This is a genomic window from Microcoleus sp. PH2017_12_PCY_D_A (assembly GCF_020738565.1).
Taxonomy (GTDB): Bacteria; Cyanobacteriota; Cyanobacteriia; order Cyanobacteriales; family Microcoleaceae; genus Microcoleus.
The window spans coordinates 1-57,671 of sequence record NZ_JAEQCI010000051.1 but is presented as its reverse complement, the minus strand read 5'-3'; the positions used below and the strand labels follow the sequence as shown (position 1 = coordinate 57,671).

Annotated in this window: 53 protein-coding genes; 30 read left to right on the top strand and 23 right to left on the bottom strand. The window is 45.9% G+C overall.

The window, feature by feature from the left end; translation table 11 throughout:
* Positions 1-365: 365 nt before the first annotated feature.
* The 3 genes from JGK39_RS16485 to JGK39_RS16475 form a co-directional block, all read right to left on the bottom strand.
* Complete coding sequence (locus JGK39_RS16485) at positions 366-1,178, bottom strand: GAF domain-containing protein (protein ID WP_293246511.1); 813 nt, start codon at positions 1,176-1,178, stop codon at positions 366-368.
* A 608-nt stretch (positions 1,179-1,786) separates the two neighbouring features.
* Positions 1,787-3,703, bottom strand: a complete 1,917-nt coding sequence (locus tag JGK39_RS16480) for a GAF domain-containing sensor histidine kinase (protein ID WP_293246504.1) — start codon at positions 3,701-3,703, stop codon at positions 1,787-1,789.
* An 839-nt stretch (positions 3,704-4,542) separates the two neighbouring features.
* Positions 4,543-4,770, bottom strand: coding sequence for a type II toxin-antitoxin system CcdA family antitoxin (locus JGK39_RS16475; protein ID WP_293146178.1), 228 nt, complete (start codon positions 4,768-4,770; stop codon positions 4,543-4,545).
* A gap of 815 nt (positions 4,771-5,585) precedes the next feature.
* On the opposite strand from JGK39_RS16475, the gene lepA reads away from it, so the two are divergent.
* From lepA to JGK39_RS16460, 3 genes are all read left to right on the top strand, one after another.
* Entirely contained in the window at positions 5,586-7,400 is a 1,815-nt protein-coding gene (gene lepA / locus JGK39_RS16470; protein WP_293246497.1) for a translation elongation factor 4, read from the top strand.
* A gap of 241 nt (positions 7,401-7,641) precedes the next feature.
* Positions 7,642-8,211: a type II toxin-antitoxin system HicB family antitoxin gene (locus tag JGK39_RS16465; RefSeq protein WP_293246492.1), complete on the top strand. Its 570-nt coding sequence runs from the start codon at positions 7,642-7,644 to the stop codon at positions 8,209-8,211.
* Entirely contained in the window at positions 8,208-8,645 is a 438-nt protein-coding gene (locus JGK39_RS16460) for a type II toxin-antitoxin system VapC family toxin (RefSeq protein WP_293246485.1), read from the top strand. Before JGK39_RS16465 ends, JGK39_RS16460 begins: the two co-directional genes overlap by 4 nt.
* 35 nt (positions 8,646-8,680) lie before the next feature.
* Here the strand turns inward: JGK39_RS16460 and JGK39_RS16455 are convergent, their stop codons facing one another.
* On the bottom strand, positions 8,681-8,986 hold the full coding sequence (locus JGK39_RS16455) for a hypothetical protein (RefSeq protein WP_293246482.1): 306 nt from the start codon (positions 8,984-8,986) through the stop codon (positions 8,681-8,683).
* A 158-nt stretch (positions 8,987-9,144) separates the two neighbouring features.
* On the opposite strand from JGK39_RS16455, the gene JGK39_RS16450 reads away from it, so the two are divergent.
* Together JGK39_RS16450 and JGK39_RS16445 are read left to right on the top strand one after the other, a co-directional pair.
* On the top strand, positions 9,145-10,227 hold the full coding sequence (locus JGK39_RS16450; protein ID WP_293246479.1) for an ATP-binding protein: 1,083 nt from the start codon (positions 9,145-9,147) through the stop codon (positions 10,225-10,227).
* A 351-nt stretch (positions 10,228-10,578) separates the two neighbouring features.
* Positions 10,579-13,242, top strand: a complete 2,664-nt coding sequence (locus JGK39_RS16445; protein ID WP_293246476.1) for an ATP-binding protein — start codon at positions 10,579-10,581, stop codon at positions 13,240-13,242.
* Between the two features lie 161 nt (positions 13,243-13,403).
* On the opposite strand, the gene JGK39_RS16440 is transcribed toward JGK39_RS16445, so the two are convergent.
* Genes JGK39_RS16440 through JGK39_RS16420 form a run of 5 tightly spaced genes read right to left on the bottom strand, consistent with a single transcriptional unit; the run spans position 13,404 to position 14,631 of the window.
* Entirely contained in the window at positions 13,404-13,631 is a 228-nt protein-coding gene (locus JGK39_RS16440) for a YgiT-type zinc finger protein (protein ID WP_293246473.1), read from the bottom strand.
* A gap of 2 nt (positions 13,632-13,633) precedes the next feature.
* On the bottom strand, positions 13,634-13,942 hold the full coding sequence (locus JGK39_RS16435) for a DUF4258 domain-containing protein (RefSeq protein ID WP_293246470.1): 309 nt from the start codon (positions 13,940-13,942) through the stop codon (positions 13,634-13,636).
* A gap of 15 nt (positions 13,943-13,957) precedes the next feature.
* Positions 13,958-14,086, bottom strand: coding sequence for a hypothetical protein (locus JGK39_RS16430; protein WP_293296847.1), 129 nt, complete (start codon positions 14,084-14,086; stop codon positions 13,958-13,960).
* Complete coding sequence (locus tag JGK39_RS16425) at positions 14,064-14,414, bottom strand: DUF433 domain-containing protein (RefSeq protein WP_293177052.1); 351 nt, start codon at positions 14,412-14,414, stop codon at positions 14,064-14,066. Before JGK39_RS16425 ends, JGK39_RS16430 begins: the two co-directional genes overlap by 23 nt.
* A 37-nt stretch (positions 14,415-14,451) precedes the next feature.
* Positions 14,452-14,631, bottom strand: coding sequence for a hypothetical protein (locus JGK39_RS16420; RefSeq protein ID WP_293246467.1), 180 nt, complete (start codon positions 14,629-14,631; stop codon positions 14,452-14,454).
* A gap of 71 nt (positions 14,632-14,702) precedes the next feature.
* Between JGK39_RS16420 and JGK39_RS16415 the strand changes: the two genes are divergently transcribed.
* The 10 genes from JGK39_RS16415 to JGK39_RS16370 all read left to right on the top strand — a co-directional run bounded on the left by JGK39_RS16415 (position 14,703) and on the right by JGK39_RS16370 (position 25,413).
* Entirely contained in the window at positions 14,703-15,197 is a 495-nt protein-coding gene (locus tag JGK39_RS16415; protein ID WP_293246712.1) for a glycosyltransferase, read from the top strand.
* Between the two features lie 30 nt (positions 15,198-15,227).
* Positions 15,228-16,175: an NAD-dependent epimerase/dehydratase family protein gene (locus JGK39_RS16410; protein ID WP_293246461.1), complete on the top strand. Its 948-nt coding sequence runs from the start codon at positions 15,228-15,230 to the stop codon at positions 16,173-16,175.
* 813 nt (positions 16,176-16,988) lie between these two features.
* On the top strand, positions 16,989-17,666 hold the full coding sequence (locus JGK39_RS16405; RefSeq protein ID WP_293246450.1) for a sugar transferase: 678 nt from the start codon (positions 16,989-16,991) through the stop codon (positions 17,664-17,666).
* A gap of 294 nt (positions 17,667-17,960) precedes the next feature.
* Positions 17,961-18,419, top strand: coding sequence for a class I SAM-dependent methyltransferase (locus JGK39_RS16400; protein WP_293246447.1), 459 nt, complete (start codon positions 17,961-17,963; stop codon positions 18,417-18,419).
* A gap of 57 nt (positions 18,420-18,476) precedes the next feature.
* A complete protein-coding gene (locus JGK39_RS16395; protein ID WP_293308640.1) occupies positions 18,477-18,719 on the top strand; it encodes a hypothetical protein in 243 nt (80 codons plus the stop codon).
* 135 nt (positions 18,720-18,854) lie between these two features.
* Positions 18,855-20,015, top strand: coding sequence for an alanine racemase (locus tag JGK39_RS16390; RefSeq protein WP_293246441.1), 1,161 nt, complete (start codon positions 18,855-18,857; stop codon positions 20,013-20,015).
* A gap of 11 nt (positions 20,016-20,026) precedes the next feature.
* Positions 20,027-21,046: an ATP-grasp domain-containing protein gene (locus tag JGK39_RS16385; protein WP_293246438.1), complete on the top strand. Its 1,020-nt coding sequence runs from the start codon at positions 20,027-20,029 to the stop codon at positions 21,044-21,046.
* Positions 21,047-21,061: 15 nt separating this feature from the next.
* Positions 21,062-22,183: a DegT/DnrJ/EryC1/StrS family aminotransferase gene (locus JGK39_RS16380; protein ID WP_293246435.1), complete on the top strand. Its 1,122-nt coding sequence runs from the start codon at positions 21,062-21,064 to the stop codon at positions 22,181-22,183.
* Positions 22,184-22,663: 480 nt separating this feature from the next.
* Positions 22,664-23,602 carry a UDP-glucuronic acid decarboxylase family protein gene (locus JGK39_RS16375; protein ID WP_293246432.1) on the top strand — a complete coding sequence of 313 codons (939 nt, stop codon included), beginning with the start codon at positions 22,664-22,666 and terminating at the stop codon, positions 23,600-23,602.
* 422 nt (positions 23,603-24,024) lie between these two features.
* Complete coding sequence (locus tag JGK39_RS16370; protein ID WP_293246429.1) at positions 24,025-25,413, top strand: UDP-glucose/GDP-mannose dehydrogenase family protein; 1,389 nt, start codon at positions 24,025-24,027, stop codon at positions 25,411-25,413.
* Between the two features lie 233 nt (positions 25,414-25,646).
* Here JGK39_RS16370 and JGK39_RS16365 read toward each other — a convergent pair whose 3' ends face one another.
* Positions 25,647-26,120: a hypothetical protein gene (locus JGK39_RS16365; RefSeq protein ID WP_293246426.1), complete on the bottom strand. Its 474-nt coding sequence runs from the start codon at positions 26,118-26,120 to the stop codon at positions 25,647-25,649.
* Positions 26,121-26,418: 298 nt separating this feature from the next.
* Here JGK39_RS16365 and JGK39_RS16360 point away from each other — a divergent pair, with 298 nt between their 5' ends.
* The 3 genes from JGK39_RS16360 to ppk1 all read left to right on the top strand — a co-directional run bounded on the left by JGK39_RS16360 (position 26,419) and on the right by ppk1 (position 32,855).
* Entirely contained in the window at positions 26,419-26,637 is a 219-nt protein-coding gene (locus tag JGK39_RS16360; RefSeq protein ID WP_293246423.1) for a helix-turn-helix transcriptional regulator, read from the top strand.
* 288 nt (positions 26,638-26,925) lie between these two features.
* On the top strand, positions 26,926-30,321 hold the full coding sequence (locus JGK39_RS16355) for a HEAT repeat domain-containing protein (RefSeq protein WP_293246420.1): 3,396 nt from the start codon (positions 26,926-26,928) through the stop codon (positions 30,319-30,321).
* Between the two features lie 350 nt (positions 30,322-30,671).
* Positions 30,672-32,855: a polyphosphate kinase 1 gene (gene ppk1 / locus JGK39_RS16350; RefSeq protein ID WP_293246417.1), complete on the top strand. Its 2,184-nt coding sequence runs from the start codon at positions 30,672-30,674 to the stop codon at positions 32,853-32,855.
* Positions 32,856-33,214: 359 nt separating this feature from the next.
* Here ppk1 and JGK39_RS16345 read toward each other — a convergent pair whose 3' ends face one another.
* Together JGK39_RS16345 and JGK39_RS16340 are read right to left on the bottom strand one after the other, a co-directional pair.
* Positions 33,215-33,385, bottom strand: a complete 171-nt coding sequence (locus tag JGK39_RS16345; protein WP_293246403.1) for a hypothetical protein — start codon at positions 33,383-33,385, stop codon at positions 33,215-33,217.
* A 180-nt stretch (positions 33,386-33,565) separates the two neighbouring features.
* Complete coding sequence (locus tag JGK39_RS16340; RefSeq protein ID WP_293174481.1) at positions 33,566-33,826, bottom strand: hypothetical protein; 261 nt, start codon at positions 33,824-33,826, stop codon at positions 33,566-33,568.
* A 9-nt stretch (positions 33,827-33,835) separates the two neighbouring features.
* Between JGK39_RS16340 and JGK39_RS16335 the strand changes: the two genes are divergently transcribed.
* The 5 genes from JGK39_RS16335 to JGK39_RS16320 all read left to right on the top strand — a co-directional run bounded on the left by JGK39_RS16335 (position 33,836) and on the right by JGK39_RS16320 (position 36,570).
* Positions 33,836-34,108 carry a hypothetical protein gene (locus JGK39_RS16335; RefSeq protein ID WP_293246400.1) on the top strand — a complete coding sequence of 91 codons (273 nt, stop codon included), beginning with the start codon at positions 33,836-33,838 and terminating at the stop codon, positions 34,106-34,108.
* A 36-nt stretch (positions 34,109-34,144) separates the two neighbouring features.
* On the top strand, positions 34,145-34,696 hold the full coding sequence (locus JGK39_RS16330; protein ID WP_293246397.1) for a DUF2854 domain-containing protein: 552 nt from the start codon (positions 34,145-34,147) through the stop codon (positions 34,694-34,696).
* A 356-nt stretch (positions 34,697-35,052) separates the two neighbouring features.
* On the top strand, positions 35,053-35,502 hold the full coding sequence (locus JGK39_RS16325) for an NAD(P)-binding protein (RefSeq protein ID WP_293246394.1): 450 nt from the start codon (positions 35,053-35,055) through the stop codon (positions 35,500-35,502).
* 12 nt (positions 35,503-35,514) lie between these two features.
* The gene (locus tag JGK39_RS33605; RefSeq protein WP_366515998.1) at positions 35,515-36,210 is read left to right on the top strand and encodes an FAD-dependent monooxygenase; all 696 of its coding nucleotides are present in this window, start codon (positions 35,515-35,517) and stop codon (positions 36,208-36,210) included.
* Between the two features lie 9 nt (positions 36,211-36,219).
* The gene (locus JGK39_RS16320) at positions 36,220-36,570 is read left to right on the top strand and encodes a hypothetical protein (RefSeq protein ID WP_293246391.1); all 351 of its coding nucleotides are present in this window, start codon (positions 36,220-36,222) and stop codon (positions 36,568-36,570) included.
* Positions 36,571-36,821: 251 nt separating this feature from the next.
* Here JGK39_RS16320 and JGK39_RS16315 read toward each other — a convergent pair whose 3' ends face one another.
* Positions 36,822-37,169: a DUF779 domain-containing protein gene (locus tag JGK39_RS16315; RefSeq protein WP_293246388.1), complete on the bottom strand. Its 348-nt coding sequence runs from the start codon at positions 37,167-37,169 to the stop codon at positions 36,822-36,824.
* A 340-nt stretch (positions 37,170-37,509) separates the two neighbouring features.
* A complete protein-coding gene (locus JGK39_RS16310) occupies positions 37,510-39,030 on the bottom strand; it encodes an aldehyde dehydrogenase family protein (RefSeq protein ID WP_293246385.1) in 1,521 nt (506 codons plus the stop codon).
* Between the two features lie 308 nt (positions 39,031-39,338).
* Here JGK39_RS16310 and JGK39_RS16305 point away from each other — a divergent pair, with 308 nt between their 5' ends.
* Positions 39,339-40,076 carry an A/G-specific adenine glycosylase gene (locus JGK39_RS16305; RefSeq protein WP_293246382.1) on the top strand — a complete coding sequence of 246 codons (738 nt, stop codon included), beginning with the start codon at positions 39,339-39,341 and terminating at the stop codon, positions 40,074-40,076.
* 373 nt (positions 40,077-40,449) lie between these two features.
* Here JGK39_RS16305 and JGK39_RS16300 read toward each other — a convergent pair whose 3' ends face one another.
* On the bottom strand, positions 40,450-41,694 hold the full coding sequence (locus JGK39_RS16300; RefSeq protein ID WP_293246379.1) for a response regulator: 1,245 nt from the start codon (positions 41,692-41,694) through the stop codon (positions 40,450-40,452).
* Positions 41,695-42,248: 554 nt separating this feature from the next.
* On the opposite strand from JGK39_RS16300, the gene JGK39_RS16295 reads away from it, so the two are divergent.
* Both JGK39_RS16295 and JGK39_RS16290 read left to right on the top strand, forming a co-directional pair.
* Positions 42,249-44,876, top strand: coding sequence for an endonuclease MutS2 (locus JGK39_RS16295; RefSeq protein ID WP_366048902.1), 2,628 nt, complete (start codon positions 42,249-42,251; stop codon positions 44,874-44,876).
* A gap of 159 nt (positions 44,877-45,035) precedes the next feature.
* Positions 45,036-45,977 (top strand): site-specific DNA-methyltransferase, encoded by a 942-nt coding sequence (locus JGK39_RS16290; protein WP_293246358.1) that lies wholly within the window; start codon positions 45,036-45,038, stop codon positions 45,975-45,977.
* Here JGK39_RS16290 and JGK39_RS16285 read toward each other — a convergent pair.
* Together JGK39_RS16285 and JGK39_RS16280 are read right to left on the bottom strand one after the other, a co-directional pair.
* On the bottom strand, positions 45,940-46,491 hold the full coding sequence (locus JGK39_RS16285) for a hypothetical protein (RefSeq protein WP_293246355.1): 552 nt from the start codon (positions 46,489-46,491) through the stop codon (positions 45,940-45,942). The two genes, JGK39_RS16290 and JGK39_RS16285, sit on opposite strands and share 38 nt — an antisense overlap.
* Positions 46,481-46,693, bottom strand: coding sequence for a helix-turn-helix transcriptional regulator (locus JGK39_RS16280; protein WP_293246352.1), 213 nt, complete (start codon positions 46,691-46,693; stop codon positions 46,481-46,483). The genes JGK39_RS16285 and JGK39_RS16280 overlap by 11 nt, the downstream gene beginning before the upstream one ends.
* A gap of 385 nt (positions 46,694-47,078) precedes the next feature.
* On the opposite strand from JGK39_RS16280, the gene JGK39_RS16275 reads away from it, so the two are divergent.
* Together JGK39_RS16275 and JGK39_RS16270 are read left to right on the top strand one after the other, a co-directional pair.
* Positions 47,079-47,684, top strand: coding sequence for a DUF3038 domain-containing protein (locus JGK39_RS16275; RefSeq protein ID WP_293122723.1), 606 nt, complete (start codon positions 47,079-47,081; stop codon positions 47,682-47,684).
* 309 nt (positions 47,685-47,993) lie between these two features.
* The gene (locus JGK39_RS16270; RefSeq protein ID WP_293246349.1) at positions 47,994-49,607 is read left to right on the top strand and encodes a DUF4335 domain-containing protein; all 1,614 of its coding nucleotides are present in this window, start codon (positions 47,994-47,996) and stop codon (positions 49,605-49,607) included.
* A 194-nt stretch (positions 49,608-49,801) separates the two neighbouring features.
* Here the strand turns inward: JGK39_RS16270 and JGK39_RS16265 are convergent, their stop codons facing one another.
* From JGK39_RS16265 to JGK39_RS16255, 3 genes are all read right to left on the bottom strand, one after another.
* Positions 49,802-49,972, bottom strand: coding sequence for a hypothetical protein (locus tag JGK39_RS16265; protein ID WP_293296850.1), 171 nt, complete (start codon positions 49,970-49,972; stop codon positions 49,802-49,804).
* 29 nt (positions 49,973-50,001) lie between these two features.
* On the bottom strand, positions 50,002-50,397 hold the full coding sequence (locus JGK39_RS16260; RefSeq protein ID WP_293246343.1) for a VanZ family protein: 396 nt from the start codon (positions 50,395-50,397) through the stop codon (positions 50,002-50,004).
* A 217-nt stretch (positions 50,398-50,614) separates the two neighbouring features.
* Positions 50,615-51,538: a nucleoside hydrolase gene (locus JGK39_RS16255; protein WP_293246340.1), complete on the bottom strand. Its 924-nt coding sequence runs from the start codon at positions 51,536-51,538 to the stop codon at positions 50,615-50,617.
* 195 nt (positions 51,539-51,733) lie between these two features.
* On the opposite strand from JGK39_RS16255, the gene JGK39_RS16250 reads away from it, so the two are divergent.
* Positions 51,734-53,710, top strand: a complete 1,977-nt coding sequence (locus tag JGK39_RS16250) for a S9 family peptidase (RefSeq protein ID WP_293296852.1) — start codon at positions 51,734-51,736, stop codon at positions 53,708-53,710.
* A gap of 355 nt (positions 53,711-54,065) precedes the next feature.
* Complete coding sequence (locus JGK39_RS16245; protein WP_293246334.1) at positions 54,066-54,284, top strand: hypothetical protein; 219 nt, start codon at positions 54,066-54,068, stop codon at positions 54,282-54,284.
* Between the two features lie 129 nt (positions 54,285-54,413).
* Here the strand turns inward: JGK39_RS16245 and JGK39_RS16240 are convergent, their stop codons facing one another.
* The 3 genes from JGK39_RS16240 to JGK39_RS16230 form a co-directional block, all read right to left on the bottom strand.
* Complete coding sequence (locus JGK39_RS16240) at positions 54,414-55,205, bottom strand: universal stress protein (protein ID WP_293296854.1); 792 nt, start codon at positions 55,203-55,205, stop codon at positions 54,414-54,416.
* 46 nt (positions 55,206-55,251) lie between these two features.
* Positions 55,252-56,091, bottom strand: coding sequence for an ABC transporter ATP-binding protein (locus JGK39_RS16235; protein WP_293246324.1), 840 nt, complete (start codon positions 56,089-56,091; stop codon positions 55,252-55,254).
* Positions 56,092-56,240: 149 nt separating this feature from the next.
* Positions 56,241-57,671: ABC transporter substrate-binding protein (locus JGK39_RS16230; RefSeq protein ID WP_293246314.1), on the bottom strand; the 1,431-nt coding region annotated here is incomplete at its 5' end.

The following is a 57,671-nucleotide window of genomic DNA, read 5'->3' as shown; positions in this document are numbered from 1 at the left end:
CAAGCACAAGTAAAAAATATTAAAAGTGCGAAGCTGCCATCTTGTGCTGGCGATATCATCTCCGGTAAAACAGCCGTTGCAGATTTGTAGTAAGGAAGTCCGTATTCAGAGTTTTATGAGGACGGACTTCCTCACTACAAAGCTATTCGATCGGTCAATATATCGCACATAATATGATAAATACACCCTGATGTTGCCTTTATTAGTTGCTCTGCTCTGCTAGACACCCTAATGACATAAAAATAATTTAGTAACCAGCCATCGAAGTTATTGAGTAAATCTATAGATGCAAATGTCAGATTTTCCAGGCAGAAGACTTGTCTGCACGATCAATATTCGACTTTTTGAATGCGGGAATTGCATCTTTACTGGTTTAGAGATTTTTGCTGACTCCTCAAAGCGTCTAACTCTACGTGAGCCTGACAAGCTTTACTTGACTGAATGGAATCTAAGACATTACCAATTACCTTGGAAAGGTGGAGAGCCGAACGGTGAGCTTCTTGGATAAAAGCTCTCTCCTCTATTGGATCGTCGGCCATATCATCTACAGTTAGTTGTAGGTAGCCGATGATGTGATTTAGTGGAGTTCGCAGCTCGTGGGATGCGGTTGACAAAAACTCCTTTTTGAACTGGGAGAGTTCTTTTGTTCGCTGGCTGCGCTCTTGGTAGAGGGTAGCTAGGGCGATCGCACTTCCGACTTGATCGGCAATTTCTTCTGCGAATTCGATCTGGTCTTGAGTCCAAGGTCGATCGGCATTACCATCATTCCCTGACAATCCGCCCTCGCACCGGTGCAAGCTAATTACGCCATTAGGTTGCTCTTGATAAGCAGTAGCTACCACTAGCACCGAGTGCCGTTCAAAAGGATCGTCGGCTCCTAACGATTCTACTACCACTGGTTTTAGGGTCTCTAGAGCTTGAATGATATGAGGTGCTGATCTCAGCGAGATTTCCACTCCCAGCATAGGTAGAAATGGTTCTTGGCAGTATTCAGCAGCCACTTTGACTTGCTGGCTAGAACTTTGATAGGGACAAATGATGCAGCGGCTGACACCTAATGTTTGTCCCAAAGAGTTAACTGTTTGCTGCCAAATGGTATCGAGATCCAAAGTTCGACGAATCTTTCTGCCAATTTGGAGCAAAAGTTTTTGCGATTGAGCTGATATTTGCTGATTCATAGCAACCCTTTTTCTACTAAACTGGCAAAATTCTACCACTCCACCAACACAGCAGAAATTTACTTAATTTGCCAGGCGCAAACTGTCCCAATAGAGGCTTGCGTAATTACACTTAAATATTCCCACACCTTGTCAAAAAATAGTAGATATTATCAGTATCTTTACAATATCTTTATGATTATCACATAAAACTGAAAAGGTCAAGTTTTATTAACATTACTTTACAATAGGGCTGTGGAAGTTAAATCAGTCCTAGGGGTGTGGACTAAGTTCTGGTAAGGTTGGCGATTTTTGGGAGGGTTTATTCGCAGGTGTGAGTCCCGAGGAGACAGAGCGAGATGAGCTGTTATCCCACCCCCCCGAATGCCATTGATGCGAATTCTGCGTGGGTTCGGCAGCGGTGGGGCGATCGGTCTGAGTCGAAAACACCGAAGGAGGGAGATTGGTGGCGGACAAGGTAAAAATTGATACTGCGGCGGGCAATATAACTGTGTTATTGGGAAAGCCTCTAATTATCAATGATTTTTATTCACGAATTTGTAATCAGGGATACACCGATCCCGCAATTATCAAGTGAGTGATATACACCAATTACCAATTACCGATGATTAATTTTTAAATAGCGGTTCTTGATAAAGCGGCACAGTAAAAGTAACAGTCGATCCGAGTCCTTCTCCCATACTGTAAAAATTTACTGTACCACCCATGGCTTCTACCAGTTTTTGAGAAATAGCCAATCCCAAACCGGTGCCGCCGTATTGCCTGGTACGAGCGCCGTCCACCTGAAAAAATGACTCAAATAATTTATATTGCTTGTCTAGAGAAACCCCAATACCAGTATCCGCAACTCGGATTTTCACAATTCCGGGTAACTCCTGGTTGTTAACAGTTACTTTTTTCTTAATAACTTCGGCACTGATGCGAATTCCCCCTTCCTTGGTGAATTTAATCGCATTTCCGGTGAGGTTCAAAATTACCTGAAGCAGGCGTTGGTAGTTGGCATACAAAATAATCTCGTCCTGGGCGGCTGGTGTTTGGATTTGAAATTGCAATCGCTTTTCCTGCACTTGCACCCGTGTAAAATTCTCTACTTGCTGCAACAGTTCGCCGAGTTTGACTGGAGCGAGGTCTAACTCCATTTTGCCAGCTTCAATTTTAGCGATATCCAAAATATCGTTAATCACGTTGAACAAGTGTAATGCCGATTGATAAGCTTCTTCGATAAATTGGCGCGCTTCTTCGGGGTCATCTGCCATGCCATCCATCACCAGTTTCAGGAAGCCGAGGATGCCGTTGAGGGGGGTGCGGAGTTCGTGGGAAGTATTGGCAAGAAATTGACTTTTAAGTTGGGAAAGGGCGACGGCTTCGGCGCGGGCTTGTTCTAATTCTTGGTAAAGTGTAGCGTGGGCGATCGCGCTGCCGACTTGAGCGACTAACTCGCGGGCGAATTCGAGTTCGACTGGACTCCAGGGAGGGGAATTGCCGCAGCGGTGCAAACATATCAGCGCATTGGGTTGGTCTTCATAGAAGGTAGCTGCTACGAGCACGGAATGGCGATCGAAGCGATCGACAATGGGGGAGGCGTAATCGACTGCTACGGGTTTTAACGTGGCTAAAGTTTGAATCCAGCCCGGCTGTTCGGCTGCGCGCAGTTCTAATCCCAGCATCGAAGAGTAAGGTTCTTGGCGGTACTCAGCTACTACTTTAAAAGTTTTCGATTGGAGATTTTCGATTCGATCGGCAGACAGCGGGGGCGGGCGATCCCTAGCAATTGACTGTTGCAATTCTGCTGCTGGGTCTGGATAATCTTGCTGATTTTCTGAGCTAAGTAAGGCAGAGGCTTCGAGGTTTTCGCTGTCTTTTTTGGAGGAACAGATGATGCAGCGGCTCGCGTTCAAAACTTCCCCCAAACTGTTAACTGTTTGCTGCCAAATAATCTGTAAATCGAGGGTTCTGTGCAGGTTTTGAGCGATTTGGGAGATAATTTTGCGATCGATTTCCGAGTAGGGAGTGAGGGCTCTACCGATGACGCTGGCTGGATAGAGAATTTCTTGGCTGGCGTCGGAGGAAGATGGCAAAGCTGGGTATGGCTTGAATTCTGGGGAATCTGCCGACAATTGTACGGGTTTGTCAGACAGCAGCCTGCCCATAACTAAGACTTTTGTAGCTTTACCGTTGGAGTCGATCGCCGGAGTGACTGTCAAATCGAACATAAAATATTGTTCGGCGTGGCAAAATGGATAGCTAAACCTTTGGGGGACAAGGGTTTCGAGCACCTGCCGCAGGCGATCGAGATAAGGTGCAGGGGCGATGGGTTGCAGGGTTTCACTGAGGGGGCGATCCTCTTCGAGGGCTTCGCTAACGACAATTTCTGCTGCTGTGAGGTTGTACTCCTCGGCTTTTTGCCAGTAAAAAGACAGATATCGACCCTTTGCGTCTTGGGTAAATACTAATTCTGCCCCTAACTCTTGAAAAAATGCTGTAGAGGCGAGGCTCGATCGCCGGAAATCGGTGTTAGAGTCCATCAGAGTTGGGGATGAAAGTAGTTCGGATTGTTGAGTTTTGAAATTTTAACGCAAAAATCAATACTCAAAATTGTTTTGGGTTTTCACGGTTAAGTCGTGAGTTATGGAAGAACGAAGTTCAGTAACGAGCAAGGTACGGGATTTAACGGATGTAACGGATAGGAGAAATAATTAAGAAGCAATATAATAACTTATTTTTCAGCAATTAATAACGTCCTAACCCGGTTGGCGGTTGCTATATCAATCAACTAAAAAGTTCTTGGATATTGAATTAAAATTCACATATCAGAACTCACAAGTCACCTTTTTTTAGACTTCTAACATTTCGTCTTGAGTGATTGATGAACCCCGAAAAATGTTTTTTAATTCTGAACTCAACTCACAGCTCAAAAGTATTTTTTCTCAGCCATTTTGGCTAATTAAAAAATACCAATTAAGATTTAGCAATTAGTAGTCTGCACATTAAACTTGCATTGCATAAATCTTTGATCGATACTGAAACCGCAGATGCAAAGCAGATAAACACAGATTAACGCAGATAATTTCCTGATAGTTAGTGACTTTTGGAAGAGGTCTATTAACGATCGAGGTTGAAAATTCAGCCAAAATTTGAGGCTGCGGGTAACTCAAGTCGGGGACTGGGTGGCACATTTTTCCGTCACCTAGAAGAGTTCCCCTGTTGTCTGTTAGCCCGGGAAGATCTCGGAAAGACCTGTATTTCTCCGTAAAATCTGCCCTCCTATGAAGGCCGGAGCTCGCGCGATCGCAATTTCACAGTCACAATTTCACAGTCATGCTGATTTACGCGCGCCGTAGGAGGGCTTTGAGAGGAGAGAATCTCAGTCGTTCCACTCGCCGCGGGGCGGGACTGGGGGAGTGCGGCGCAAACTCATAGCCTGATCGTCTTCGCGACGCTCGCCTCTGAGCCACTGCTTGATTGCTGTTTCAATGACTTTACTGGGGTCATTTGTCAAGTGCTTAATTTGGTCTAGCAGTTCAGAATCGATGTGGATAGACAGTTCCACTTTTTCTGACGAACTGTGGGAGTGTATACTTGACTCGCTCATAGTTAAAAAATCCTAGTTTTAATTCTTAAGTTTCAATTCCTTCTAGGAATTTACGCTTTTTTGTTTTGAAGGAAGTGTTTTGAAGGAAGTGATGCCTTAATCCCTGGTAGAGATGCACAGCGGATCAAAACCTATATTTGTTTTACACCCTTACCGTTCCGCTTCCGTCATTTGACCAAATTATCTGCTTCTTGTCAAGCGCTAGCAACTTCTCACCAATATTTTTAAGTGGGCGATCGGCCTCTGTAGAGTAACTTGACCCCAAAAATGGATACAAGCGCCCGACAATCGTCGTGAGCGGCCCAAAATTTTAGACTCCTGCTCGATCGATCTCCTAGATTTATCTGTTGTGCAGTAATCATTGAAAATCGTTCTCCTCTCTTGAGACTCGAAGCTCGCCCTCGCTCAAGTCTCGCGCCGCAGTCTCCCATCTCAAATCTAAATCTGTTGTGCAGTAAATCTAAAATCGTTCTCCTGTCTTCCGAATCGAGGCTGGCCCTCGTTGAAGTCTCACCCGGAAGTCTAAAATCTCAAATCTCAAATGGACTGCGCTGTTCGTTTGATGCGGGATGCTGCTGTGAGCCTTTTTCTCAACTGTTCCAGAGTTTTCTGTAAAAGAACAGAGACAAAACTTTTTCTGAGGAGGGCGTCTCGGCTGGAGGAAGCGAGAGAACATAGCATAAATACAAGGGCTTTGTCAACCCACAACCGAGAAAAAATTAAATTCTATTTAAGTCTCTAAATGACTATAAATGACTGTAGATTGAATGAAGTTTTATAATACAACAAAAGTCAATCTTTTGCCGATAGGTTTTATGACAAACGTTCCTGTATCTCGCATTCGTAATTTTTCGATTATTGCTCACATCGACCACGGAAAATCGACTTTGGCCGATCGACTGTTGCAGGCGACTGGGACTGTGAAGGCACGGGAAATGAAGGAGCAGTTTTTAGACAATATGGAGCTCGAACGCGAACGCGGCATTACGATCAAGCTGCAAGCGGCTCGGATGAATTACACTGCCAAGGACGGTCAGGAGTACGTGCTCAATCTGATCGACACTCCCGGACACGTTGACTTTTCCTATGAGGTTTCGCGATCGCTCGCTGCTTGCGAAGGCGCGCTGCTGGTGGTAGACGCTTCTCAAGGCGTGGAAGCACAAACCTTGGCAAATGTCTACCTTGCCTTGGGAAATAATTTGGAAATTATTCCGGTTCTAAATAAAATTGACCTGCCGGGGGCGGAACCGGAACGGGTGAAAGGGGAAATTGAAGAAATTATCGGTCTGGACTGTAGCGGGGCGATTGAGGCTTCTGCTAAGGAAGGAATTGGTATTGATGATATTCTGGAGGCGATCGTGGAATTGGTGCCGCCGCCGCAGGATACTGTTGAGAAACCGCTGCGGGCGCTAATTTTTGACAGTTATTACGATGCTTATCGCGGGGTAATTGTGTATTTCCGAGTGATGGACGGAAGTGTTAAAAAGGGCGATCGGGTGTTGTTGATGGTTTCGGGGAAGGAATATGTCATCGATGAATTGGGCATCTTGTCACCGACGCAAGTACAAGTAGACGAACTGCACGCAGGAGAAGTGGGTTATCTGGGTGCGGCAATTAAGGCGGTAGCTGATGCTCGTGTCGGGGATACGATTACTTTGGTGAAAAAGGCTGCACCGGAGCCTTGGCCTGGTTATACGGAGGCTAAGCCGATGGTTTTTTGTGGCTTGTTCCCGATCGATGCCGACCAATTTCCCGACTTGCGGGAAGCTTTGGAAAAACTGGAACTCAACGATGCGGCGCTTTCCTACGAACCGGAAACTTCTAGTGCGATGGGATTTGGTTTTCGCTGCGGTTTCTTGGGTTTGCTGCACATGGAAATTGTGCAGGAAAGATTGGAAAGAGAATACAATTTGGATTTGATTGTTACAGCTCCTTCTGTGGTTTATCAAGTCACAACAAATAAGGGAGAAGTGTTAACAATTGACAATCCGAGCCACTTGCCAGAGCCTCAGTATCGAGAGAAAATTGAGGAACCTTACGTGCGGGTAGAAATGCTGTCGCCGGAAACTTATGTGGGGGCGCTGATGGAGTTGTCTCAAAGTCGGCGGGGCATTTTTATGGATATGAAGTATCTGAGTCAGGGGCGGACTACGCTGGTTTATGAGTTGCCTTTGGCGGAGGTGGTGACGGACTTTTTCGATCAGATGAAATCGCGATCGCGCGGTTATGCGAGTATGGAGTATCACCTGATCGGTTATCGCGAAAATCCGCTGGTGAAATTGGACATTTTAATTAATGGCGATCCGGTTGATGCTTTGGCGATGATCGTGCACCGGGATAAGGCTTACAATGTTGGCCGCGGGTTGACGGAAAAACTGAAGGAGTTGATTCCCCGCCACCAGTTTAAGGTGCCTATTCAAGCGACTATTGGCGCTAAGGTGATTGCTTCGGAACATATTCCGGCTTTGCGGAAGGATGTGTTGGCGAAGTGTTACGGCGGCGATATTTCGCGGAAGAAGAAGTTGCTGCAAAAGCAGGCGAAGGGTAAGAAGCGGATGAAGTCTGTGGGTACTGTTGATGTGCCGCAGGAGGCTTTTATGGCTGTGCTTAAGCTCGATCGCGATTCGTAGTTTGTGTGTTGGGGCGATCGCGCGTGCGATCGTCCCGATCGTCTGTTTCCGATTTAAATTGTATATTCGGGACGCTCTTGGACGCACGGGTTGTCAGAAACCGGGTTTTTTACGATAATTCAGAGGTTCCAGCCCGTAGAATTGGTAAAAACCCGGTTTCTTTGGTTTGGGAGTGCGATCGCCCTAAAGAGCTAGCAAGCCCGTTATAATTAAGGCATAATTGTTACTTGAATTTACTCTTATGAATACTCAAATATTACTAAAACCCTCGGCAAAATTAGGTAATTTTTCCTGGACAGTCCTCATCGAAGAAACAGAAGGAAAGTATCAGGCGATCGTGTTGGGTGTGCCAGACTGTAATGCCCAGGGGAATACTCGCGAAGAGGCTATTACAAATATTAGCAGCATTTTGGGCGATCGTTTAGCAAAAGCCGAACTTATTTCTCTGGAAATTCAACAACAAAAAGCGGATGTTCCCGGTTTGACAGTCCTCATGGAACAGGAAACAGAGGGAAATTATCAGGCACTGGTTCTAGGTTTGTCTGACTGTAAGGCTCAGGGGAATACTCGCGAAGAAGCTCTTGCAAATATTAGCAGCATTTTGGGCGATCGTTTAGCAAAAGCTGAACTCATTTCTCTGGAAATAAAACCACCAAAACCCGACAATCCTTGGATGAAGTTAGCAGGTAAGTACAAAGACGATCCGCAATTCGAGGCAATGCAGGCGGATATCGAAGCCTCTCGTCGCGAACAATATGCAGAAATGGAAGAGTATTACCGTAAACTTGATGCGGAGGAAGCAGTTAAGTGAGTTTGTGGGTACTCGACACCGATCATTTATCTCTTTTGCAAAGAGGTTATCCGCAAATAAGACAGCGGATTAATGCAGTCAATCCTGAAGAAATTGCAATTACAATGGTTACAGTTGTCGAACAATTGTCTGGACGACTTAATCAGATAAAAAGTGCTAACTCAGAAAATACATTGACTTTTGCTTACAGACAACTGCGGGAAACATTGGAGGATTTCAGAAATATCAACTTGCTTGATTTTGACCGAGATGCTTACAATTGTTACACTGATTTGGTGCGTCAAAAAATTCGCGTGGGTACGCAGGATTTGCGGATTGCGGCTATTGTGATTTCCAGAAATGCCGTTTTGGTGACGCGGAATCGGCGGGATTTTGAGCGTGTACCGCGTTTGAGGTTTGAAGATTGGACAGTGGATGTGTCGGATGAGGGATGAAAAGTGCGCGCTTTCAGCCAATAAATGATTAGCGATTACTCATAATCATCATCCTCATCATCCGCGCCGAATAAGTCGTCAGCCTTGCTACCCAAAAGTCCAAAAATTGCACCCACACCCATATTCCAAGTGGTATTGCAACTCTCAAAAATCCGAATTTGTTGGGAAGATAAACTATCTTTAGTACCCAGAGATACACACACGCCTCCAGAAAGTAAAGTCAAACAAATAACGCTGCGGAAAACTAGCTGGAAAGCTGGGGGAATTTGAGGAGGAGTGTTTTTAGGAGTCATTTTAGGAGATTTCGGTTTAGCGGGTGTGATATTTGATTTAGTTTTCATGATTGCTACCTTTTCTTGAATATGTCTTAAGTCTAAAGGCTAAAAGCGTGAAAGTCATCCTGTGTATGGGTTTCAGTTACTATGAGTTTGATGTGCGTTTGGGATATGTTTGGTTGGCGATCGCCCGTTATAATACTTAAAAGGTTTGTAATTTGGCTATGACAGAGCGATCGCTCACAGTATCCCAAGCAGGAATCGAAAAAGCAACAATTGCTCTCACAGACAAAGGCTGGAGTCGCCAAGACTTAGCCGATCGTGTTACGATCGGGGAAGGCAAAAAGTCAAAGACAGGCATCGATATTCAAGCAATTCATAAGTTTTTTACCCAGAAGGCTGTCAGTCGCCAGTATTTTGTGGGAATTTGCAAGGCTTTAGGATTGGATTGGCAAGACATTACAAATCCCAATACAACTACGCGGGGCCCAGAAACCGGGTTTTTTCACGACAATACTTCGTTGCAGTCGATAGATTCGGTGAAAAACCCGGTTTCTTCGATCGCAGTCGATAATCCCAACCACAATAATCCGTTTATTCCCCAACATGGCAAGATAGACAATTCGCGATATTTCTTTGGGAGAGAGCGAGAAATACGGCGGGTGTTTGAGACACTGAATAGTGGTAGTAGTGTAGCAATTATCGGCGAAAGGGCGATCGGCAAAAGTTCTCTCCTACAAGCCATTTACCGACAAGCGCCAACTCAACTCCGTCATCCGCGCCAACCCATTTACCTCAATCTGCAAAATGTTTATGATGAAAATGACTTTTACGGTGCTTTGTGCAGCTTAGTAGGTATCGAGATAGTCAAAGGATATCAACTACAACGGGCTTTAGAATCGCACCGATTCCTGTTGCTTTTAGATGAAGTCGAGAAAATGACCTGGGATGGATTTACTAACCAAGTACGCGGCCAATTGCGGGGTTTAGCCGAGGGAATCAACGCACCTTTGCGTTTAGTTGTCGCCGCCTGCACCTCTCTCGATACTCTGTTTCCTGACAGTCAAGACCAAAATATGACATCTCCTTTCAAAGGGATTTGCATTGAGGAAACTCTGAAGCAATGGGATGATAAAATTAGTCGCGAATTTATTGATAGTCGCCTCAAGGCTGACTGGTTAACACCTGTTATTCAACCCGTGAGTTTTACTGAGGATGAAATTGCGGGTTTAATTGCTGAAAGTGGTGGCTATCCTCAGAAATTGATGATGTTATGCTATCAAACTTATGCTCGTTATCTCAACTAGGATTTACATGAGTGCCCAGAAACCGGGTTTTTTACGAAAATATTTTGTTGTAACCAGCAGATTCGATAAAAACCCGGTTTCTTTGGTTGTGACGATAAGTTTTGTGAGTCGAGATTTACGCGCTGCAACCCAAGAAACCGGGTTTTTAGCAAATTTCGCGTTGTAACGAAGTATTTTCGTAAAAACCTGGTTTCTGAGCCCCCAGGAATTGTGCACTCCGCCAAAGAAACCGGGTTTTTACCGAATCTATGAGTGAGTCCGAAGTATTTTCGCAAAAAACCGGGTTTCTGAACCCCCGTGCTTAAGTCTTATTATATAACTAATAGTTGAATTTATTTATCCCACCTATTTATGAATCAAAACCATCCCCCCATTCCTCGCTTAGATTTAGCACCAAAACTGAAACGTCCTCTTTCTTTGTGGAATCCTTTAGACTACCTGCGATTGTTATATTGGGTGTTTTACTTTCCTCAAGCTTTGCGGTGGTATGAGTCTACTTTTGGGGGTGAATCTAGTTTACAAGATGCTAAAACTTGGCGAGAAAAGTGGGATTGGTTGCGTCAAAATCCCGTCCAGCGTCAGTTAATTTTGCAAGCGTCGATCTTAATATTTGCTATCCCTATAGGTTTTAATATATTTTTGTTACGCATAAGTATTCCTATTAATTGGTGGGTTGTAGTTTCAGGCGTAGCTTTCGCCGTGGCATCCGGCGTGGCATCCGTCGTGCAGTTAGGAGTAGCGTCCGGCGTGGGGTTAGGCGTGGCATTCGGCGTGGTGTTGGGCGCAACCTACGGCGTGGCCTCCGGTATGGTGTCCAGCGTGGCGTCTGGCCTGGGGTTGGGCCTGGCGCTGGGCGTGGGCTTAGGCGTGAGGTCAGGTGTGGGAGTGGGCGTGGCGTCCGGCGTAGGGGTGGGTGCGGGCTTGGGTGTGGGTTTGGGCGTATTGTCCGGCGTGGGTTCCGGCGTGGGGTTGGGTGTGGGGTTGGGCTTGGGGTTGGGGTTGGCGTCAGCCGTGGCGATCGCACGTCCTGAAAATTGGCTTTTCGCCGTACCGTTTACCCTACTCCAGCGTCAACATCAAAATAGACAATTTCCTCACATTACTCCACTTCCCCTTCCCTACCTGTCTGCTCAAATAGCTAATTGGCTGAGGCGGGATTGGGAAACAGGATTGCACAACATTGACGAATTACTAAACTTTACTCTTCAGTTTATCCCTGCTATTAAAGCTGTAAATCGCGTGCTAGCAGAGACACCAAAAGACCAACTCATCTATCGCGTCGCTCAATTATCAGAAGATCCTTATGATTGGAATTTAGTGCGTTTTGCCTCAGCTTCTCTCAGTCAAAAAATGAAGTTAGAAGTAGTAACAGGTTTTTTCATCTTCATACCTTGGCACCAACAAATTCAAGCTCGTTTTCAAACAGAACTTCGTTTAGATACTCCTGCTCGTGCATCTGCCGCTGGTTTCTGGTATCTCCACGAACAGGAACCAGACAAAGCGACAGCAGCTTTTTCTGTAGTCCGAGATTTGCTTTATGGAGAGGAGATGTTTGCCTTAGCGCAAATTCTCACAGGTTTTCACCAAACATCAGAACTAGCAGAAATTGCTTCCCTGAAACTGCCACCTTCCCCAACTTCACCTCTGCTACGCGAAACTACTTGGGAAGTAATTGCCTCTCTACGACAGGTAATTGCCGAGGTACAACTCGTCCAAAATGGCATATCTCGTTCTGCCCGTTCTCTTGCCCTAAACCGATCATTAGGTCAACTTGCAATTATCCGAAATCAAGCAGACATTATACCAAAAGCCGAACAAAATTTAATTCTTAAAAATGCCGAAAAATGGCTAGAAATATTACTGCCATTAACAGTAAAAATAGGAGATATTTCGATTGCAAAACCTGTCAATAACCCCTATGTAATTGGCGATCCAGTCCAAGGCAATCTGTTTGTGGGCCGCGAAGACATCATCAGAGAATTAGAGGAGTTGTGGGTAAAAGGATCTCGCCTGCAATCTGTTGCTCTCTACGGTCATCGGCGGATGGGAAAAACTTCGATTTTGTTGAATGCTAGCAACTGTCTCGGCTCGAAGGTACAGGTAGCCTATGTCAACTTGCTGCTGGTAGCAGATTGTTCTCAAGGAGTCGGCGAACTACTAATATTCGTCACCGATGCCATTGCCAAAACAGTCAAAATTGCTCCTCCACTAGATAAAGATTTACTCGATTTGCCCTACATCACTTTTCGACGCTATATCGAACAAGTGCTAGGAAATATAGAAGGTGGATTGATCGTGGCTTTAGACGAGTTTGAACACATCGAAAAATTGATAGACGCTGGGAAAATCGATCGCGATTTTATCGGTTTTTTGCGCGGCATGGTGCAAATGAGTTCTAAAATAGCCTTTGCGTTTGCGGGATTGCACACCTTAGATGAAATGACCGAGGATTATTTCAATCCTTTTTTTGCTAGCATCATCCCCATCCGAGTCGGTTTCCTGAGTTTGGGTGCAACTCGCCAAGTTTTAGCCAATCCCGATGATGATTTTCTCCTCGACTACAAACCGGAAGCACTCGATCGCATTTACGAACTAACTCACGGCCAACCCTACCTGACGCAACTGGTAGGATTCCTGTTAGTCCGCCACTACAACGACCGAGTATTTGAAATGGGACGCCCCCGCGATCCAATGTTTACCACAGAAGATGTAGAAACAGTCATCAATGACCCGGAATTTTTCACCAGAGGTCGCTACTATTTTACAGGAGTTTGGGGTCAAGCAGCGGAAGGTGCATCGGGACAACAGGAGATTTTAACAGCATTAGCACCTCACTTAGAAGGAATGAATTTCGACAGGCTGAGTACAGAAATAGGGATGGATGAAACAAGTTTACAGGAAGCATTAAAAACTCTGGAACGCCACGATGTTGTTAAAGAAATTAATGGTTGCTACTGTATTGCTGTGGAACTATTTCGCCGCTGGGTTCAGATGTCATTGGGAGGAAGCCACTAAAATCGAGAATGGCGATTCCCTACAGGATAGCTACGCACGCGCGTACCTTGCTGTTTTTCACACAAGGGCGATCGAACTTCTCTTGTGCTACTATTCATACCGAATCCTGGTCGATCGTATCCGATTGTAGGGACACGGCAGTGTCGTGTCCCTACGTTTGCTCAATAAGCAAAAACGTCCACTTCGATCGACTTGACAGGTTTGCTATCTCCGTTTAGCATTTTGCGGACTCTTTCACCCCTCTCCATACTAAAAGTTACTTCACCGCAGCGCGAACAAACTGTAGCTGGAATTTTCTCAACAACAAACAGTTTACCATTAACTCGAAACACTTCATCAACCAAATTTTCTTGTGCCTCTGTGGAACCGCAAACATGACACTGAAACATTTTTACCTCCGCTGCGAGTAGTTAATCCACTGATTTGCATCAGGCTCATAAAGGGTAATTATTTTGAGACTATCTGATTCTTTTCGAGAAACCTGTACGTGTAAAACTTTTCCTTCTGTGGTAAATCCTAAGACTAAACAGCTTGGCGAATATTTATCATCTGGATAGTCTTCTATAATTATAGCATTTTCTCCCACCTGTCTGATTTCTATTTCACTGATGTTACGTTCTACCATCCGTCTCAAAGCATGAACACTTACCTCTAACTCCCCGGATTGAAGTTGTTGGCGAATTTCCTCGATTGTTTTCACTCCTCCTCCTCTTTATTAAGCAAAAGTACCTTTGTGAGGAGTATCCGGTTCTCCCACAGCCCGAATTATCAAATCTGATTCCCGCCGGCGCAGTTGGTTAATATAAACTGGATTAACATTTTCATCCATGAGATATCTGAGCATTTTTCGCCTTTTTGCCTTCTCTTTCTGCCTTTAACTGCATCAGTTTCCGCACCGCAGGCGACGGGTTTCGCTGCTGTTCCTCTCGCATTCTGCGTCCCCATTCCAACCAGTCAGCGATGTAATTGCTCACAGATTCTTTGTTGTGAAGATAATACAGAATGGTCGCATAAACTTGTTCGAGACTCAGCGAAGTGTAAATATTGGCAATTTCCTCTGGGGTGCGAGCACGATAAATGTACTCGTACAGGATAGTTTCAATTCCAATCCGCGAATCTTTCAGGCGAATGTCATCAGGTGCTAGAAAGTTGAAGTATTCTTCTAGTTGCACAGTTTAATCCTTCCTTTTTAGCCGATCGTACTGCTAACTATAATTTTACTATAATTCCACTTTTAATTCTAGCGAGGTATGGCTGCGATCGCCCTTTCTGTCTTAGCTTAAACCAAGTGCGATCGGGCGATCGCACCCACTTTTTGCACAATACTGACCCAACTGGTACAGGTGGCAAAAACTCAGCAACTCTATTTCTAGCATTTCCTAGAGGCAATCCCCCGTCGTTGCCCCCGATGTTTCATCTCCAGCCCATGACTAGGGTCGGAAAACCCTTTATTCTTGTCGGTGGCTGAATTTATTCCCCGCAAGCGCCCTGGCAATATTCTCAAGGCATTTGCCCAACTAGCTCGACCTCAAGTACACTTAGCTTTGGTCGGAGATGGCATAATTTTGGAGGAAATGCGAGAACTAGCATCAGAATTAGGAATTCAAAAGCAAGTACATTTTTTGGGCTTGCGGCGAGATATCCCCATTTTGATGCGTGCCTCGGTAGCTACTCTGATTGCTTCCTCTCAAGAAGGGCTTCCTAATTGCGTCATGGAATCTTTCTGCATCGAAGTCCCCGTCATCGGTACAGAAATTCGAGGCACTCGTGATTTATTAGAAAATGGCAATGGTTTGCTGGTAAAGTTGGGAGATATCAACGAAATAGCATCAGCAATGACCTGGATTTTAGACCATCCAGAGGAAGCTCAACATATGGGCAAGGGCGGACGAGAAAATATGGTTAATTATGACCTGCCACATATCCTGAAAGCAATACGAGGCTTTATATGCTGAAGTCAACAATCAAGAATCAACAATCAACCCATGAGTAATATTGTTACAGGCGCGGCTGGTTTTATCGGCTCTAACTTAGTCGAAACTCTTTTAAACCAAGGTGAACAAGTAATCGGAGTTGATGAAGTCAACGATTACTACAATCCCGAATTGAAGAGAAAAAATCTCGCTCATTTTGAAAAAAATCCGAATTTTAAACTAATTGAGGGCAATATCCTATCTTTGGATTGGAAACCGCTATTAGCCAATGCAGAAGTCATTTACCACCAAGCAGCCCAAGCAGGAGTCCGTGCTAGTTGGGGATACGGTTTCCGCAGCTATACCGATCGCAATATCAATGCAACTCAGGTACTCTTAGAAGCAGCAAAAGATGCACCGCAACTGAAAAAGTTTGTATTGGCTTCGTCGTCGTCGGTGTACGGCAATGCTGAAACTTTTCCTACTTCCGAAACTGCCTGTCCTCAACCAGTTTCTCCCTACGGCATTACCAAATTAGCCGCTGAACGTTTGGCTTCGCTTTATTATCACAATTTCGGCGTTCCCGCAACCATGCTGCGCTATTTCACTGTTTACGGGCCTCGCCAGCGTCCCGATATGGCATTTCACATATTTTTCAAGTCAATTTTGCGCGGGGAAGCGATTTCAATTTACGGAGACGGACAGCAAACGCGAGATTTCACATTTATCAGCGATTGCGTTGCCGCTAATTTAGCTGCCGCTAAAGTGCCGGAAGCTGTCGGGGAAATATTTAATATTGGAGGGGGAAGTCGAGTTGCTTTGGCGGAAGTTATTCAGACTATGGAAAGCATTGTCGATCGCCCTATACGCATCAATTACCTAGAATCGAGCAAAGGAGATGCGCGAGATACTAGCGCTGACACATCAAAAGCTCAGAAAATCTTGGGATATCAGGCCCAGGTTTCTTTGAGGGAAGGGTTGAGGCAAGAATGGGAATGGGTACAGTCTTTGTACGGTTAGAGTACGCTGAACCTACTCATCTCGAATCCAATGAGGGATGAAGCTACCGGATATGATAACACCGAGAAACCCGGTTTCTCGGTGTTATGTTTTTTTGTGGAGTTACTTATAAGCCAATACCGTTAACTTAAGAGAGATCCCCCCTAACCCCCCTTAAAAAAGGGGGGACAAGAATGCTCTCTTTCGTCCCCCGATCCTAAGGGGGATGCGAGGGGATCTCCAGGGCATAAATAGTGTTAATTGAACCGTATTGACTTATAAGCTTTGGTATTTGACCTTTTGCGGAGACTTTACTGCACAAAGCGCGATCGCCTGAAAGAGGCCAAACCACACAAACGCAGCCCGTGGCACCATCCTCTCTGTGCCACGGGCTAGAAGATCGTACCGATTTGCCATCAAATACGTAGATCTACTTATATATGCTGTTAATTTTTCGATGCCAGCGTACATGAGCTCAATATAATTTTTACGAAAAACTTATAAAACTCCGATTTTTTTTAAATTTTCTGTAAAGTTAACCAATTTTATCACCCCGTGAACTCTGCTCGTGCAAATATATATAACAAAGTACCGTGCGTAAATCCACGATTACCCAAACGGACAAATAGAATAAAGTGACAAACAAATAGGGCTCAAAGAGCAGAATTAAATTGCTAGTAATTCAGACAGTGACACTGCAATATGTCTATTTATTAGTTTCGATCCTTGAATCTGAAAAAAATATGTGTCTGAAGCCTTAATTCGGCAGCAGTCAGGGCTTCTATTATTAAGTGTTGTTGTTTCGCATTTTTACTGGTCTAAATTTTATCAATCATGAGTATCTCTAAAGTACATTTCGTAAAACCCCACTCGCAGATTGCTGAATTTAATGAATTAGTTATCATTAAAACAATCAGCCGATTGGTTAAGTCTGTATGCGATCGCCTGTTTGCTGCGATCGCCCTCGTGCTGTTCTCTCCTTTTATCTTATTTGTGGCGATCGCCATCTCCCTGCCTATGGGTACACCAATTGTTTTCACCCAACCACGTCCCGGTAAAGATGGTCAGATTTTTACCTTTTATAAGTTTCGCACCATGACTAACGATCGCGATGCCGATGGGAACCTTTTAAGCGACGAAAAGCGCCTGACTGCGATCGGTCAATTTCTGCGGAAAACCAGTCTTGACGAACTCCCTCAACTTTTGAACGTTCTTAAGGGCGATATGAGTTTTGTTGGGCCGCGTCCTTTAATCGTAGAATATCTAGAGCGCTACAGTCCCGAACAAGCACGTCGCCATGACGTGATGCCCGGTATTACAGGGTGGGCGCAAATTAACGGGCGCAATACCATATCTTGGCAAGAAAAATTCAAATTGGATGTTTGGTATGTGAATAATTGGAGTTTGTGGCTTGACCTGAAAATACTTTTCCTGACAGTATGGAAAGTAGTTAAAAAAGAAGGGATTAGCCAAGCTAATCATGTCACAGTGGAAGATTTTATGGGAAATTAATCCTCCTCTTGAGTGCTACCGCGTACACACAACTTACCAAAACCTTGCTGTGTCAGATAAAACCCTGAGTAGGCAAGGTTTTTAGACGATCCAGATACTTGTCAATAGTTTTAGTTTATTGACAAGGGTTAAGGTAAATCAAGGATTTAAAATATAAATTTTCATTGTTTTCCGTCATGTGATTTCCAACTCGACTTGTGCGTACACCGTAGCTCTTGAGTGGGGGATTGGGCAAGAAATGCTGTGAATTATCTTTGTGGTAATTAAAACGCTCGAATTGTAGTGAGGAAAATTATGCTAGAGAATGTGAATGTTTTCAGCAACGTAGAGTTTACCAAATGGGCTTATTTAGAAGAGTTAAAAATTGAAGAAAAATATCTGATTCAAAAATATTTGGAGAAACAAGGAAAAACAATTGAGGCAGGAACGGGAGGGGGAAGAATTTTGATAGAGATGCAAAAATTAGGATTTACATCTCTTTCTGGATTTGATTGCGCTCCCGAAATGATCGAAGTAGCACAACAGAGAGCAGGAAACAATGGTCTTTCCTTTGAAGTACAGGATGCCACAAATCTACCTTACGAAGATAGTAGTTTCGAGCAAGCAATATATTTACAGCAAATTATCTGTTTCATCCAAGATGACTTGGGAAGATTGAATGCCTTTAAGGAAGCTCACCGTATTTTAAAGAAAGGAGGCTATATTTTATTCTCCTTCCTTTGTTTTGATTGCCGAGTTAAAAATATAGGATAGATACCATATCTATGGTATCTATCTTTGTTGAGGAAAGCGATCGGCTCGAATCGAACAATGCAATCTATGTCCTGGCTGAAGCATAACGATAAACCAAACTGGGCGGCTCTTGTTGATAAAGGCCCTTATACCTATTGGTATAAAATTGACGAGATTTGCGAGATTTGCGAAGAAGTTGGTTTTGAAGTAGTTTCTCTTGGTTCTGCGGAGCAAGTTAACCAAGGAGAAATGGCTGCTTCTGGTGAAGAACTATTGAAAAAGCAACTTAACGGAATGTTATACGTGGTTTGTAAGAAATAACTTTTCCCAGCCACAAAATTTTTATAGCTATAGAGTCACGTTATAAGGCTAGAAAAATGCAACTCTGTTGGCAAACACTTCACAGATTAGAAAAAGAATACGGCGATTCTTTTTTTATTTTGGATCTCAGACAATTTGAAACTAACTATAAAGATTTGCTCCAGGTTTCCCTCGTTTTATCCCAATACCAACCAGGGGTATTCTTACAAGACTAATTATATTCCCAAGCTATGCCAAACCGTGCATTCTATGGGAGGGTACGCAGAAGTTGTTTCCCAAATGGAGTATGACTTAGCCATAAGTATTGGCGTACCTCCCACCAGAATTATTTTTAATGGCCCGCTGAAGCATCCAGAAGACCTAGAGAAAGCTATTTTGGCAGGTTCTACAGTCAACTTGGAATCCTTAGAAGAAGTAGAAATAGTCGAAGCTTTGGCACAAAGATTGCCTGAACAAAACATAGCTGTTGGTTTGAGATGTAATTTTGAGATTGACACCAGTCGCATATCTAGATTTGGGTTTGATGTAGCTGGAGGCGAACTCGATCGCGCTTTCCAAAGACTGACAGAATTAAGTAATTGTGATGTTGATGGACTGCATTGTCATATTTCTACATCGGCAAGAAGCACGGACTCCTACGCACGTCGCACTCAGAAAATTATCGAACTAACCGATTATTATTTCAAGGATAAACAACCAAGATTTATTGATATCGGCGGTGGTTTTTACGGAAAAATGACCGATGATTTAAAAAGTCAATTTGATGGCTGTATTCCCAACTATCAGGAATACGCCGCCGCAGTTGCGCCGCAATTACAAAGCAAATATCCCGGTAATTCTGGTCCCGAATTAATTATTGAACCTGGAGTAGCCATTGTATCCGATGTGTTGAATTTTGTGGCTAAAGTTGTGGGATTAAAAAAAGTGCGATCGCGCCAAATTGCCCTAGTAGTCGGTAGCGTCCACAACGTTAAGCCAACCGGGACTGATAAAAATCTGTCGTTGCGAGTTTACAGAGACGAGGAAAATAGCGCTCAAAGAAAACTTGCAGGGCCGGTGGACATAGTGGGATATACTTGTATGGAGCATGATTGTTTATACAAGGACTATTCGGGAGAAATAGGTATAGGAGATTATACAGTTGTTGAGAATATGGGTGCTTATACTGTAGTCTTCAAGCCACCATTTATTCGCCCCAATCCGCCCATTATTAGCTATGACTCCATCCAGGACGAGTATAAACTAATCAGACGGCGAGAAACTTCTCAGAATGTGTTTTCTACTTATATTTTGTAACAGGTAAAAATATGAATGTATTCTTGACTTGTGCGGGACGCCGCAACTACCTGTTGAAATTCTTCCAAGAAGCACTAGGCAATCAAGGAAAAGTATTTGCTGGTGATGCTACCATAGAAGCGCCGACGTTACAAGAAGCTGATGAAAGTTTTTTGTTGCCGCGTATCGATCGCAGCGAATACTTCGAGAAGCTGCTGGATATCTGTCAGCAAAAACAAGTACGCTTGCTCATACCGCTGAACGATCTAGAATTGCCTTACCTGGCGAAACAACGCGATCGCTTTCTCACCATAGGAACGATTCCAGTTGTTTCCTCTCCCGAAGTTATTGATATTTGTTTTGACAAGTTTGCCACATTTCAATTTTTACGAAATATAGGTATTTCTGCCCCAGAAACTTATCTTTCACTCGCTGAAGCACGAGCAGCTATTGAGCGAGGAGAAATCACCTTTCGTTTAGTAGTAAAACCCCGCTGGGGAAGTGCATCCATTGGGATTGAATATCCTGAGGATGATGAAGAATTGGAATTAGCTTATCGCTTTGTTAAAAAATCGATTATGAAATCGTTCTTGGCAGAAGTAAGCTCCTCCGATCGCGATCGGTGTATCTTAATTCAAGAGCGATTAATCGGACAAGAACACGGTCTTGATATTATTAATAACTTAGATGGTTCATACATCACGACTTTTGTCAAGCGCAAGCTGACCATGGGAGCCGGAGAAACCGATCGCGCGGTGACACTCGAAAATCAAGAACTGAAACAACTGGGTGAGAAAATAGGTCAAAAACTGGGTCATATTGGCAACCTGGACTGCGACGTAATTGTGGGCCAACAAGGTTTGTGCGTGCTGGAATTGAACCCGCGTTTTGGTGGCGGCTACCCATTTTCCCAGATGGCCGGTGCAAATATTCCGGCGGCGCTAATCGCTTGGGCTAATGGAGAGGAACCAGATCCTAGTTGGTTAACCGTGCAAGGAAATATCACCTCTTTCAAATGCGATCGCCTTGTCACCGTTCGCAGCAAAGCATAAAATAATTTAGATAATATGACCAAACAAATCCTCCTTTCAACGCCGCACATGGGCGAACTCGAACAAAAGTTCGTCCGAGAAGCCTTTGACACCAACTGGATCGCCCCCGTGGGCCCCCATGTCGATGCCTTCGAGCGGGAATTCTGCGATGTAGTCGGTTCCCGTCACGCCGCTGCTCTGAGTTCAGGGACAGCGGCTTTACATTTAGCTTTACAATTAATTGGTGTCAGTGCTGGCGATGAGGTTTTTTGCTCGACTCTGACGTTTATTGCTACTGCTAGTCCGATTACTTATTTAGGCGCAAAACCTGTTTTCATTGATAGCGATCGCACTACATGGAACATGAATCCCGAATTGTTGCGAGAAGCCCTGGACAAACGAGCCAAATTAGGAAAGTTGCCCAAAGCTGTGGCGATCGTGCACCTCTACGGTCAAAGTGCCGATATTGACCCTATTTTAGCAGTTTGCAATGACTATGGAATACCGCTAATTGAAGATGCGGCAGAATCCCTAGGAGCTACTTACAAAAACCGTTCTCCGGGAACTTTTGGCAAAATCGGCATTTTTTCATTCAACGGCAATAAAATTATCACCACTTCCGGCGGCGGAATGTTAGTTTCAGACGACCAAAAACTGGTAGAAAAAGCCCGTTTCTTGGCGACGCAAGCTCGCGATCCGGCTCCTCATTACCAACACACCGAAATCGGCTACAACTACCGCCTCAGCAACGTTTTAGCAGGAATTGGGATCGGTCAATTGCGCGTTTTGGGCGATCGAGTTCAGGCGAGACGGCACAATTTTGAGGTTTACAAACAAGCTTTGGGAAATCTGCCGGGAATCGAATTTATGCCGGAAGCTGATTTCGGACGCGCTACTCGCTGGCTGACTTGTTTGACAATTAATCCTGCTGCTTTCGGTGCCGATCGAGAACAAGTTCGCCTCGCACTTGCGAAGGAGAAAATAGAAGCGCGTCCGGTTTGGAAACCTTTGCATTTGCAGCCAGTATTTGCTGAGTGTGAATGTATCGGAGGTGAAGTTGCAGAAGCGTTATTTGAGCAGGGTCTTTGCTTGCCTTCTGGCTCTAATTTAACTGAAGAAGATTTAGAACGAGTCACCAGCGCGATCTTAGGTTTGTAGTAAGGACTTTAGTCCTTATTAGGCTTGTAGTAAGGACTTTATCTTTTGTTTGATAACTAATGTTTGCTAACTAATATTTTTACCCAAAAATAAGAGATATAATTATATAGCCTTTCTCAAAAAAATGAGGTATGACTGATAGCTTATATAACGCTAAACGTATAGGGCTTAAGCCCAACAACGTACCTCACCTATCTGAGAAGAGCTATATAGTCATTTTGGAGATAATGTCAACAGTATTTTTTCGTAATTATTCGTAATTATAGAAGTGTAAGTAAAATTAACTAGGTTAGCTCCAGTGTAGATCGCACTCTGTTGCATATATCTGACAATGCTAAGTTAATTAAAGATTTGATGCAGGTTGCGGATAAGTCTTTACATTGTCGGTGCAAATTTTGTTATTCTGTTAGCAAGTTTGATTCGATCGACTGAATTGTTGTACCACAGTCTTACCCTCTAAACAGAACGGCAGTTTCCCCCATGAGAATTTTAGTCACAGGCGGTGCGGGTTTTATCGGTTCCCATCTGATCGATCGCTTAATGGCCCAAGGACACGAGGTAGTCTGCCTGGATAACTTTTATACCGGGACTAAGCGCAATATCCTCAAATGGATGGACAACCCCTATTTTGAGCTGATCCGCCACGACATCACGGAACCGATTCGGTTAGAGGTAGATCAGATTTACCATCTGGCTTGTCCGGCTTCGCCAGTACACTATCAGTTCAACCCCGTCAAGACAATTAAAACAAATGTCATCGGGACGCTAAATATGCTGGGATTGGCGAAACGGGTAAAAGCAAGATTTTTTCTGGCTTCCACATCAGAAGTTTACGGCGATCCGGATGTGCATCCGCAGACAGAAGACTATCGCGGCAACGTTAATTGTATCGGAATTCGCAGTTGTTACGACGAGGGGAAGCGAGTAGCTGAAACCCTATCTTTTGACTACCACCGCCAAAATGGGGTAGACATTCGAGTTGTGCGAATTTTTAATACCTACGGCCCCCGGATGTTAGAAAATGATGGCAGAGTTGTCAGCAATTTTATTGTCCAAGCTTTGCGAAATCAACCGCTGACTGTGTACGGCGACGGTTCTCAAACGCGGAGTTTTTGCTACGTTTCTGATTTGGTAGAAGGATTTATTCGTTTGATGAATAGCGACGAAATCGGGCCGATGAATTTGGGGAATCCCGGCGAATACACTATCTTGGAACTGGCACAGAAAATTCAAAACATGATTAATCCAGGGGCGGAAATTATCTTTAAACCGCTGCCGCAAGACGATCCAAAACAGCGACAACCGGATATTACTCTTGCTAAAAGTTGGTTGGGGTGGGAGCCAACTGTGCCGCTGGATAAAGGTTTAGATTTGACTGTCAAAGATTTTCGCGATCGCATCGAAGGAAACCAAAAGTAGAGAAGGGGAGAGGGGGAGAGGGGGAGAGGGGGAGAAGGGGAGAGGGGAAGAGTGGGAGAGGGGGAGAGGGGGAGAGGGGGAGAATTTTTACTTCTTACTTCTTCCGACTTCACGCTTGACTTCCTCAATCTGCCCTCTGCCCTCTGACTAATAACAACTGTCAACTCTTAACTGTCAACTGTTAAGCGGTCAACTGTCAAACGATTTTAGATTTGGGATTTGGGATGCAAGGATTGGGGATTGAGGATTGAAGATTTTTGATCGTCAACTGTCTCCGGGTCAACTGTCAACTCTTCCTTCTTCCTTCTTCACATCGATCTTCTTCACATCGATCTTCTTCACATCGATCTTCTTCACATCGATCTTCGTGTCAACTGTTTACTGTCAACTGTCAACTGTTTATTAACTTAGAGGAGATTTATATGCGTGTTTGCGTCATCGGTACAGGATACGTTGGCTTAGTCACCGGCACTTGCTTGGCCCACATCGGCCACCAAGTGATTTGTGTAGACAACAACGAAGAAAAAGTTAAATTAATGAAATCGGGACAGTCGCCTATTTTTGAACCAGGACTGTCGGAATTAATGTCCTCTTCATCTCAATCGGGAAATCTAGAATTTACTTCGGATTTAGCAGCAGGAGTCGCTCACGGGGACATTTTATTTATTGCTGTGGGGACGCCTCCTTTGCCTACTGGGGAAAGCGATACTCGCTACGTGGAAGCGGTGGCGCGCGGCATTGGTGCTCACCTCGATGGCGATTACAAAGTGATCGTAAACAAATCAACTGTACCCATCGGTTCGGGAGATTGGGTGCGGAGGATTGTATTAGACGGTTTGGCTGAACGTCAAAAAGCTCAAAGCGGTGAGGGCGTTACGGGTGAGGAAGTAGCAGCAAAAACTGGCGTGCAATTTGATGTGGTTAGCAATCCGGAGTTTTTGCGGGAGGGCTGCGCTGTTTTCGATACGTTTAATCCCGATCGCATTGTTCTGGGCAGCAACTCTCAGCGGGCGATGGATCTGATGCTACAATTATACAGGCCAATTGTCGATCGCAAGTTTGCAGAAAATCCGTCTTTGCCTGCGGTACCTGTGGTGATGACTGATATCAGTTCGGCGGAGATGATTAAGTACGCAGCTAATGCTTTTTTGGCTACTAAGATTAGCTTTATTAATGAAGTTGCTAATATTTGCGATCGAGTTGGTGCAGATGTTACCCAAGTAGCGAAAGGTATCGGTTTAGATTCGCGAATTGGCAGCAAGTTTTTACAAGCTGGTATCGGTTGGGGCGGTTCCTGTTTCCCCAAAGATGTTTCGGCATTAGTTCACACTGCTGACGATTACGGCTATGAAGCGCATTTGCTGAAAGCGGCGGTGGAAGTGAACGAACGCCAGCGATTGATTGCAATTGAAAAGTTGCAGCAAGTTTTGAAAATTCTCAAAGGTAAAACAGTCGGACTTTTGGGTTTGACTTTCAAGCCGGATACTGACGATTTGCGGGATGCTCCTTCCCTGAATTTAATCGAGAATTTGAACCGGTTGGGAGCGAAAGTTAAAGCTTACGATCCGATTGTTTCTCAAACTGGGCTGCGTCACGGTTTGTCCGGTGTTTTGGTAGAAACCGATCCGGAAAGGTTGGCCGACGGTTGCGATGCTTTGGTGTTAGTGACTGACTGGGAACAGTTTCGCAATTTAGATTACGATAAAATGGCGAAGTTGATGGCTCATGCAGTGATGATTGACGGCCGCAATTTCTTGGATAAGAAGGTTTTAGAAGCGGCTGGTTTCCAATATGTGGGAGTTGGAAGATAATCAATCAGCTATTGCGCATTTAAATTGCATATTCGGAGCGGGCTAGAAGCCCACTCCACAAGAGTTTAATTATTTCTTGACATACACAATTTCAAGGCCGCAACAGCTTAAAGAGTTCTCAGCATAATCTCTATCTCGTAGGGTGCGCATTGCGCACCTTACATTTACTGGTACTGAGATGCTCCCCACCTTACATTTACTGGTAGGGAACAATCGAGGTAAATCCACCTGCTTTAGAAACTTTCCATCAATGTTTTTTCTTGAGCGTAAACATCGCGTAGTTGTTGCAGTGCTGAGGCAGAAATTACCGATTTAACTGTAGCGACTAATTTACCCCACTCGTGCAAGCTGTCAACTGAAACAGCGGCTTTGAAGTTGTACGTATAAAATTTAGTCCAAAATTCTGGTGCTTGGGTGCGTTTCCAGCGTTTGTACCAGCCGAGATAGTCTTGGGTGCAGGCCGGTTTTACTTCTTTGATTGGGGGGAAATCGGCGTAGCTGACAAACCTGCTGAGGCCTTTGGCGTGTACGTACACCATGTTGTGACAGCATTCGATTCGGTAAATTTGGTCGGGTGTGATGTTGAACAAAAGTGCGACTGTTTCTTCGGTGACAAATCTCGATCGCGGATTGACCGTCAACGATTTGTGAATAATTTTTGAGGGGCCGATCGCCCAGGACGATCTTAACTGATTTTCTGATCTCATTGTAGGTGCATCTGGTGGTTTGTAAATCTATCTGCTGGGTGCGAGCGACAGAAATTGTCTGTCGGGATTAATTATAACGGGCGATCGCCTTTAGTTTCGCTGACTTTGCCGCCAAACGGATATAAGCGCCGACTTCTGCCGTAAGCGGCCCCAAATTTTACACCAACGTTTCAGATCCCAGATTCATCTTTAGAGTCAATCTAAAATCTAAAATCTAAAATCTAAAATCGACTGACCGGGGGCGATCGCTTTTTGCTATATTATACTAAATCCAAAATTTTGTAAATAGTTTATTATTATGAGTAAAGGCTTAGTCAGGCTGCGGGTTCGAGAGTTGGCGGCCGAGAAGGGATGGACGCTGAAGGAAGTAGCGGAGCGATCGGGCGTGGGGTACAGTACGATTAGCAATTATGCGCGCTCTCAGGGGATGGCGATGGTTGACTTTGCGGCAGTGTACAAGTTGGCCCGCACTTTTGATGTGCTGATTGAGGATTTTGTGGTCATCATGGAAAAGTAGTTGAAGGTTTTGCTTAAATTCTAATGTGATAGCGATCGACTTTTGATGTGCCGATCGAAGCTTTGGTGTGATGATTGCAGCATAGGTCGATCGCCCGCAACCAAACTCGATCGCCTATCATTAAAATAACCCGCTTGGAGTAATCCTAGGGTGTGTCGCCTGCGAAGAATCCCTCGCCTTGCATATCGAAAACCTCAAAGCGACGCACCGATGCGATCGATCGCAAATAAAGTCGATCGCCTACAATCAAACTAACCCCCTAGAGCCTAAAATTAGGAGAACTGTCAAATGCTAGATGCTGCGTTATTGGGAGGACTTTTCACAGTCGTGTGGCAAGCCATATTGGGGACTCAAGCCAATGATGCAGCAAAGCACCTCTATTTGAAGGGAATCAAAAAAGTATCACGAAACGGGAAAATAGTCAATCACGATTTAGAAAAAGCGCTGAAACGTTCTTTCTTGAAAGCTCAACAACAAATCGCCTCAGAATGCCATAAAGAATTGGTTGAGCCATCTCGTAGGGCTTCTAAAGGAATCGTTATTTACTTACCTCAACACCGTCCTGATTTAGAATGGCTCGATAAGAAGATTAAGCAGTTAAAATCTGAATTGGAAATAGTCGATAAAGAAACAGTCCCGTCTGGGATTCCGATTGAGGGTTTAGATGAAATAGAATTGCTGCTGACTGCCACAGATGAGTTAAAGCAGAATCGGGTAGCAGAAGTTAACCAAAAGCTGCTGGAACTTGCTCTGGAAAATTGCGATGTCGCACCCTACAAAACAAAGTTAGAGCAAGATTTGTTTCCCTTAGTCTCAGCATACTTTGCTCAGGAAATCAAGGAAAATGAAAAGGTTTTTCAGATTTTTACCGGGCAGAGTTTAACGCGGATCGATATCAGAACCCAAGAAATGTATGCTTGGCTTCAGGAGATAGTGGAAAAGAGCCGGATTGTTTACCAACCGATTGACTGGCAGAGTATTTGTCAGCAGATTTTAGATGAGAAAGAACAGCAGCGACTTAGTAGCGATCGGCTAACTTTTGGCAACCATCAAATAGATGATGTTTATGTGCCGCTGGGATTGGTGGAAAGGCACAAAGTACCTGACAAGCGCCAGGATTTGGCGGCGGAGGAAGGTTCGGATTTGTACCGGGAAAAGGAAGTTACTCAAACCTTTGAACATAGCGAGTTTCTCGAGGAAGTGCTGCGACAAGGAAGTAGCCCGAAAAGCAATGGGAAGCGGTTAGGAATTATTGGGGAACCGGGGGCGGGAAAAACAACGCTGTTGCGGCGGATTGCTAATTGGGTGGCTGCTGAAATTTCGGAGGCGATTGTTATTTGGATATCCTTGGCGGATTTGCAGAGGAAGGAATTAGAAACCTATTTATTTGATAGTTGGCTGCTGGCGGCTATTAAGAGGGCTGGGAAGGCTGAGGCGACGGCGGATATTAAGGATGATTTTTTGGCACAGTTTAATGCTAGTCGTGTTTGGTTGGTGTTGGATGGCGCGGATGAGATGGCTGCGGGTGATGGCAATCCTTTGGCGGAAATTCAGCGGCAAATTAGAACGGGCGGCTGTATTCAAAGGGCGCGGATTGTGTTAAGTTGTCGGCAGAATGTCTGGGATGCGATCGGCTCTGCGTTGGATACTTTTGATACTTATCGCACCCTGGAATTTTCCTATCCCGAACAAGTGGAGATGTTCATTGATAAGTGGTTTGGAACCCCCAGGGGCGGGCACGGGGGAGAGGGCGGGCACGGGGAAGAGGGCGGGCACGGGGGCACCGCCCCTACGAATCCCCTCAATGTAGGGGCGGTGCCCCTGTGCCCGCCCTCCGCGCAGCTACGCGAAGCATTAGCATCACTGGGAAAAGAGCGAATTCGAGACTTAGTAAAAAATCCCCTGAGATGTTCGCTGCTGTGCGGCACTTGGCAATCCTTGGATGGTGATTTACCAGATACTAAGGCTAAGCTTTATCAGCGGTTTGTGACTACTTTATATCAGTGGAAAAAACCGCACTTGAATTGGAGTCAGCAGCAGGATTTGAATGCCGCTTTGGGGAAATTGGCACTTTCAGGGATGTTAAATGAAACGTCACGGTTTCAGTTACGTGAAAGTGTGGGATATCGGGTGATGGGTGCATCGCAGTTTGAGTTGGCTTGTCGTTTGGGTTGGCTGAATTTGGTGGCGAGGGATGCGGAGACGGCGGAAGGGATTTATGCTTTTTATCATCCGACTTTTCAGGAATATTTTGCGGCGTTGGCGGTTGAGGATTGGCACTTTTTTTTGAATCATTTTCCTGGGAATCCGCAGCATCCTGATGCTCGATATCGCATTTTTGAGAAGCAGTGGAAGGAGGTGATTTTGCTGTGGTTGGGGCGTGAGGAGGTAGGGAAGGAGGAGAAGGAAGGGTTTATCGAGGCGTTGGTTGAGTTTGAGGATGGGTGTGGTGAATTTTATGGATATCGGGCGTATTTTCTCGCGGCTGCGGGGATTGCTGAGTTTAAGGATTGTAGTCTTGCTGATGAGATTGTGTCGCAGATTATTAAGTGGGGATTTGGTTATTTTGATGAGGAACAACAGGAGTGGTGGAGATGTCTTGCTCCAATTGCAGAGGGAGCAAGGGAAGTTCTGAAAGAAACGGATAGGGAAAGGGCGATTTCCGCTTTAGTGAAGTTAATTTGTACTTCTCAGATTGATGAAGATACCCAGATAGAAGTAGCAAAAGACTTAGCAGAAATAGGTGGATATAACCCAGTTGCTATCTCCGGTTTAGTGGAGTTGATTGGTACTTCTGAGGATGATAATACCTGGAGGAGTGCCATAGATAGCTTAGGAAAAATCGACAAAGATAACTCAGTTGCGATCTCAGCTTTAGTCGATTTAATCGGTACTTTTCAGGATAAAAATACCCAGAGGAGAGCGGCCGTAAGCTTAGGGAAAATATGCAAAGATAACGTAGTTGCGATCGCATCTTTAGTCGATTTAATCAGAAATTCAGATGATAACATTGCCCGGTGGCAAGCGGCAGATATCTTAGGGGAAATTATCAAAGGTCAACACTTAGCCACCGCAGTCTCTGGTTTGAAAGATTGCCTAACTTCCGAAATCTCCGAAAACGACTTGACTCTTTATCACAAGAGCTGTCTGATCATCTGGGACTGCGCCCAAAACATGACTTACCCAGAATTTTATCAAGCATGGCACACCCAACCTACCAATTCCCCAATACCTGACAACCACCGACAAAATACAGATATCCCCACACTCCTAAAACAACTCAAACCCACAGATAAAGCCTTCCCCGCGCCTCTCAACATTCGCGCCCTAGAAGGCGAAACCGATACAAGCCCGATCGCCCAAGAACTCTGTACCCAACTATATCAAACAATCTTCCCCGCAGATACAGACATCCCCGCCATCCGCAACGCCCCGGAATTCAAGCGATTAATTCCGCAACTCAAAAACCGGCTGCAAAAACAGCACATCGCCTTAATTTTGCACTCGTGTCCGTGCGAAAATGCGCTTTCGTCTTTCACCCGCAAACTCGCCGACTCTCACATGGGTATTCATATCGCCTGGATTACCCATACACCGCTGGAATTGCCGCTAACAGGTTTTGCCGCGGATGGAGAGGATTTGCTGGATGCGGTGCAGGATTGGATTCGGGGGATTGGTGCGTGATGTTGGGATTGTCACTCTGTTGTGTGGGCTCTGCGATTGCTTTGCTTCGCGCGCAATGACATATTCTCTTCAACCCGCGCACCATCCGGGTTTTGTTTGTGTCGGCGCGATTTCAATCGCCCGCTACTCCGGGGCAACTCCGGGGCGGGCTAGGAGCATCGCCCCACAAGAGTTTTAATTTCTTCAACCCGCGCACCATCCGGGTTTTGTTTGTGTCGGCGCGATTTCAATCGCCCGCTACTCTATCAAGTCGCGATTTCAATCACCCGCTACTGCGCCGCTACCGCAATACTACTGCAATACTAAGGGTAAAGATACAACCGAGCCTCCCCGCAAGACTCCCGGAAACCATGTCCAAGCAAAAAAAGACCCCAGCCAAAACCTACACCGAAATCAACCTCAGTGACCCCCAATACTACTTCAACCGAGAACAAAGCTGGCTAGAATTCAACAACCGCGTGCTCCACGAAGCCCTAGATCCCCGCACGCCCCTCCTCGAAAGACTCAAATTTCTCGCTATTTTCAGCTCAAACCTAGACGAATACTTCATGGTGCGAGTGGCTGCACTCAGACAGCAAGTAGAAGCAAAAGTCACCAAATTGACCTCCGATGGCAGTACCCCCCAACAACAGCTAGATGCCATCAACAAGCGGCTTTTACCGATGGTGACTCAGCAACACTCGTATTTTGAGCAAACTTTGCGGCCAAAATTAGCAGCAAGCGGCATCCACATTCTCGACTACATCGACCTCAATCAAGAACAGCGAAATTACTTGCACCGCTACTTCAAAGAACAAGTATTTCCCGTACTCACACCGCTAGCAGTTGACCCCAGTCATCCATTCCCATTTCTATCGAATCTCAGCCTCAATTTAGCAGTAGTTGTCAGAGACCCGGACACCGGCGAAGAACTATTTGCGCGCGTCAAAGTACCGCAAGTCTTGCCCAGATTTTTGCCCTTACCGGCAGATTTACAGTGGCAGCAAAGAGGCAAAATTCCGGTGTGGACGGGCGTACCTTTAGAACAGGTAATCGCCCACAATTTAGAGGCTTTGTTTCCGGGGATGGACATTCAGGAATATCACCCGTTTCGGATTACTCGCAATTCCGATTTGACTGTGGAGGAAGATGAGGCAGATGATTTGCTGCTGGCGATCGAACAGGAACTCCGCAAGCGCCGGTTTGCAGGTTCTGCCGTGCGCCTGGAAATTCAAGCGATTATGCCGCCTGCACTGCGAGATATGCTGATGGACGAGTTGGATCTCGGCGAGCAGGATGTTTACGCGGTGGAGGGGCTGCTAGGCCTCAAGGATTTGATGTCCTTTGTGGGGTTGCCTGTGCCGGAACTCAAAGACCCCCCGTGGACTCCGGTTGTGCCGCCGCGCTTGCGGAACTCGGAACCGCCCAGGATGGTAGACAAATCCATTTCCCATGTTGACGAGGGCGAGGATATTTTCACGACTATCCGCCGGGGAGATGTGATGCTGCACCATCCCTATCACTCGTTTGCGGCGACGGTGCAGCGGTTTATTACTGAGGCGGCGCACGATCGCTCGGTGTTAGCGATTAAGATGACTTTATACCGCACTTCTGGTGATTCGCCGATCGTCAGCGCCTTAATTCAAGCAGCGGAAAACGGCAAGCAAGTAGCCGTTTTAGTCGAACTCAAAGCCCGGTTTGACGAAGAAAATAATATTCTTTGGGCTCGCAAGTTAGAACAAGCGGGAGTTCACGTTGTTTACGGTTTGGTGGGACTCAAAACCCACACCAAAATTGTGATGGTAGTGCGCCGCGAGGACAAATGTATTCGCCGCTACGTCCACATCGGCACGGGAAATTACAACCCGAAAACGGCTGGACTGTATACGGATGTCGGTTTGTTAAGTTGTCGCGAGGATTTGGGTGCGGATTTGACTGACTTGTTTAATTATTTAACTGGTTATTCGCGGCAGATAACTTATCGTAAATTGTTGGTGGCGCCGGTCAATATGCGCGATCGATTTTTAGCATTAATCCGCCGCGAGGTCGAATTCTGCCGCTTGAATGCCGAAAGCGGCATGGGTAGCTGCGGCCGAATAGTCGCTAAAATGAATGCTTTAGTTGACCCTCAAATTATTGTTGCTTTGTACGAAGCTTCGCAAGCGGGAGTTAAAATTGATTTGATTATTCGCGGGATTTGCTGTTTGCGTCCGGGCGTTGAAGGTGTTAGCGAAAATATCAGAGTTATCAGTATTATCGGCCAATTTTTAGAGCATTCGCGGATGTTTTATTTTTTCAACGGTGGCAGCGAAGAGGTGTATATTGGTTCTGCTGACTGGATGCAGCGCAATCTTAGCAGGCGGGTTGAGGCGATCGTCCAAGTGGAAGATCCGACTATAGTAATGGAGTTGCAAGAAATTTTGGGTGTGATGCTGGCGGACAACCGTCAAGCTTGGGATTTGCAGCCTGGGGGACACTATTCTCAGCGGCGCCCGCCTGCTAATAACCCAGAAGTGAGCTCTCAGCAGATTTTGATGGACATGGCGATGAATTAATCATTGGTCATTGGTCATTGGTCATTGGTTAAGCTGTCGCGCATCTAATTTTCACAGTTGTTTTTATTGAAACTTTTGTGGGATGAGTATCTTGTCATTAGTTCCAACTAAAGAACGCGCTTTCCCACAGTCCGGCAGGGGTTAAAACCCCTGCCTCAAAGCAAAAGTCCTCGCTATGAGGACTGATGAGTTCTTCAGTCCTCATAGCGAGGACTTTCGCTATTAGACAGGGACTTTAGTCCCTGGCGGACTGCGGGTTAAATGCTAAGTTGACACCGATCGCATCCTGTTAGCCCCAACGGTACCAATTAAATGCAAAACAGCTTACGATCTAATGACCAATGACTAATGACTATTGACTAACTGTCAAAAGTGCGCTTAAACTCTTCCAACAAATCATCAATTTCCTCGATCGCCTGACTGACATCAATTCTCAGGGCTCCCAAGTCCGATCGATCTAGCAGCCGCACGAGGGATTCCCGCTTGATCTCGATTGCTGCTACGCGCTCTTTGATTGTCTGTGCATCCATTGTTTTTTGCCTTGGCTAGTATTAACAAAAATATTTGACTTTCCCCCCTACGAACAGACGGGGATTCTTAATTCACCGACGTACCTTTGGGCGCCAATCCTGCACTATTTTTATATTAAAAGTGAGGAACGCGCTCAGGCTTTTTGAGTCTGTGTTATAGTTTGATTGTACATCAAAACTTCAGCGCAGAAAAGGCGGACGTTTGCTATCTGCGGGTTTGTTTTTCATCATTTCAGCTAAAAATCGCTTCAGAGCCTTCTCGCGGTTTTTCATGAAAGCAGCCCAAAATCCCGGTTGATATTCATCCATTGTCTTGGCTAGGGCCCAGACATCGATCGCTAAAATATTATAAAGCCTTTCATCTTCGCGTTTGAGCGAGTTAATCTGGTCGAGAACAGACTTGTTGGCGACCGCAGTCTGTTTGTCTTCGTCTTTAATCATGTCCTAAAATTGGTTGAAAGGGCAAGAGCGTCGATCGCGATCGTCGCTCTCTATAATTTGATGATACTGCCGATCTCGATCGCCTTCTGGAACCAACGCCCCGCAATTAACCAGGATCTCGATCGGTGGCGCCGCGGCGAGTCCAAGCGGGATAGTTTTTTGAAGCTAGAGACAAGATTGTGGATGCACAGAGAACCCGCTCTCATAGATGCTAGCAGTTTTGGCGAGTATTTTGACAAAAAAACTAAATTTATTCAAGACTTCTTGCCCGATAATAATTAAAGTATATTGTTGATTTCAGCTACTTACCTCACTAATATGTTACGTAAAATTTCTTTAGCAAGCCTAGCCTTAGTGGTGGGCGGTATCTTAGCAGTAGTCGGGTTCTATGCCTACTTCACCGACCAAGCTACCCTCAATCTAGCCGGTTTTTTTTATGGAATTCCCCTGTTGCTGGGAGGTTTGGCCCTGAAAGCGGCGGAACTCGAACCAGTGGAGTTCGCCGAACCGACTTCTCCTGAAGTTCTCCTGCTGCGAGAAAGTCAGGCCACGGATACTCAAAACCAAGTCCGCAAAGATATCACCCGATTTCGCTACGGCCAACCCGCCCACTTAGATGACGCTCTGGAACGCTTGGGCTTGGCCCCGACAGATGAGGAACGCCCCCTCCTCCAAAGCTTGCGGGAAGTTGATGTTGATGGTGCTTATGCGTTAATTCTAGACTTTTATTCGCCGCTGCTGCCGATCGAACTCTGGGAAGAAAAGCAAGAAAAAATAGCTAAATTTTTTGGCCCCGGTTTGGACGCAAAAGTCACTCAAAAGCCTGATGAGAAAATTGAATTGGCTTTAATTACCAGTCCTAAAGCTTAAACCAGCCTTAAGTTTTGAGTGCGATACTTTTCAACCGATCATTATATTATGTCCGGTCGATTGACAACAGTCAGTAACGGTTCGTAGTGTGGACTTCAGTCCTCTCTTTGATGCTGACTAAAATCCTCACTACAAACCAATATGGTCGTTAGATCTGACATGATATTAATTATTAATCCTGGCTCGCTTCCGATACTGATTTTAGCGGCTGCTTGAAACCAGTCGCTATCAGCAAAAGCTCGTTAGCGAAGCTTGCAGAAAACGATCGCCCATCCAGACCTAGCCCCAATCTTATTTTATGTAATTATAATATTGATTGAGGAGCGATCGCAATCTTAAAATCAGGAGAAGTATAAATGGTTCCGTCCCACACCAGGATAGGTATCATCGGCGCAGGAACATCAGGAGCTTATCTGGCAATTCTGCTGATTCAACAAGGGTTTAAAGTTGACTTGTTTGAAAAAGCACCCTATCCGCGTACCGATGGCTGCGGTATTCTGATCGTGCAAGAAGGTATGGAAGCACTGCATCAAGGCAACGCTCAAATTACCCAAAAAATCATTAACTCGGGCGATCGAGTTAAATTATTCGAGTTTCGCAACCTGCGCGGCGGTGTCATCAATTCCGAGCACGTCACCTACGAAGAAAACGAAGTCCCGGCAATGCTGGTACACCGCAAAGCTATATTAGAAGCAATCCTCGACGATTTCCCCCCCGAGTGTATTCATTTTAATGCAGAATTGGCATCGATCGCCCAAACCGACAAAAGTGCGATCGCCCACTTTAAAGATGGCACAAAATGGTAAGGCGATCTATTAATTGGTGCCGATGGCATTCTCTCAAAAGTTCGTCAATTTATACTTTCCAACGTAGAACTATTCTATTTAGGCGATGTCGTCTGGCGGGGAATAGTCGAAGATAACAGCTTTTGTCCCGAAGGAAACTTTTTTGTTTATGTACGGAGTCGGGGAATTTATTCCAACTTCTTTCACATCGGTGGAGGTCGCACTCATTGGGGTTTCTTTATTGAAAAAGAGCGCACTGAATCCGAAATCGGAAAACTGCAACCTACTAATATTACTATTCCTCCCGAAGAACTAGCAAAACTCCCAGAAGATGCCCGAAAACTAATAGAATCAACGCCTCTAGAAAATATTGTCTGTCGTTTTTCCTATGACATTGACCCCCTACCAAAAATCTACAACGGTCGTGTTATCTTAATTGGAGATGCAGCCCACGCTAAAAGTTCCACGCGCGCCAGAGGAATGACATCAGGTTGGGAAGATGGCCTGTATTTAGCAAAACATCTCGCAAATAGTGCAAATATTCCCGAAGCGCTGGAAAACTTCCAAACTAAAAGACTCCCAATTTGTAGGGGTAGTGGATGGTGCGTGCCTACCCTCTCTATCGGGCAACCACGGGGGGTTTGCCCCTACAAGAATTATGCAAATGATTTAGGATTGCTATATCAACGTAGCAGCCGAGAAATTAGTCAGAAAGTTGGTCGTCGCTAAGAAAGAGAGATGGAACTCAAGGGTAATTTTACCATCTGGATTCAAGGAAATCAGTACCATCAAGTTAACAATTATGAATACTCAGACGGTTCTCGCGTCCAGCTTAATTTTCAAGGAGAGTTTGAACAACGGATTTTGAAACTGTATTCTAGCAGTTATTCTGATTTTCCGGCGATCGCCTGGGATGCTGGCCAGGAAACCGTTTGCTTTCGGGCGAATAAAACTGAAGATAACGTCCTGATTACCTTTATGGAAACAATGACATTACTTAGCGAAAACCACCGAGTTCGCAGCACTCAAGCTTTTTTAAACGGCGTTTTTGATAGTATCTCCTTTATTGAGAAAATGCGTTTGCCCTAGACAAAATACATTAAAAAAACGCCTATCTTGTCAACATAAACAAGATTTTTATCGGTTCTCTTTCTCTTAGGACTTACGCATAAATGCCCAAGAAACCGGGTTTTTTGCTTAATCTTGTGGCGGCGACGAAAGATATTGGTAAAAAACCCGGTTTCTGACTACCAGGGTAAGTCCTATCTCTGCGCCCTCTGCGGCCTCTGCGGTTCAATCAAAATAAAATTTAACTCGTGCAAACAAGAGGCAAAACAGAATTAATCAACATTGACAAACAAGCGAGAACGAGTAATAAAACGCTCTCCATCGGGCCCTTCCAGGGAAAAATCGCTGCCTCCGGGCCCCTGTACTACGTCTAGGATTAACTGCGTGTGCTGCCAATGTTCGTATTGCTGCGCTGCAATATAAAAGGGACAACCGTCTAGTTTTCCCAGCAATACATCGCCATCGCCGACGATTAATTCCCCGTTGGGATAGCACATGGGAGAACTACCGTCGCAGCAGCCGCCGGATTGGTGAAACATCAATTCTCCGTGCTGGGTTTTGAGGTAGTCTATTAGTTTTAAGGCGGCTTCTGTGGCTGTGACTTTGGGGAGTGTTGGCATTTGAGTAGGGTGTGCACTGCACACCGGCTATGTAATGTATTGGAAAAATTTAACGGGTGCGCCGCGGAGACAAATATTTAATCGGTGCGCGGTGCACACCCTACAAAGTGCACCGCTGAGTAATAAGTTGGTAGTTGGTAGGGTGTGCACCGCGCACCAGCTATGTAATGTATTGGAAAAATTTAACGGGTGCGCGGCGGAGACAAATATTTAATCGGTGCGCGGTGCACACCCTACAAAGTGCACCGCGCACCGGCTATGTAGTGTATTGGAAAAATTTAACGGGTGCGCCGCGGAGACAAATATTTAATCGGTGCGCGGTGCACACCCTACAAAGTTATTAGAAGAAACCTAAAGCCTTGGGGCTGTAGCTGACTAATAAGTTCTTGGTTTGTTGGTAGTGATCCAACATCATTTTGTGGTTTTCGCGGCCGATACCGGATGATTTGTAGCCGCCGAAGGCTGCGTGGGCTGGATACAAATGATAGCAGTTTGTCCACACGCGGCCTGCTTGAACGGCGCGGCCCATGCGGTAGGCGGTGTTGATGTCGCGCGTCCAAACTCCGGCGCCTAAACCGTACAGCGTATCGTTGGCAATTTCTAAGGCTTCGGCTTCGTCTTTGAAGGTGGTGACTGCTAACACCGGGCCGAAGATTTCTTCTTGGAAAATTCGCATTTTGTTGTTTCCTTTGAAGACTGTTGGCTGGAAATAATAGCCGTCTTGCAAGTCCCCGGATAAGATTTTTCTTTCGCCGCCAATCAGGCATTCTGCGCCTTCTTCACGCCCGATTTTGACGTATTCGGCGATTTTTTCCATCTGGTTGACGGAAACTTGCGCGCCGAGGGCGGTTGTCGGATCTAGGGGGTTGTCTTGTTTGATTTGGCGGATGCGATCGATCGCCCTTTCCATAAATCGATCGTAAATTGACTCCTGAATTAACGCCCGCGAAGGACAAGTGCAAACTTCGCCTTGATTGAAAGCAAACATCACAAAGCCTTCCACTGCTTTGTCGAGAAAATCGTCATCTTGGGCGCAGACATCCTCAAAGAAAATGTTGGGGGATTTTCCGCCTAATTCTAGGGTGACGGGGATGACGTTTTGGGAGGCGTACTGCATGATTAACCGGCCCGTGGTTGTTTCGCCAGTGAAGGCTACTTTGGCAATCCGGGGGCTGGTGGCGAGGGTTTTGCCGATTTCGGCGCCGGGCCCGTTGACGACGTTGATGACGCCATCCGGTACTAAGTCGGCGATGATTTCCATCAATACTAGGATGGATGCGGGAGTGGGCCCTGCTGGTTTGAGGACTACGCAGTTTCCGGCGGCGAGGGCTGGGGCGAGTTTCCACGCAGCCATGAGGATTGGGAAGTTCCAGGGGATGATTTGTCCGATGACGCCTAGGGGTTCGTGGAAGTGGTAGGCGACTGTGGTTTCGTCGAGTTCGCCGATCGACCCTTCTTGGGAGCGGATGCAGCTTGCGAAGTAGCGGAAATGGTCGATCGCCAGCGGGATGTCTGCGAGGCGGGTTTCGCGAATTGGTTTACCGTTGTCCCAGGTTTCGGCGATGGCGAGGCGATCGAGGTTTTCTTCGATGCGATCGGCTATTTTGTGCATAACCCGCGCCCTGTCTGCGGGCGAAGTCTTACCCCACTTGTCTTTCGCGGCGTGGGCGGCATCTAGTGCCAATTCTACATCCTCGGCGCTCGATCGGGGAATTTGACAAATTGATTTTCCGGTAATTGGAGAAAGGTTTTCCGAGTATTTCCCTTTCAGCGGTGCTACCCACTTGCCGCCGATAAAGTTGTCGTAACGAGCTTGAAAAATCGACTGACTGCCGGATTGAACAGGTGCTGCTACTACCATTTTATTACCTGATTTAAACTTGTTTTTGCGGACTGTTGAAATCTCTTGACTTTCTACTATCCTCTATTTTCGCGGAATTCGGTAATTTGCTATACAAAATTTTACATTCTTGCAATATTTTAGATTAAAGTATTTTCTGGGTTCCGCGGTCTGGCTGGTTGTCGGTCGGACTTTTTTTTATAACCGCAGAGAACGCAGAGTCCGCAGAGAAAGAAAAGATAAAGAGCTACTAAATAGAATTTTACAAATCATTGAAATCTGCTATTATATAGATATAAACTTGGCAATTTATCCAAATTACAAATCAAATGCCTGCATTAAATGCCGTTGTTTTTGATTCTGATGTGGCGCCGGGGTTAAAGCATTTGAACGCTGCGAAAGTCCGGTGGTTCCGCCGCCGGCTTAAAGCTTGGGTCGAGCCGAATTTCCGAGATTTTCCTTGGCGGCGCACCTGCGACCCCTACGCGATTTTAGTGGCTGAGTTCCTACTGCAAAAAACTACTGCTGCTACCGTAGCTCCGATTTATCAAGAATTTGTCGATCGATATCCGACCCTCTCGGATCTGGCGATCGCGCCTGTGGAGGAAGTTGCTAGTTTGTTGCAGCCTTTGGGTCTATTTTTTCGGGCGCAAAAGCTGCGGGAATCGGTGCTGGTCATCCTGGAAAATTATCAGGGAAATGTACCGCGCACTGAAGCTCAGTTGCTGGAACTTCCGGGAGTTGGGAAGTACATTGCGCGATCGGTTTGCGCTAATGCTTTCGGACAGCCAAAAGCCGTGCTGGATACGAATGTTGTTCGGATTTTGGAGCGTTTTTTTGGGATTGATGGCGGTAAGGTAAAATCGCGATCGGCCGAACTTTGGGAAGCCGCAGAAAGAGTCGCTCCCAAACAGCAAGTCGGGCATTGGAATTTAGGACTGCTGGACTTTGGGGCGGCAGTTTGCACTGCCAAAAACCCCCGCTGCGGCGAGTGTCCGCTGCAACAGCAGTGCGATTACAAAATTAGCACCGAAATCAATTCTCGGCTAATTCCCGAGCTCAATTGACAAATATTGTACCGCATTTGTAGGGGCGGGTTAACCAACAATCTCTGACTAAAACCAACAATCTCAAAAACCCGCCCCCACCCAACGGTAAATACAAATGTACCGCATTTGTAGGGGCGGGTTCCCCCACAATCTCTGACTAAAACCAACAATCTCAAAAACCCGCCTCCACCCAACGGTAAATACAATAAAACCGCATTTGTAGGGGCGGGTTCCCCCACAATTTCTGACTAAAACCAACAATCTCAAAAACCCGCCCCCACCCAACCGTAAATACAAATCTACCGCATTTGTAGGGGCGGGTTAACAACAATTTATGACTAAAGCAAACAATCTCAAAAACCCGCCGCCACCCAACAGTAAATACTATTAATTAACTGTGCCGCAGCGGAATCTCTATCCGAAACTTAGTACCTTTACCCGGTTCCGAAAAACACTTTAACTCTCCTTTGTGCTGCTCTACAATTATCCGATAGCTGATAGCCAGTCCCAAATTGCTGCTGCGCTCCGCAGGTTCCGCCATCAACAATGAATCTGAAATTGGATCTGCGATATCTTCGTTAGTTGCCAGATGGTTATCAGCAATCTCAATCGCAATCCGCTGACCGTCGATTACATGAGTGCTAATCAAAATCACAGGCTTAAATTTGACTGATTCCGACTCTTCCAACTCTTGACTCGACTCTTCCAAAGCATCGATCGCGTGATTGATAATATTCAGAAAAGCTTGATTGAGCTGACCCGCGTAACACTCAACTTGCGGCAGATTTCCGTATTGCTTCATCACCTTGATGTCCCGCCGCCCGTCGCGCGCCGGCAAGCGGTGCTGCAACAACAACAGAGTGTTTTCTAAACCGTCGGAAATATCGAATAGCTGCCAGCCCGATCGATCGCTGCGGGAAAAATCCTGTACCGACAAGATTATTTGCCGGATGCGATCGCTCCCAGTACGCATGGAACTCACAATTTTCAACAAATCGTCGAGGAGGAATTCCACATCCATATCTTGCTGTTTTTGCATAATTTCCGCGTCAGGATTGACGAGGTGTTTTTGATACAATCGCAGCAGTTCAATTAAATCGGTAGCGTAACTTTGGACGTGAGTGAGATTGCTGTAAATAAAAGTAATTGGGTTGTTAATTTCGTGGGCAATACCAGATACCAATTCCCCCAAGTTGGACATCTTTTCACTTTCCAGGCTTCGATCGCGCGACAGTTGCAATTCTTGCTGAGTTCGTGCCAACTCCAGCCTCAACTCGCGCCCGCGCAATCCCGCCCGCACCCGCCCCAACAATTCTTGGTTCACAATCGGTTTCAACAGAAAATCGTCAAAGGGCACGTCCAATTTTTGAACTTCTGCAAATTGCTCGGGTGTTGTCAGCAGCACAAAATAGCCTGTACTCAATTCTCTATCGGCTTTCACCAGCCGGCACACCTCGAACCAGTGAATTTCAGGCAAAGTCCCATCGCAAATTATCACATCCGGGGAGAATTCCCTCGCCATATCAAAACCATCTTTGCCGTCGGAAGCGACTTTTACCTGATGTCCCTCCTTTTCCAGTAACTCTTGGACGACTTTCCAAGTCACAGTATCTGCGATCGTCAGAATCTTTGCCATAACACCAGCTCCACAACTTTCTCTTTAGGATACAACCGCCAGAATTGCGCGGACATATTTCAAATTACACGATAGTTCAATCCTAGAAAAAACAGCAGATTTTAGCTGCATCAAACGCAAAAATAGCTCAGTATAAGGTATAATTTTAGACGCACCATCTAAAAAACCCAATTCTAGCCTTGCTAATTTGTGACTTGGCCCAACAACAGATAAGTACATCCACCTAATTAAACGTAAAATACGGATCGCGCTCAACCAAGCTTGTGTAAGTCTTCTTCCTTCTTCCTTCTTCCTTCTTCCTTCTTCCTTCTTCTTACAAGTTTCCGACACTCGTCGCGGGCCGATCAAAATTTTAGACCCCAGTTCAAGCTCCCTGATTCAATGCTGCAAGTAAATCTAAAATCTAAAATCTAAAATCGACTGACTGCTATCCCAGATACTTTCTCAAATTGTGCCCGGAAACCATAAAAAACTTTAAAATTAATTAATAGTATCGTCAAATAAACCTTCTCGGTCAGCGCCTGGGAATGCCAATCACCAACACCACCTCAACTTTGATTCAATCCGAAACACTAGAACTATTAGAATGGCCGCGCCTGTGTCAGCACTTGGCTACCTTCGCTGCTACGAAACTCGGCGTCGCCGCCGCCCTCGATCTCCAAATCCCAGCAACTCAAGCTCAAACAGCCGAACTCCTGGCCCAAACTCAGGAAGCTTATCAGTTAGAAAGTCGCGCTGGCGGTGCTTTGAGTTTTGAAGGCATCCAAGACATCGGCTCTACCCTGCAACGAGCCGAATTGCAAGGTTTGCTCAGCGGTGAAGAATTGCTGGCAATTGCTACAACCCTCGCGGGGGCGAGACAATTGCGCCGGATAATTGACTCTGCGCCCGATGTCCCGACGCTCAAAGAACTGGCATCGCAATTGCGGACTTATCCCGAAATCGAGCAAGAAATCCACCGCTGTATAGACGATCGCGCTCAAGTAGCAGACAGAGCCACTCCTAAATTAGCAGGAATTCGAGTGCAAATGCGACAGTTGCGCGATCGCATTTATCAAATCTTGCAAGGCATTTTACAGCGCCAATCCAACGCCGTTCAAGAACAGGTAATTACCCAAAGAAGCTCGCGTTTTGTGATTCCGGTAAAAGCTCCCCAAAAAGATGCCATACCGGGCATAGTTCACGACTCATCCGCCAGCGGCGCAACACTGTACGTAGAGCCCCACAACACAGTAAATCTCAACAACCAAATGCGGCAGTTGCTGCGGCAAGAACAAGCCGAAGAAGAAGCAGTCCGCCGCGCCCTCACCGAGCAAGTCGCAGCAGTCAAACCAGATTTAGACAGATTGGTGGCGGTAGTTACAACTTTAGATTTAGCTGCGGCTAAAGCGCGCTACGGTTATTGGCTCCAAGCAAATCCGCCGAAATTTATCGACTTGGGAGAACCCGAATTATCACCAAAAAATACAGAAAATATAGACGATGAAAATTCGGGTGAGGAAAAAGCAGATGAGGAACAAGAAGAAAAGAGCCAAGTATTAATTCGCAATTTGCGATCGCCAATTACCCTCCGTCAATTGCGCCATCCTTTATTAGTTTGGCAGCAACAACACGAACAAGGCTTTGCAGTCGTACCCGTCGATTTAACCATCAGCCCCCAGATCCGCGTAGTCGCCATCACCGGCCCCAACACCGGCGGCAAAACTGTCACCCTCAAAACCTTGGGATTGGCTGCTTTAATGGCGAAAGCCGGAATGTTTGTCGCGGCCCGCGAACCTGTAGAATTGCCTTGGTTCGACAACATTCTTGCTGATATTGGTGACGAACAATCTTTGCAGCAAAGCTTGTCAACTTTCTCCGGCCACATCCGCCGCATCAGCCGCATTTTAGAAGCTTTGCATAATAAATCGGAAGGGGAAAGTCCAGGAGAAGGAGAAGAAAATTCCCAATTCCCAATTCCCAATTCCCAATTCCCAATGCCCAATTCCCAATGCCCAATTCCCAAATCTTTAGTTTTGTTAGACGAAGTAGGAGCGGGGACAGATCCATCTGAAGGCAGTGCATTGGCGATCGCCCTACTGCAATATCTCGCCCAACATTCGCTGCTGACAGTCGCAACTACCCACTTTGGCGAACTCAAAGCCCTCAAATATCAAGACGCCCGCTTTGAAAATGCCTCAGTAGAATTTGACGACAATTCCATGCAGCCAACCTACCGCTTGCTGTGGGGAATTCCCGGACGTTCCAACGCCCTAACTATTGCTAAAAGACTCGGTTTGCTAGCATCCATAGTCGAAGAAGCTCAAACCTATGTCGGCGGAGCGTCTCAAGATGTCAATCAAGTGATTGCAGGACTCGAAGCCCAGCGCCGGAGACAGGAAACCAAGGCCCGAGAAGCAACTCAACTGCTGCACCAAACCGAAAAACTGCACAAGGAAGTTTCTCAAAAAGCAGCGGCTTTGCAAGAGCGGGAGCGAGAACTAAAAATAGCTCAGGAAGTGGCAGTAAATGAAGCAATAGGCACAGCAAAATCAGAAATTGCTCAAATTATTCGTCGCTTGCAGGCGGGCGACCAAACGGCTCAGAATGCCCAAATGGCAACAGAAACCTTAAATCAAATTTCCCAAAAACACCTGCCCTCTCGGAAACAACCGGCGAAACCGAAACCGGGTTTTATGCCAAAAACGGGCGATCGCATCCGCATTCCCAGCTTGGGCCAAACCGCCGAAGTTCTCAGCGGCCCCGACGCTAACGAAGAGTTGAGCGTGCGGTTTGGGATTATGAAAATGACTGTGAAACTGGCAGACGTTGAATCCCTCGACGGTGAAAAACCCGAAACTAAGGCTCAATTAGCCAAGATTGCAGCCGCTTCAGCCGCTACCGCCAAGGCTAAGCAAGCAGCGTCGGAACCTGCAAAACCCAATCCCGAAATTGCCATCCGCACTGCTAATAATTCGATCGACCTCCGGGGCGCCAGAGTCTCCGATGCCGAAATCGAAATCGACAGAGCTCTTTCCAAAGCAGTCGAATACGGTGCGCTGTGGATAATTCACGGTAAAGGTACGGGACAGTTGCGGCGCGGGGTTCACGAGTTCCTCGCTACTCACCCGCAGGTTTCCCGCTTCGAGCTCGCCAGTCAAAAAGAAGGAGGTGGAGGTGTGACGTTGGTTTATCTGAAGTAGTCAGGATTTACGCATTTCCGGTTGATTCGTAATTGTATAGTTGTATGCAGCAAAACAAGCTGCAAGGAACATATCATAGTGATACAACCGGAATGGATACTATACTGCAAATGTGGCATAATTAAGAGTTGAGTTCCCACTTGAGTAACGGCCCGACTAATGAGAAAAGCTCCCTCAAATGAAGTTTTGGTTGGCGACTGTCGTGAAGTGATGAAGACATTGCCAGAAAATTATATTTCTGCGTGTATCACTGACCCACCTTATAATTATGAATTTATTGGTCATAAATGGGATGACTCAGAAATTCAAAGGCGTATTGAAAGAGTCAATGGCAAGGAAAATAAAACCCTTGTTAAAAACATTCCATATGGCAGTGGTTTAGCAGGTGGAGTCAGAAACGAAAAATGGTATCAAAGGAATCGTAACAACACTCTGGATTATGAAAAGTGGTGCTTTGAGTGGGGCGAGCAGCTTTTTCGGATCTGCAAACCGGGTGCGACAGTTTTAGTTTTCAACAGCACGCGGACTGTTGCTCACGTACAAGTAGCACTTGAAAGTGCTGGTTTCTATGCGAGAGATATTCTTGTTTATAAAAGATCCAGTGGTATCCCTAAAGGTGTCAATATCAAACAACAGTTGGAGAAGAAAGGATATGAAAATCCTGAAAAATGGGATGGTTGGCACAGTTGTCTGAGGAATGAATGGGAAGCAATCTGCGTACTTCAAAAACCACTGATCAATAATTACTTGGAAACTTTACAAGAGTATGGTACTGGTCTTTTTTATACTAAAGATCGGTTCGGTGGTTTTCAGTCAAATATTTTAGAAGGTATACAGCGTGATAAAACCGAGGAGTTTAACGTCCATTGCACCGTTAAACCAATCGCTCTAATGAGACAACTGGTCGAAATATTTGTACCCCGTTTGGAAAATTCTATTCTAATCGATCCTTTCGCAGGATCGGGAACCACATTGCTGGCGGCGCAAGAATTTGGGATTAGGTATGTTGGCATTGAAATAGTACCTGACTACATAGAGATTATCAACAAGCGCCTTGATAGTTTCAGCGGTATACAGGGAATTCTCCCACTTTTTCAGTAAGAAATGATTTTAAATCAAACCCGCTTATTCTTTGTATGAACTCAAACGAAGCGTCGCCCGTGTAAACTTTCCAAGTCCCTACTTGGCACGCTGTAATAGCTGCGGGTAAACTATCTTCTCTAAGGATTAAAAAGACTGGCTCGTAATTATAAGTACGAAGTAGTCTGCCATAAGATTTGAATTTTTTCAAGGTTCCAGAATCTCCCGAGCCAATACGATATTTTGTATCTATCGCGTACCCATCAACAATCAGATCGCACGGCTCATCACTTCCTATTTTAAATGCTGGCTGAAAACTACTACAATATGCTTTGCACGTTTCAATAACTAACAATTGCCAACACATACCTAGCTCACGTCCCCAATATTGCTTATTTTCTTTTTTGAGAATGGGAGAAATACCAAATACATCCATTAAAAGATCGTGCTCTTCATTTTCTTCTGCATAAACCTTCTCGGTAAATGAGTTTTGGTATCTTGCTAAAATTTGCTCTAGTTTTCTTTCAGTCATCATTAGTTACCAGTTCAGCTAGACTAACGGATAATGCCTTGGCTATTTTGCTTGCATTAAGCAGCGTTATATTCCTTTCTCCTCGTTCAACTGAGCCAATATAGGTGCGATGTAATTCAGATAGTTCTGCAAGCTGATCTTGGGAAAGATTTCTGAGCTTTCTGAAATGTCTAACTTTTTTACCAAATTGCTCTGTAATATCCATAGACTGCGCCAGATTAAGCAATGACAACTATAATCTGACAGACTATAAGTAGCGACAGACTATAAGTAGCATTGGAGAAGGCGAGTCTCGATCTTTGGATTTATATAAGTCCTGTTAGTTTCAAAGCACTGATTTGATTTCTGACACTCTGCGGCGTAGGATGGTTGGGGGTGAAAATTTTTGGGTTTTGTTGCTTGTGACCGATCGAACGAAAGCAACCGCAACTTTCAACTCGCAAATCCGTCCAGCAACTAGGATTGCCGGAATCAAAGCCACGAGTTATGGAGAAAAATTAACAGAATCTGCTTTTGTCCGGCCGCCAAACAAAAGCACTGCTACTGTTCGATATCCTGCCTCAACCTGTCTTATTTCCCGTGCCCAAGCCATGCGCTCGACTGTAAAGCCCTCCGCTCCCACAAACGAAACGGGCCCATCTCCCAACTGGGAAGAATTGACCCAAAAAGCACCAGAACCTACCCAGTTGGACAACATTAAAGCCCAACTGGACTTAGTGCTGTTAGCCCTAGAAGCGCTGGCAGAAATTGGCTCAGAGGCGATGCTCAAGGTAGCAGCCGAACTGAATTTAGAGCCAATGGTAGCCGATCGCGTAGCTTTGTGGCGGCTGCGCCAATCTAACCCGCTGCGGAAAGGCCAGGGAGGACGGAAAAAACTGGATGTGGAGGAAGCTCGATCGCTCGTTTTGATAAGCTGTAATTTAGCAAAACAGCATCAAGCTTTAATCCGCCGCGCCGTGGCCTTGCTCGAACAAATGGCTGAGCAAAACCGCGAACCTCACACAGTCGCTTTGTTGGGAGACTATATTGATAGGTTCAGCAACACTTATGCCGATCGCATGGAAGATGCAGAAACTTTATCGGCAAAAGAACTAACTAATTTAGCGCTGAAACTCCTGATCGATTTGCTATTTTACAGCAGTCCCGGCGGCCACCGCAGGCTCTGGCTGGCTCTCCTAGACCGTGCTAAGAATTAAGCTAAGCCATAATGGGAACAAGCATGAAAAATATCAGGAACAGGCAAGATGCCTGTTGCACCAAAAAAATTATTTGTTGTGGAACAGGCATCTTGCCTGTTGCTAAAAAAGCTTGTAGAAAATCCTACCAAATCTTAGATAAAACATAATTACTCCCTATTCCTAATGACAAATAACAAATAACAAATAACAAATAACAAATAAGTCAACAGTCAACAGTCAACAGTCAACAGTCAACAGTCAACAGTCAACAGTCAACAGTCAACAGTCAACAGTCAACAGTCAACAGTCAACAGTCAACAGACTTTTATGGTTCTCAAACGGTACACGCCCCCCACTTGCACGCTGGAAATTACAGCCAAAAGTTCGCCTCTATCTCGTTGGGCGGGCCAACCCGTCTTTAAATCTTTAAATTTCGAGTTGCGGCTTGATGACCCCAGGCTACCAGATACCGAACACGTTACTCTCAGGGGCGATCGCCAGCAACTAGAAACCCTCCACGAAGCAGTCAGCAACTACGTCCAAAACTTCCTCGGCGAAGCCCGCGATTGGGACAACAACCTCAATCCAGAAACAGGTTTTACCACAGCCCCAGACTCGCCAGAAGTCGCGCGCAATGTCGTTATATTCGATCGACCCCCCAACGCATCCGAACTAGCAACCGCCGCCCCAAACACTACCTACCTGCCAGTCCCCCCCCGCCTAGAACCCCGCGGCTTGCTAGCCCACAACTTGTTCTTAGGCTCATTGAGCGCCGCCGAATCCGGGCCGGAAGTACACTTGAGTACCCTCCAACTCTTTGACTTAGCCACCGCACTAGATGACTGCGCCGCCGAAGTCATGGCCCTCCCCAACCTCAACCGCGATCGCAGACAAGCCAAAGCATTACCGTGGCTGAATATCGCAGCCATCCTAGTCGCCAGCGTCGGAATGACGGCGGGAATTGTTAAAATGCTCGATCGATCCTCCTCCAACACCTCCCCAACAACCGCCACAGCCCCCACCACAGCCCCCGCCAACCCACAATTTACCCCCGCACTCCCGCAGCCCCAAATACTTGCCGGCGCCACCTCCAGCCCAGTTCCCGCCCCCACCACATCCCCCACAGCCACACCAACAGCCACACCAACAGCCGCAGCCCCACCAGGCTTACCCCCCCTACCGCCCCCGCCCATCAACACCGCCGCCGCCTCCCCCAGCCCCAGCCTGCCCCCAATCGCCCTAGCCCCAACCCCAACCACCAACAAACCCAGCCCCATCCAGCAGCCACCCCTGCTATTTCCCCCCAACAGCAGCGCGGGGGCATCACAGAGCGCCCCAGCCCTCTCTCAAGGGCAAATCATCACAATTCCCGATCCCGCCGGTCCCCCAACTGGCGCCCCCCAAGCACCCGCAACAGCACCCTACCTGCTGCCCCCCGTACCGCCCAGACTAGCTCCCGCCGTACCGCCCCCCCTGCCGCCATCCCTATCTGCATCCCAATTCCCAGTTCCCCCACAACAACAATTCCCCCCCCTACCCCAGCCGATTTCCCCCCCCAGCACCGAACTCCCACCCCTTGAGGACACTAAACCGCAAGCCGAGTCCGAGGACAACAACCGGGCTACCGCCAGCAAAAAAAACCGCACCTTATTTGACACAATTCCCCAAGTTTCAGAAGCTAGAACCTACTTTGAGGAACGCTGGAAGCCACCAGAAGGAATGGAACAAACCTTAGAATACAGCCTGCAAATCGACGAAAACGGGTCAGTTCAAACTATTGTGCCCATGGGCAAAGCAGCCGCCGATTATATCGATCGCACCAATATGCCCTTAGTCGGCGAGCCCTTTGTTTCTGCCGTTACTCATGGAAAAAACCCCAAAATTCGAGTAGTCTTAAGACCAAACGGTCGAGTACAAACCTTTTTGGAAGAGAGTAATTGAACCCTCGCAAACACATTTTATTGACATTTGCTCCATTTTATGAAGCAAAAATATCCCTATACCAAAAAAGTCCTAGGGTGTGGATCCACCAACAATCCCTAGCTAATTTAATAGCTACGCACCCGATCGCAATGGTTGGATAATACATAAACACAACATTAGTCGATCGCCCCCATCAACCGATGCGCCGAATATCACCCTACAAACTCAACTTCTTCCTTCTTCCTTCTTCTTTCTTTCTTTCTTTCTTTCTTTCTTCCTTCTTTCTTTCTTTCTTTCTTTCTTTCTTTCTTTCTTTCTTTCTTTCTTTCTTTCTTTCTTCCTTCTTTCCTTCCTTCTTCCTTATTCTTATTTCTTCCTTGCATCCGTTACATCCGTTACATCCGTTACACAATCAGTTGCCGAACTTTCCTTTTTCTTTATCCCAAGCTTCACCAATCCAATAAAAAACTACAATCCCCGCAAAACTAAATAAAAAATCTTCAATACTAGCAGTACGATTCGGTAAAATCGCTTGCAGCATTTCTTCCCCAGCAGTGAAAATAGTAAACAGTGCTGGCCCGAAAGGAATTGGATAATTCAACACCATCATCATTTTTTTGCCCGTTGCTCTATGGCACAAAAAAGATGCTATTCCGTACAAAATAAAATGTCCGAGTTTATCATAAGGCGGATGAGCCAGAGGAAAGTTAGTTAACTTTCCCATATCTGCTACCAGCATGATACTGAGAATAATTAACAAGTACAAAACACACGCAACAATCCAGAATTTTTTTGAGGATAATTTCATCGGATTTTTTCCACTATCGACAATTGACGAACCGAGTCCACGCCGCTTACCGCAATTTTGTTGGATTTGTGAATGAGATTTTTTTTGATTAACCGCAGAGGGCGCAGAGGGCGCAGAGAAAGAGAGGAAAGAGAAGATAGCGTAAATATTTGAGTTAGGGCGGGTTTTGTAGGGATATTTTTGGCTAACAACCCGCCTCTACCAGATATTGTTATGCTTAACGCGCCCACTGTTGCAATATGTAATTGTAAAACTTTTCCGTATCTACTCGATCCATTGCTTGAATTTTTCGCCCTCCTGTTTCAACTTTTGTACGTCCTTGACTGACACCTTCAGTAACTATTTCGGTTTCCCATTCTCGCAGTTCGTAAAATTCTGGATGTGCCAAATAAGCCGTTGCCAAAATATCCCAAAAATAGTAATCTTGAGCTATGGCTAAAGCATAACACTGTCCTGCTAAATCGGAGATTGGATATTTGCGCTGTCGGGCTAAGCGATTAGAAAATTCCACAGTCAGCGGTACATTATTCGTGATATCTAAAGGACACATCACAATCGGAATTTCTGTTTGCCAAACTCTCTCGATCGCGATCGGATCCCAGTAAGCATTCCATTCCGCCGACATATCTTGTCCCGGTTCCATATCTTTGCTAACATTCCCGGGAACGTTGAGTGCGCCTCCCATCCACACAATCTCTTGAATTTTGCTTTCAATTTCTGGCGCGAGATCTAAAGCTTGCGCTACTGTTGTTAGCGGCCCCGTTACCATTAATGTGACCGGTTGCGTTGCATCCCGCAAAACTCGCACCATAAAGTTTTGTCCGGGTTCTGATATTAACGGCGCGTCAACGGTTGCTTTTTCATTTAAAATGGGAAGTCGATCGCACGCAAAGGAATCTCGCCGAAACAACACCGGAAATGGATTGAGCCCCCGCACCGTACTCGCCGCCACCGGAACCTCTGAACACCCCATCAAATCAAGGATTTTGCGGGTTGCACTTACCGCTGGCTGAATGTAGCAATCCGCCGGAGTGACAATTACTCCCAGAGTTTCCACTTCCTCCATCGTCATCAGCAACACGACTGAGAGATAATCATCAACTGCACCGTCGTGATCCATTAGTACCAATTTTTTCGACATTCTGCTTCCCCGTGACTGAATTCCTGTAAAATACAAATATAAATTTATGTTAGTCCTCAACGCACGGGTGACTAGAAACCGGGTTTTTTACGAAAATACTTTGTTGCAACTTGCAGATTATGCAAAAAACCCGGTTTCTTTGTCGAGAGTGCGTAACTCCTGTATTTGTGCGTCAAACAAAACAACCTAAACTATATGAATACAGTATCACCTTACGGCTCTTGGAAATCTCCCATTACCTCAGATTTAATTGTTTCGGGAACTGTCGGACTCGGACAAATTGCTATTGACGGCGACGCTATTTACTGGGTAGAAGGACGGCCCTCGGAAGCAGGACGAAGCGTCATCGTGCGGCGCACTCCCGACGGTAAAATAGCTGACGTAACACCGCCGCCTTTTAATGTTCGCACCCGCGTTCACGAATACGGAGGCGGTGCTTTTGCAGTTGCTGGCGACACTATCTATTTTTCTCATTTTGCCGACCAAAGAATTTATTGTCAAACATTAAATTCTCCACCAGAACCCTTGACACCTGCTGCTAAGTGTTGCTACGCAGATGCGATTGTTGACAAGCAAAGAAATCGCCTGATTTGCGTGCGCGAAGACAATACAGGTGAAGGCGAATCTGTGAATACAATTGTGAGCATTAATTTAAATGACGGCGCAGATATTCAAATCTTAACTCAGGGCAACGATTTTTATGGTTCCCCTCGTTTGAACCCTGACGGTTCTCAACTTTCCTGGATTTGTTGGAACCACCCAAATATGCCGTGGGATGGCACCGAATTGTGGGTGGCAGAAATTAATGTTGATGGTTCTTTAGGTGAAAAAAACTTAGTTGCTGGCGGAGTTGATGAGTCGATTTTTCAGCCGGAATGGTCGCCCGATGGAGTTTTGTATTTTGTTTCTGACAAATCGAACTGGTGGAATTTCTATAGAACCCCCCTCAATCCCCCCTTAGCAAGGGGGGAAGCAAAAATAGAAACAAGCTTGCGCGAACAACCAGAAATTGAACCTGTCTGCGAAATGTCCGCTGAATTCGGTCTCCCTCAGTGGGTTTTTGGAATGTCAACCTATGCTGTTGTGTCGGAAAGTCAAATTATTTGCACCTACACTCAGCAGGGAAAGTGGCATTTAGCGAGTCTCGATTTAGCGACAAAGCAGTTGACAAATATTGAGACAGGTTACACTGATATTTCGTCGGTGCAAGCGCGCGGAGAAACGGTAGTTTTCCTGGCAGGTTCGCCGATCGCACCTACTGCTATTGTACAGCTAAATTTAGCCACAAGTCAACGGGAAATTTTGCGGAAGTCGAGCGATTTAAGCATCGATGCAGGTTATTTTTCCGTACCGCAACCGCTGGAATTTCCCACGGAAAACAATTTGACTGCTTTCGGTTTCTTCTACCCCCCGAAAAACCAAGATTTCGCTGCACCTGCGGGTGAAAAACCGCCGCTGGTTGTCAAAAGTCACGGCGGCCCGACTGCTGCTACTTCTAGCAGCATGAATTTGAAAATTCAATATTGGACGAGTCGCGGTTTTGCGGTACTAGATGTCAACTACGGCGGTAGCACTGGTTACGGGCGGGAATACAGAAGAAGGCTGCAAGATAGTTGGGGAATTGTTGATGTTGACGACTGCGCTAACGGTGCTAAATATTTAGCCGAACAGGGTTTGGTAGACGGTGCAAGAATGGCGATCGCCGGAGGGAGTGCAGGGGGCTACACGACTCTGTGCGCTCTGACTTTCCGCGATGTGTTTAAGGCCGGTGCGAGCTATTATGGAGTCAGCGATTTGGAAGCCTTGGCAACTGATACTCACAAGTTTGAGTCGCGCTATCTGGATGGATTGATCGGGCCTTATCCCGATCGCAAAGATTTGTATGTAGCTCGATCGCCCATTCATGCAGCCGAAGGTTTATCTTGTCCCGTTATCTTCTTTCAAGGATTGGAAGATAAAGTCGTGCCGCCCAATCAAGCTGAAATGATGGTAGAGATATTGAAAGCTAAAGGTTTGCCGGTTGCTTACGTTGCTTATGAAGGGGAACAGCACGGTTTTCGTCGCGCTGAAAATATCAAAAGAACTCTTGATGGCGAATTCTATTTCTATTCGCGCGTGTTTAAGTTTGAGTTGGCTGAACCGGTGGAAGCAGTGCCGATTTACAATCTTTAGCAAAAATTAAGTTTGCAGTTGCTCTGTTTGCGATCGAACGCAACGGGAGCATCTCAGTTTTGCATTTACAGTGCTGCCCCGCTCAAAAAATGGTTCGTAGTACATCAGTAGAGTCCGCTCTTTAAAAATGCTTCTTGCAAAACTGAGATGCTCCCAACGCAACTGTAAAATTGAATCATAATTCGCCAAGATTAAATGTGATTTCGTTCACAAATTCTGATGTTTATTATCACAAATTTTGCTGTTTATTATCACATCTTTTCAGGCAATATACCGAGAGAATAAAATAGTCCGATCGATCTCTGTTACCGCAGAAAAGATCGATCGCGCGATGTCGAGTTGAGAGTCAATCTCTATGCAAACCCCTGTCAACCTGATTCCATCTGCTTTGGGCGAGCTGTTTGCCGAAGTCAATCAAAGAGGCTACATTACTTTAGCCGATCGCTACGGTTTGCTGGCGGCTATTTTTGACGAGACTTTGACTGAGGATGACAAACGCTCTATCGATCGCCTCCTGCGCTCTGTCTGCCGGGGCAGGATAAAATTAGTTGATGAACTTTCTGCGATCCGATAAGCATTCAACAACCCTTAATAACACTCATCAATCTAGCGTTTTTGAAGCAAGAGAAGCACCAACCGCGCAGGGATCTTAACTCGCTCGCGCTATAAAATCCCACCTCAGAGGCTTCCATTTCCCACAAGTTTAACGTGCAGGCATAGCTGTAGCCAACTGCAAGTTGCTCAAACTTTCTTCGGGCCCCAAATCCATCGGATAGCTGAGTGCGGCAGGAATCCCCAACACGCAGCAGGGAAAATTCTTGCCGAGTTGCCTAACCAGCGGGTGGTTGCGAGAATTGCAGCCTAAAAATAGTAAATTTGCCGATTCTAATTCTACCACATTTCTCAATTCTGTCGCAACTTTACCGATGCGTAAATGAGCTTTGAATAAACCGCGCCATTCCTCAGCCAAACAGCGGGCTTGCCACAGCAACTTATCTGCTACCTCGTACTCATTATTTTGACAGAAAATTGCTCGAAAATAAGGCGGATCGATCCAAGTTGCCCGCTGGGATACCGATTGGATTTCGGCTGTAGGTAATGCGATCGCAGGCGCTGCACAGTAAAGAGCCGATTTTTCCTCTAAAGCCGAAAGTTTCGGCTTGGTAGCCCAGGCATTTTCCACACCCAAACTACAACTATTTTCATCGTAAATGTTGGGAGTTTCGTCTAGTACGTAGACGACTTGCACCGTGACTTCTTGAGTTGTTACTAAACGAGTTTGATGTGCAATCCAAAGGGTAATATCGAGAGCTGTTTGACTTTGAGGAGAACTGTTGTAACCCACAATAAAATTGATAGATTTTGTCGGTTTTGTCGGTTTTGACTTTTTCTTAGAAACAGGGACTTTTGACTCCGGCAGCAACACCATTTCTTCCGCTAAGTTTTGGTATCCCAATGCACTTTCAAAACGAGCTAAAATTGTTTTGAGATTCACAGGCTTGACCTCTCTTAAGTGAATAGTTTTGTTTTTTCGTGCGGCGTTATTCGTCTTGAGTAAAGTAGCGATCGAGAAAATTTAAAGCATAGTTTCGCAGTTCGTAATATTCCTGAGATTCCCGCAACTCCTGGCGATCGCGCGGATGCGAAAACGGCACTGCCAAAATCTCGCCGATTGTCGCCGCCGGGCCGTTTGTCATCAACACAATGCGATCGGACATATAGATAGCTTCGTCCACATCGTGAGTAATCATCATGGCAGCTTGTCTGTGATTTTCCCAGATATCCAGCACCTGCTTCTGCAACTTGCCGCGAGTCAGAGCATCCAGCGCTCCAAACGGTTCGTCCATTAATAACATCTTCGGCCGAAGTGCCAAAGCTCGCGCAATCCCAACCCGCTGTTTCATGCCCCCTGAAATTTGGTCGGGATATTTATCTGCTGCTGCTGTTAAGTTTACCATTGCTAGGTGTTCGTTGACAAGGCTAATCTTCTCAGCGCGGTTGAGATTTTGCAAAACTTCATCAACTGCTAGGCGAATGTTTTCTCGCACCGTCAGCCAAGGCAGTAATCCGTAGTGCTGAAATACCATCATGCGATCGGCACCCGGTTTGCGAACTTCTTTGCCTTCGAGTGTCACGATTCCGCCGCTTTGTTTCTCCAAACCTGCCACTATTTTCAGCAGAGTCGATTTGCCGCAACCCGAGTGACCGATTACTGAAATAAATTCGTTTTCTCCAATACTTAAGTTGATATTTTCCAGAACGCTAAACTCCGTGCCGTCAGCATTTTTATACGACTTGAACAAGTTGTTGATTTCCAGAAATGCAGATTTGCTGTTAAGTTTGTCGTTGGTTGGGGTAGATGTAGAAATAAATTGAGTCACGGTATTTTCCTAACAAGTAGTAAAGTAATTTAATTTAACTGCCACTGCCTAAACCCTCAAATTTAACAGTCGGTTTCAACCGACTTTAGCTATGAGCCAGGGGTTTGAACCCCTGGCGGAACACTGGGAAAAGCGAAAGCAGTCAAACATTAAGACTGGAAAAAAGATTGAGGGCGGTTGGCTCTAATTTCAAAACTCTTCAAATAACCCACCGGATCGCTGGGGTCAAATGCTTTTTTGTCAATGAAAACTTCCGCAGGTTCCACTTTGTAATCATCCTGGGGACAATCGATCGCCATTTCGGCAACAATCTTGCGGTAAAGGTCGGTTCTCCAAGCTTTTTTGGCTAATTCGTCAGCATTTTTCGGCACCTCCTTAATATGTCCCCAGCGGGCGGCTTGAGTCATCAACCAAATACTGTGAGACTGCCACAGAAATGTTGAATGATTTCCCGGTATTTGGGGCAAGTTCTTAGGAATGTCATAAAAAATTGTTGTGTCTTCCGATATTATAGTGCGGTCTTTTTCATCAAACCCACCATAGTTGTATTCCCCAACTATTCCCGGCCTAGTAAATTTGTCGATCGCCCCGTTTTTAGGTTTAGCCCCAGTAAACGATCGATCCGTCAACAACGCCGCTATTTCCCTGCGATTTTCCGACTTGCTGCAAAACTGACAAGCTTCCACCATTGCCTTCACTAGCGAGTAATAAGTCTTCGGGTTTTCGTCAACGAATGATTGCATGACTCCCAAAACGCGATCGGGATGTCCCAGCCAAACTTCCTTGCCTTGGGCAAAGGTAAAACCCACTCCCAAATTGCCTGTAATCGCCCGCGTATTCCAAGGTTCAGCTACCATGTAAGCCTGCATCGCCCCAATTCTCATATTAGTCACCATCTGCGGCGGCGGCACAATTATTACCCGAAATTCTTTGAACGGATCGACACCCGCAGCAGCCGATATATAGCGGACAAAGTATTCGTAAATCGCCGAGCTCAAGACTACAGCCCAAACTTTTTTTTCTGCCGGCTGACTGTCAAAAAAGCCTCGAAATTGTTTGCCAAATTCTTCAAAATTGCCGCTGTATTCGTGCCACGGGCGCAAGCCGAAATCCCACATTGCTTTGTTCATCGTCATGGCGTTGCCGTGGCGGTGAATTGTCATTGCCGCGCACAGGGGTGCGTGGCGCGCTCCTTCGGCACCTATTCGGGCGTTTGTGACGGCGCCGGATACGACTGGGGAGGCGTCGAGGCGGCCGAAAATCAAACCGTCGCGGGAGGTTGCCCAGCTTGCTTCGCGGTTGAGTTTGACGTTTAAGCCGTATTTGCGGAAAAATCCTTTCTTCCAGGCGATCGCAAATGGCGCACAATCGTTAACGGGTACGTATCCTACGGTTAGATTGGGTTTTTCTAAGCTTTGGCAATTGACGATCGGCTTTACCGCTTCGGCTTCTTCTGTGAGTCCTTTTGCCGATCGATCCGCGCTAATTCCACACCCTGATAAAGCCATTCCCGCCGCCGCCATTCCCATTCCTTGCAAAAACTCTCGGCGCTTCCATTCATTGGAAAATTTATCGCTCAT

What these genes read in the sequence shown, in the direction of transcription:
- JGK39_RS16485 (WP_293246511.1), bottom strand. Translation starts at nt 1,178, where the DNA reads ATGAATCAGCAAATATCAGCTCAATCGCAAAAACTTTTGCTCCAAATT.
- JGK39_RS16480 (WP_293246504.1), bottom strand. Translation starts at nt 3,703, where the DNA reads ATGGACTCTAACACCGATTTCCGGCGATCGAGCCTCGCCTCTACAGCA.
- JGK39_RS16475 (WP_293146178.1), bottom strand. Translation starts at nt 4,770, where the DNA reads ATGAGCGAGTCAAGTATACACTCCCACAGTTCGTCAGAAAAAGTGGAA.
- lepA (WP_293246497.1), top strand. Translation starts at nt 5,586, where the DNA reads ATGACAAACGTTCCTGTATCTCGCATTCGTAATTTTTCGATTATTGCT.
- JGK39_RS16465 (WP_293246492.1), top strand. Translation starts at nt 7,642, where the DNA reads ATGAATACTCAAATATTACTAAAACCCTCGGCAAAATTAGGTAATTTT.
- JGK39_RS16455 (WP_293246482.1), bottom strand. Translation starts at nt 8,986, where the DNA reads ATGAAAACTAAATCAAATATCACACCCGCTAAACCGAAATCTCCTAAA.
- JGK39_RS16450 (WP_293246479.1), top strand. Translation starts at nt 9,145, where the DNA reads ATGACAGAGCGATCGCTCACAGTATCCCAAGCAGGAATCGAAAAAGCA.
- JGK39_RS16445 (WP_293246476.1), top strand. Translation starts at nt 10,579, where the DNA reads ATGAATCAAAACCATCCCCCCATTCCTCGCTTAGATTTAGCACCAAAA.
- JGK39_RS16440 (WP_293246473.1), bottom strand. Translation starts at nt 13,631, where the DNA reads ATGTTTCAGTGTCATGTTTGCGGTTCCACAGAGGCACAAGAAAATTTG.
- JGK39_RS16430 (WP_293296847.1), bottom strand. Translation starts at nt 14,086, where the DNA reads ATGCTCAGATATCTCATGGATGAAAATGTTAATCCAGTTTATATTAAC.
- JGK39_RS16410 (WP_293246461.1), top strand. Translation starts at nt 15,228, where the DNA reads ATGAGTAATATTGTTACAGGCGCGGCTGGTTTTATCGGCTCTAACTTA.
- JGK39_RS16405 (WP_293246450.1), top strand. Translation starts at nt 16,989, where the DNA reads ATGAGTATCTCTAAAGTACATTTCGTAAAACCCCACTCGCAGATTGCT.
- JGK39_RS16400 (WP_293246447.1), top strand. Translation starts at nt 17,961, where the DNA reads ATGCTAGAGAATGTGAATGTTTTCAGCAACGTAGAGTTTACCAAATGG.
- JGK39_RS16395 (WP_293308640.1), top strand. Translation starts at nt 18,477, where the DNA reads ATGCAATCTATGTCCTGGCTGAAGCATAACGATAAACCAAACTGGGCG.
- JGK39_RS16385 (WP_293246438.1), top strand. Translation starts at nt 20,027, where the DNA reads ATGAATGTATTCTTGACTTGTGCGGGACGCCGCAACTACCTGTTGAAA.
- JGK39_RS16380 (WP_293246435.1), top strand. Translation starts at nt 21,062, where the DNA reads ATGACCAAACAAATCCTCCTTTCAACGCCGCACATGGGCGAACTCGAA.
- JGK39_RS16375 (WP_293246432.1), top strand. Translation starts at nt 22,664, where the DNA reads ATGAGAATTTTAGTCACAGGCGGTGCGGGTTTTATCGGTTCCCATCTG.
- JGK39_RS16370 (WP_293246429.1), top strand. Translation starts at nt 24,025, where the DNA reads ATGCGTGTTTGCGTCATCGGTACAGGATACGTTGGCTTAGTCACCGGC.
- JGK39_RS16365 (WP_293246426.1), bottom strand. Translation starts at nt 26,120, where the DNA reads ATGAGATCAGAAAATCAGTTAAGATCGTCCTGGGCGATCGGCCCCTCA.
- JGK39_RS16360 (WP_293246423.1), top strand. Translation starts at nt 26,419, where the DNA reads ATGAGTAAAGGCTTAGTCAGGCTGCGGGTTCGAGAGTTGGCGGCCGAG.
- JGK39_RS16355 (WP_293246420.1), top strand. Translation starts at nt 26,926, where the DNA reads ATGCTAGATGCTGCGTTATTGGGAGGACTTTTCACAGTCGTGTGGCAA.
- ppk1 (WP_293246417.1), top strand. Translation starts at nt 30,672, where the DNA reads ATGTCCAAGCAAAAAAAGACCCCAGCCAAAACCTACACCGAAATCAAC.
- JGK39_RS16345 (WP_293246403.1), bottom strand. Translation starts at nt 33,385, where the DNA reads ATGGATGCACAGACAATCAAAGAGCGCGTAGCAGCAATCGAGATCAAG.
- JGK39_RS16340 (WP_293174481.1), bottom strand. Translation starts at nt 33,826, where the DNA reads ATGATTAAAGACGAAGACAAACAGACTGCGGTCGCCAACAAGTCTGTT.
- JGK39_RS16330 (WP_293246397.1), top strand. Translation starts at nt 34,145, where the DNA reads ATGTTACGTAAAATTTCTTTAGCAAGCCTAGCCTTAGTGGTGGGCGGT.
- JGK39_RS16325 (WP_293246394.1), top strand. Translation starts at nt 35,053, where the DNA reads ATGGTTCCGTCCCACACCAGGATAGGTATCATCGGCGCAGGAACATCA.
- JGK39_RS16320 (WP_293246391.1), top strand. Translation starts at nt 36,220, where the DNA reads ATGGAACTCAAGGGTAATTTTACCATCTGGATTCAAGGAAATCAGTAC.
- JGK39_RS16315 (WP_293246388.1), bottom strand. Translation starts at nt 37,169, where the DNA reads ATGCCAACACTCCCCAAAGTCACAGCCACAGAAGCCGCCTTAAAACTA.
- JGK39_RS16310 (WP_293246385.1), bottom strand. Translation starts at nt 39,030, where the DNA reads ATGGTAGTAGCAGCACCTGTTCAATCCGGCAGTCAGTCGATTTTTCAA.
- JGK39_RS16305 (WP_293246382.1), top strand. Translation starts at nt 39,339, where the DNA reads ATGCCTGCATTAAATGCCGTTGTTTTTGATTCTGATGTGGCGCCGGGG.
- JGK39_RS16300 (WP_293246379.1), bottom strand. Translation starts at nt 41,694, where the DNA reads ATGGCAAAGATTCTGACGATCGCAGATACTGTGACTTGGAAAGTCGTC.
- JGK39_RS16290 (WP_293246358.1), top strand. Translation starts at nt 45,036, where the DNA reads ATGAGAAAAGCTCCCTCAAATGAAGTTTTGGTTGGCGACTGTCGTGAA.
- JGK39_RS16285 (WP_293246355.1), bottom strand. Translation starts at nt 46,491, where the DNA reads ATGATGACTGAAAGAAAACTAGAGCAAATTTTAGCAAGATACCAAAAC.
- JGK39_RS16280 (WP_293246352.1), bottom strand. Translation starts at nt 46,693, where the DNA reads ATGGATATTACAGAGCAATTTGGTAAAAAAGTTAGACATTTCAGAAAG.
- JGK39_RS16275 (WP_293122723.1), top strand. Translation starts at nt 47,079, where the DNA reads ATGCGCTCGACTGTAAAGCCCTCCGCTCCCACAAACGAAACGGGCCCA.
- JGK39_RS16270 (WP_293246349.1), top strand. Translation starts at nt 47,994, where the DNA reads ATGGTTCTCAAACGGTACACGCCCCCCACTTGCACGCTGGAAATTACA.
- JGK39_RS16265 (WP_293296850.1), bottom strand. Translation starts at nt 49,972, where the DNA reads ATGCAAGGAAGAAATAAGAATAAGGAAGAAGGAAGGAAAGAAGGAAGA.
- JGK39_RS16260 (WP_293246343.1), bottom strand. Translation starts at nt 50,397, where the DNA reads ATGAAATTATCCTCAAAAAAATTCTGGATTGTTGCGTGTGTTTTGTAC.
- JGK39_RS16255 (WP_293246340.1), bottom strand. Translation starts at nt 51,538, where the DNA reads ATGTCGAAAAAATTGGTACTAATGGATCACGACGGTGCAGTTGATGAT.
- JGK39_RS16250 (WP_293296852.1), top strand. Translation starts at nt 51,734, where the DNA reads ATGAATACAGTATCACCTTACGGCTCTTGGAAATCTCCCATTACCTCA.
- JGK39_RS16245 (WP_293246334.1), top strand. Translation starts at nt 54,066, where the DNA reads ATGCAAACCCCTGTCAACCTGATTCCATCTGCTTTGGGCGAGCTGTTT.